Raw genomic sequence first — 57671 nt, 5'->3', positions numbered from 1 at the left:
TTTGTTTTCTTGTATACTCTGCACATCCTTCCACATTGATTCCGACAACCAATTCCGCTTCATCAAATATTTTGAAATCTTTTCCTTTTACTAAATCATTAAGCTCTACGAATTCCATTCCGAAACGAATATCCGGTTTGTCATTTCCATATTTTTGCATTGCATCGGCAAATGTCATTCTTGGGAAGGCTCCGAATTCCTGACCCGTAATATCTTTCAACAAAGTTTTAGTCATTCCTTCAAAAACATTCATCACGTCTTCCTGCTCTACGAAAGCCATTTCGCAGTCGATTTGGGTAAATTCAGGCTGTCTGTCGGCTCTTAAATCTTCATCACGGAAACATTTCACGATTTGGAAATATTTATCCATTCCACCCACCATCAACAATTGCTTGAAAGTTTGCGGAGATTGTGGCAATGCGTAAAACTGTCCCGGATTCATTCTGCTCGGAACCACAAAGTCTCTTGCTCCTTCCGGAGTAGATTTAATTAAAACCGGAGTTTCAACCTCGATAAATCCGTTATCTGAAAGGTAATTTCTTACTTTCTGCGCCATTTTATGACGGAAAATCAATTTATCTTTTACCGGATTTCTTCTGATATCTAAGTAACGGTATTTCATTCTCAATTCTTCACCACCGTCTGTTTCATCTTCAATCGTGAAAGGCGGAAGCTGAGATTCATTAAGAACCGTCAATTTTTCAACTAAAATTTCAATTTCTCCAGTTGGAATATTTGGGTTTTTGCTTACTCTTTCGATAACTTTTCCTGTCACCTGAATTACAAATTCACGTCCCAGTTTTTTTGCATTTTCCATCAGTTCCGCTGTAGAACGATCCTGGTCGAAAACCAACTGAGTAATTCCGTAACGATCTCGAAGATCTATCCAAATCATAAATCCTTTATCACGAATGGTTTGTACCCATCCTGAAAGTGTAACTTCTTCATTAAGATTTTTCAGAGATAATTCTCCGTTTGTGTGCGATCGAAACATAATTATTTGTTTAAAGTTCAATGTTTAAGCCTCAATATTCTGAGTCTTTAATTTTCGTTTGCAAAGATAAGATTTTTGAAGGTTTTAAAAACAAAAAAACTCCCCGAAGGAAGTTTTTAAATATTTATTTATAAAAGTTTTTATAAAATCATTGCGACAGTAGACTGTTTGTTTTCCGTAGCATAGTTTTTTGCAGTTTTGCCTTTACTGTCTTTCGTGTCTTTTTTGGCTCCGAATTTTATCAACATTTTTGCTGCGTCCATGTTTCCTGTTGAAGCAGCATACATCAATGGGGTAACGCCGTTACATGCTTGGTTTACATCTGCTTTTTTTACCAAATCATTAAAAATATTTTTCTTATCATTCTTTATGCTTAACGAAAGAAGATTGTAAGATTTTCCTTTTACCTGAAAACATTTTGCAAAATCTGTTTCATTAAAAGTTTTTTGAAAGTTTTCCAGATTATCGGATTGAAAGGTATTCAACTGTTCAGCAGATAATTCCTGAGCAAATAATCCATTAGCAAAAATAGAAAACAAAAATAGCAAAGTACTTGTAATTATTTTTTTCATAAATCTTAGTTTAATTTAAAGAATATACAAAGCTAAATAATTTTTTTTGATAGATGTTGCTAATTTTTTATCCAATTCACTGCTTTTTCCAAAACTTCATCTTTATTACTTTTAATTCCGTCTATGGTCGGTTTTACTTCCACGTCTGGAACGATTCCTATTCTTTGGGTTTCTTTTCCGTCGGGATAATAAACTCCGATTCCGCTAATCATGGTTGAAATATTTCCGGGAAGCATGATTTTAGAAACGTTTCCATCCGCTCCGGCCGTTGTGGAACCAAAAACTTTTGCGTTTGGTGCAGTTCTGAAAGCCATTGTGTGATATTCCGCGCTGCTTTGAGTCGTTTCATTTACTAAAATCGCAATTTTTCCCTGATAAGCATTTTTTCCTTCTCCTGGAACTTTCAGACTTTGTGTAAAAGTGAAAAGTCCCGGCTGGTTGCTATTTGTCATTGTAAATTTTACAAATTCCGTTATGTTTGGCTTTAATAATTTTCCCATTTTAAAAGCTACAAAATCCGATGGGTAACTTCTGAAATCGATAACCAATCCTTTTGTGTTTTTAATTTTGCTAAAAACATCATCCAATTTTTTCGAGTCTACACTTCCCATATAAACGTAGGCAACGTCGTTGTCATGCATTTTGAAGAATTCTTTTTCCTCCTTTTTAAAACCAAGTTCAGAGATTGAATATGTTTTTAAGGTTTTGTCCTCAATTTTTCCGCTTCTTGAAATTTTAATATTAATGGTTTCGGAATTACTTCTCAATAATTTTCTTGAAATATCTCTCAATTGAGTCGGGTAATTCGATGCAGGTAAGTACCTTAGAGAATTTTTAACAAGATTATCCACAGTCTCACCATTGATTTCTGTAATGACATCTCCCTTTTGAAGTCCGGTTTCTGAGCCTAATTTTTCATTACTAAAACCCTCAACAACAGCTTTATTTTCCGCAAAAGTTAATTTTACAGGTGTTCGTTTTTCTCCAAAATATTTTTCAAGAGATTTGTTACTGCTCCAAATATTGGCGTGAGTATCGTGAATTCTACCGATAACTTCCAACGAAGCTAATGCATATTCCGTTTCATCTTTGGCATTAATAAATTTTGGAATGAATTCTGCCAAAACTTCTTTCCAATCTTCATCGATGAGGTTTTTGTAAGGGAAATAATACTGAATGATATTCCAATATCTGTACAACGAAAGTAACCTGAAGCCTTCATCCGGATACGTCATTTTCTCGTACGGATTTTCATTTTTAAAATCAGGATTTCCAACTTTATCAAAAAAATCAACATAATAATTTACCTTAGGTCTTTTCGCATTTTTCAATTGTAAAAGCTGATCTGTAAGCTCTTTTGAGAAACCTGAATTGGTAATCCAGTCAAGATCCGGTTTAATTTTTACATTTTTTGGTTCTTCATTTTTTGTGATTTGATACGTTCCTAAACCTGTAATCCATTCAGATAAAATTTTATCTCTTTGTTGGGCAGAAACTCCTGCAATTTTTGGATAAATTCTGAATAATTCATAATCCCAATTGAAGTTTCCTTCTGCAATTTTCGGATGATAATATTTTAAGTAACCCCAAATTAAACCGAGGTTTTTAAGATTCTCCAAATTGTTTTTATCCAAAGAGATATTGCTAATTTTCGAACCATTATCAAATTCTTTGTCCAATTCTACTTTGGTTAATTTTTTTTCGAAAATCTTAGCATTTTCGATGTCTTTTCCATCAATAGAAACTTTTAGATTATCCACCCACATTTTACCTTTTCCGGTAAGAAGTGCTCCAATCACGATTTTTTGAGTGCTTTCCGGAGCCATATCTAAAGTAATTTCGTATTTTTTCCACGGCGTTGTTCCGACTAATGCTGTTTTATTCATATTGTCGAAGGCAACTTCAGGATCGATTCTCATCCAGAGTCCGGCAAATCCATCTGAAACATTTTCTGTTTTAATGTAACCGGAAAGTGTAATTTTTTTACCAGCATAATTTTCAGGAAGAATGTACATCAAAGCTTTAAAGCCTGATTTATCGGCATCAATTAAGATCGAATTCTGTCCTTCTTGTTTTTCTTTAGTATCTGCAAATACTGTTGCAGAGCCATCTCCTACAATTTTCCAGATTTTCGGAAGATTGTTTTCTACGCTTTCAAAATTTAGATTTTCGATTTTATTTTGAGCAAAAGAAGTCATGCCCAAAACGAGTAATGGGATCGTTGTGAAAAGTTTTTTCATGATTAAATTAAATTTTTTCCAAATCTAAAAAGTTAGATCGGTCGGGTTTGTAATGTGAAATAGGTTTTATAAAATTTTATAAAGTAAATTGTGATTTTAACAGATTATTTTAAATTAAATTCTTAATGAATCTTAATCTTTTACGTACTCAAGGATGTCTCCTGGTTGACATTCCAGTGCTTTGCAGATCGCTTCCAGTGTGGAAATTTTCAATGCTTTTGCTTTTCCTGTTTTCAGAATAGAAAGGTTGGCTTGGGTAATGCCTATTTTTTCTGCCAATTCCTGAGATTGCATTTTGCGTTTAGCAAGCATTACGTCTACGTTGATGATGATTGGCATATAATTAAATTGTTAGGTCAGCTTGATCCTGAAGTTCCAGTCCTTTTTTGAAAAATTCGACAACAAATAATATCAAACCTCCAAAAAATAAGAATACTACAACAGAATATGTTGCTGCAAATATACTCTTTGTTGCAAAAGGAATCGTAGCCAATGTTATTGCTGTATAAATAATATTCAGCCAACCGAATCTTTTTAACCAGAGTAAGGCTTTAGCATTAAAAACATTATCTCTGCTGATTTCTCTTAAAAATTTATAACTGATATAAAAAAACAATGTTATGAAAATAGATCCGAAAATGTGATTGAGAACACTTCCCAAATTAAACATTCCTGTAAGGAGATTCTGCTCTGTGAAAGGAACAAAAAATTTGAATTTCATCATATTATCGAACGGCATTGTCCATTCATTTTTGCTCCATCCAACATCTGTTCCGATGATAAAAAAATCTTCAAGGATATTACTTCCTGTTTTAAGATTATAAAGAGAAATAGCAAAACCTATCAAGATATAAACAAGCTGAATGGCAAAAAGAATTGCCAATAAAATAAGCAGATAACTTGCGTATTGTGAAAGAGAATTTTTTCCAATAATTTTCATGATGTTATTTTATTTATTGCAAATGTATAAATAATTATTGTTTCACGATAAATTTTTGTTGAATTTTTATTTCGAATTTTAATTGAATCTTTTTTCATAAAACTTTTCATATGCCAAGTCGTAATCATTTTCGAATCTATATTTTTGTTGAAAACTTAAAAATGAGAGAATCATGAGGAAGTATTTTGCCTTTATCAAAAAAGCATTGAGTGGTGAAGAAGTAGATTTTACAAAAGCAAGCATCAGAAGTGCAGTGCTTCTTTTGGCGATTCCCATGATGCTGGAAATGGCGATGGAATCTGTATTCGCCCTGGTCGATTTATATTTTGTCGGTCATTTGAAGGAAAGCGGATTTGCCATTCAAACCGTTGGTTTAACGGAATCTGTACTTTCTGTAATGTATTCTATCGCGATCGGAATGAGTATGGCTGCAACAGCAATGGTTGCCAGAAGAATTGGTGAAAAAAATCCCGAACAGGCTTCCAGAAGTGCAGCTCAGGTTTTATTGGTTTCTTTTATTGTGACTTTTATTTTAAGTTTATTCGGAGTGATTTATGCTGAAGAAATTTTAATTCTGATGGGTTCAAAACCAGAAGCTGCGACTTATGGAAAAGAATTTACAAGAATTATGATGGGAAGCAGCGTGATTATTATGCTTTTATTCCTAATTAACGGGATTTTTCGAGGAGCAGGAAACGCTGCCATTGCGATGAAATCTCTTTGGATTGCCAATATTGCCAATATTATTTTGTGTCCGGTTTTAATTAAAGGTTTTGGACCGATTCCAGCAATGGGATTAACAGGAGCAGCTTTGGCAACAACAATCGGAAGAAGTATTGGCGTCATTTATCAACTGTATCATTTATTGATTGCAGATACTCAAATTAGAATTCAATTGAATTATTTTAAACCAGATTTTAGCTTAATAAAATCCGTAGTAAAAATCGCAACACCCGGAATATTTCAGTTTGTGATTGCTTCGTGCAGTTGGATTTTTCTGGCACAATTGGTCGCAACAACAGGTCATGAAGATGCATCTGCAGGATATCAAACCGCTTTGCGATTGATGATGTTCTTTATGCTTCCGGCTTGGGGATTGAGTAATGCAGCATCAACATTGGTCGGACAAAACATGGGAGCCAACGAAATGTTAAGAGCCGAAGAATCCGTTATGAAAACCGTAAAGTATAATGTTATTTTTATGGTAACGGTCAGCCTAATATTTTTCTTCTTAGGTGACTTTTTGGTAGGATTTTTTACACAGGAAACCGAAATTAAAAATATTGCTAAAAATGCACTTCACATCATGAGTGTCGGATTTATTTTCTACGGAATCGGAATGGTAATGATTAATGCCTTCAACGGAGCCGGAGATACGTGGACACCGACTTGGGTGAATGTTTTTGGGTTTTGGCTTTTCCAGATTCCTTTGGCATATATTCTTTCAAAGCATTTTGAAATGGGCCCGAAAGGTGTTTTTATTTCAATTCCTGTCACAGAAACGTTGATAACGATTGTCGCTTTTATTTTATTTAAAAAAGGGAAGTGGAAGACCGTGAAAGTGTAAAGCCTGGAAGTTTGAAGATGGATGCTGGAAGTTTTTAAACCTAAGAAAATTTGCGGTGTAATGATAAAGCTTAAGCCTTTATCTTCAAACTTTCAGCCATTTTTTATAATTATTTTAACAACTAAATTACCTTAATTTCAGACAGGATTTTCTAAATTCGTAATATATCAACTAAAATTTATTACTATGGGAAAAGGAGACAAAAAATCCAGAAGAGGTAAAATCAACAATGGAAGCTACGGAAAAAGAAGACCGAAAAAAGCGTCTAAATCTTTAGCAACCGCCGAAAAATCGAGTAAATAACAATAAAAAAAGACCGGAGAAATAAATCTTCGGTCTTTTTCATTATTACAAATTAAATTATTTTATTTTCCAAAAATACCTCCTAAAAGATCTCCTAATCCGCCTCCGCCTTGTTGCTTCTGCTGATTGCCACCTCCAAGAACACTTCCCAGAATATCATTCAAAGGATTTCCTGAAGATTGGGATTGCCTACCACCCAAGACACTTCCTAAAATGTCGTTCAATGGACTTGATTGTTGTGCCTGAGCCTGGTTTGATGCATTTCCAAGAATTCCTCCCAAAAGATCTCCTAAACCTCCTGCTCCAACATTATTTTGTTGTTTTTCTTTACCAATATATCCCATAATTACCGGTGCCAACATCGATAAAATCGGACCGATTTTGTCAATTGAAATTCCTGATGTTAATGACAATTGGTTTTCTACATTCTGCTTATCTGAACCGAAAATATGGCTTAAAATAGATCCTCCTTCAGCCTGTCTTGCGTCTGCCTGAGAAACATCATCCAAAATACTTCCGTCGTGGTCTTTATCCAAAGCGTTGTTTAGCTTTTCAGCTTCGTTGGCGTCCTGAGATTTGTTTCTAAGGTAAGAAATAATCAATGGGGCTGCAACTGCCAGTAAAGCAATAACTTGGTTTCTGTTGATTCCAAATTTGCTTTCTGCCTGATCTGCAACCTGATTCCCTGTGTTTCCTGTAAGTAGGTCGATTAAACTCATAGTTTGTGTTTGTTTAATTGTTAAGTTTACCAAAGTTATCAAAAAATATTCCGTGGTACTTTATTTTAATTAAAAAACACTGTTAAAGTTTATGAATTTCGTTAAGGTGTTGATTTTTAAATATTAATTTTTCAAAATCGGAACCATTGAACATGCTTCGCCAAACATTAAAGACTTTACGATTGGCTGTAATTTCTCTACTAATTCGATGTAAGCATTTTCTGGAATTTCTTTATCTGAACAGCCTTTTACTAAAACTCTTTTTCCAATCATTTCATCAAAATCATAAGTTTGCATAGCGTTGTGCATTAAAATAACTTCAAGGTCTTCACGATTTCCAAAAACGATTTTTTTAGTAACGCCTGTCAATTTTGCAGTGATTAAAAAATAAGACCAAAGCGGAACGATCGCGTCCGCAGAATTGTATATGTAAACGTAAGCATCGCGGTATTTTTCAACGTTGATGGCAGCTACTTTTTCACGAAAATCTTTCTCTTTCAAAATCATTTCCATGAAAAGAAAATCTTTAAGATCAATCCCTTTTCTTGCACCTTTAGGAACAAGATCTGTAAGATCAAAATTGATTAAACCGCTTTCTGCAACTTTATTTCGGATTTCAAATTCTTCTGACATTTTTATCATTATCTTTGAACAAATTTACAAATTAAGATCTTATAACGTCTTATTTGTTCTCTATTCTAATTATAGAAATGAAGTATTACATTATTGCTGGAGAGGCTTCCGGAGATTTGCATGGAAGTAATTTGATGAAAGCTTTAAAACAAAAAGATCCTAACTCAGAATTTCGATTTTGGGGTGGAGATCTGATGGCTGCACAAGGCGGAACTTTGGTGAAGCATTACAAAGATTTGGCTTTCATGGGATTTTTGGAAGTCGCAAAAAATCTTCGCACGATTCTGAATAATATTAAGTATTGCAAACAGGATATAAAAAATCATAAACCTGATGTTTTAATTTTGGTTGATTATCCGGGATTCAATTTAAGAATTGCAAAGTTTGCCAAGGAACTCGGAATAAAAGTCGTTTACTATATTTCTCCACAACTTTGGGCCTGGAAAGAAGGTAGAGTAGAGATCATCAAAAAATATGTAGATGAAATGATGGTAATTCTTCCTTTCGAAGAAGATTTTTACAAAAAACATGGAGTTCATTCACATTTTGTGGGACATCCTTTATTGGATGCGATTTCAGATTTAAAAGAAATTAATGCTGAAAATTTTAAAGCAGAACATGGTTTAAACGGAAAAGAAATCATCGCACTTTTGCCAGGTTCCAGAAAGCAGGAAGTAGAAAAAATGCTGGAAATGATGCTTTCGGTAAGACCTTACTTTAAAGAATATCAATTTGTAATTGCAGGTGCGCCAAGTCTTCCGAAAGATTTTTATGAAACGTATGTGGATGATAATGTGCATTTTGTTTCAAATAAAACGTACGATTTGTTGAGATGTTCGAAAGCCGCGTTGGTTACATCAGGAACAGCAACTTTAGAAACCGCTTTATTGAATATTCCGGAAGTTGTTTGCTATCGTGGAAGTAAAGTTTCTTATGCCATTGCCAAAAGATTGGTTAAAAATATCAAGTATATTTCTTTGGTGAATTTAATCATGGATAGAGAGGTTGTGAAAGAATTAATTCAAAATGATTTAAATACTAATAATTTAGTTGAAGAATTAAAAAAGATTCTGGAAGGCGAAAAAAGAACTCAGGTTTTGAATGATTATGACCTTCTGAGAAAAAAATTAGGCGGAAGCGGAGCAAGTGATCATGCAGCTGATGTGATTTTAAAAATTTAAAATATTTTAATTAACAATATGAATCGTAGGAATTTATCCTGCGATTTTTTATTTCTGTATGTAATTTTTTATTAAATTTAGTCATGCGTAATTCTTGTCGGATTTAATGTTTTTGGGCGCATTTTTTTTAAACTAATAACCTGAAACATATTATGACAACAAGAAGATCCTTTATAAAGCAAGGATTATTGGCTGCCGGAGGTCTTATGATTCCGAGCTCATCTTTTGCCAATATTCTTATTTCCGGTAAAAAAGATGTGATTATTATCGGTGCCGGTTTTTCCGGACTGGCTGCTGCAAATAAATTAGATCCTAAAAAATTTAACGTAACAGTTTTAGAAAGCAAAAATTCTGTCGGTGGAAGAGTTTTTTCCCATGAAATGAAAAATGGATTGATCATCGAACTGGGTGCAGAATGGGTGGGAAATTCGCATGAAAGGCTTTTGCAACTCTGTGATGATTTTAAATTGAAGTTGGACGACAACCAAATGAGCACCCATCTTTTGTACAAAAATGTTTATAGTCCTGCAAAAACATGGGATTTTAGTGAAAGTTGGAGTAAGAAATATAAAAGTTTGCTTGAAAACTATAGTCATCTTAAAGAAAAAGATAAAACGATTCTGGATCAAATGGATTGGTGGCGATATCTTGTCAATAATGGCTGCAAAGATCGCGATCTAGACCTTCATGAATTGCTGGATAGTACCGACTTTGGCGAAAGCATACGACAGGTTTCCGCAAATTCAGCACTTGGAGAATATGCAGAAAATATTACTCCCGAAAGCATAAAAAATGGAACTCAAAATCAAATGGATCAGAAAATTATCGGTGGAAATAGAAGTCTGGCGAAAAAAATTGAGGAAAAACTCAAAGGAAAAGTTTTCTTAAATCATACCGTAACAAGAATCGAACAAGGAAAGAAAGTAAAAGTATTTTGTGCCAATGGAAAGGTTTTTGAAGCCGATAAAATAATTTGTACGCTACCAACTTTTGCTTTAAAAAATATAGATTGGAAGCCTGGTTTGCCACAAAAGAAGATTGATGCCATCAATGCGCTTCAATACGCTAGAATCAACAAACATGCGATGCTTTTTGACAAGCGTTTCTGGAAATCTGAAGATTTCGATATGATTACCGACCAACTGCCACATTATTTTTATCATGCAACTCAAAAGCAAGGTGGAACAGCCGGAGTTTTGATCTCTTATAGTATCGGTGATAAAGCTGCTGTAATTGCCAATCAAAATAATGAAACCAATTTCAAAAGTGTACAGGAGACTTTGCGTCCGATTTTTGGTGATGTAAGTTCCAATCTGCTTCAACAGGAAAATTATTATTGGGGAAATGATGACCGTTCGAAAGGGGCATATGCGCTTTATGGACCTGGACAAGCCGATCTTATGGGAATTCTGCAAGAGCCTTTTGATAATATTCACTTTGCGGGAGAACATCTTTCAGAGAATTGGCAAGGCTTCATGGAAGGTGCAATTGAATCTGGAGAATTGGTGGCAGAGGAAATTAAATGAGTTTAAAATATTTTAAATGAAAATAGAAATCGTAGAATTTTTTTCTGAAATTTTTCTTGTATAACACAAATTTGAGGTTGTTTTAAAAATTTTAAAATATTGATTTGTTGTTTTTTACTCGAATAAATATTTTTGAACAACACAAATTTTGAATTGAATAAACAGCCTTTTCTCATTCTCGTTACTTGTTTCATCCTTGGAATTATTTTTCAGGATAAATTTTCTTTAAGTGAAAATTTCATTTACTCAATTGCTGGTCTTTGCTTGGTTGTTTTACTTTCAACAATTTTCAAATCCTTTATCTTAAGGCAATTCAAAGCGTATTTACTGGGATTAATGTTTTTTGGAATTGGGATTATTCTGCATTTTTTTAATTCTTTTGAAAGTAAAGAATTAAAATTTTCTTCCAAAGAAACAGTCGTTTTTAAAGTTTCTAAAAAATTAAATTCGAATGAAAAAAATCGTAAATATGAAGCTGTAGCACAAATTGGGAAAGAAATTTTCAATGCTGTTTTGTACATTCCGAAAGATCAGAAAGAATTGGATTTTAATCATTATTATAAAGCTAAAGCATACATTTCCAGGTCAAAACCTCCTCAATACGATTTTCAGTTCGATTATTCTAAATATTTAAAAAGGAAGAATATTGAAATTCAATGTTTTATTAATGATGAGATTTCTTTTGCAACAAGAAATGATTTGAGTTTAAGTGAAAAATTTTCACAACAAAGATTGGAAGTTCTTCAAATGATCGATAAAACTACGATGTTTTCAAAGTCTAAAGAGTTTTTAAAAGGAATTATTCTTGCCGATAGAACGGAAATTGATTCAAATACTGTACAAGATTTCAACAGATCTGGATTGGTGCATTTTTTGGCAATTTCAGGAACGCATATTGTTGTGATTTTCGGATTACTCTACTTTTTGTTGACTAAATTTTCTTCTTTGAAATTTAGAAAATACAGTATTATTTTAAGCTTAATCTGTATTTGGCTTTTTGCTTTTTTCATCGGACTTGGAAGTTCAGTTGTTCGCTCTTGCATCATGTTGACGATTTATTTTATCTACGTTTTGCTACAAAGGAAGCCAGATTTACTGCATTCATTGGCTTTGTCGGCCTTTGCTATTTTAATTTTTGATACGCAACAGATTTTTGATGTCGGTTTTCAATTGAGTTTTATGGCTGTTTTGGGAATTTTCTGGCTCAATCAGCCGATTTTAAAATATTTACCAAGGCAGAATAATTGGCTAAAAAAAATAATTTACAATACGATCTCAATTTCTATCTCGGCGCAGTTGGCAACATTACCTTTAGTTCTGTATTATTTTCATCAATTTTCTTTTATTTCAATTGTAGCGAATTTTTTCATTGTTCCATTTTCGGAAGTGATTATTGTATTTTCATTTTTAATGACAGCTTTAATTGCTTTTAGAATTGATTTTGGTTTAATAAATGCTGTTTATGATTTTATTATTCAGTTTTTATTGAAAGTTATTCATTGGTTTGCAGATTTCGATTTATTATTTTTTGAAAATATTCCGATGAATTTGATTGAAGTTTTTTCGTTGTTTTGGATAGTTTATTGGATGAGGTTCACAATATTAAAATCAAACTTTAAAAATTCTGCGAGATTGATAATGGCGATTTTTACTTTTCTGATAATCAGACTTTGTTTCAATTCTTATGGTAACCAAGAGACAGAAGTTTTGGTTCATGATTTTTCTAAAAATAAAGTTTTGTCGATAAAGAAAGGGCGTGAAGTTTGTTTTTGGTTTAAAGAAAATTCAGATAAAGAGAAAATTACTCAGTTTATTATTAATCCATACTGTTCATCGAGGAGAATAAGCAAATTCAGAATCAAAACTCTTCCGGATGCTGTACAAAAAGTAGTTTGCGACGGTAAAATTTATGAGATAAAATAATTGTTAAGTTTTTTGTCTTTTTCCTTTATTTATAAGATTTTAAACCTTATTTAGAAACATTACAAACTGGCTTTTTCTGAGATTTCTCACTTTTCAATTCTGTTAACATTTCTTAATTTTGTGGAAAATCAAATTTAAACTTATATGGCAGGTTTAACGAGTTCTACGATAGGTAGAAAATATGCTATGGCATTATCAGCTCTATTTTTGCTGATCTTTCTTATACTGCATTTGACGACCAATTTGTTATCAGTTCTGAATCGTGATGCGTTCAATACAGCATCAGATTTCATGGGCTATAATCCTTTTGTGCAGTTCTTAATGCAGCCTATTCTTGGTTTTGCAGTGCTTTTCCATTTCATTATGGGATTTGTGCTTGAGATTAAGAATAACAAGGCGCGTCCTGTAAAGTACGCTTCAAACAATCCTTCTGTGAACTCTTCATGGATGTCCAGAAATATGATTATTTCCGGGGCTGTTGTTTTGGCTTTCCTTGCTTTACACTTTTATGATTTCTGGTTCCATGAAATGGATTATAAGTACATTCAGAGAATTGCTCCTGATGCTGAGCGTTTCTGGCCGGAACTTCATGAGAAGTTTGCAGATATCTGGAGAGTGGCGATTTATGTAATTTCTTTTATTTTGTTGGGATTGCACTTAGCGCACGGTTTCCAGTCTTCTTTCCAGTCAATCGGGGCTAGACACCCAAAATATACTCCGGTAATCAAAGCTTTCGGGAAATGGTATTCTATCCTTATTCCTGCAGGGTTTATTTTTATCGCAATCTTTCACTTTGTAACTCAATAATATCGATATACTAATATGAGTAAATTAGATTCTAAAATTCCAGCGGGTCCTTTAAAGGATAAATGGAAAAATCATAAAGACCATATGAACCTTGTTGCACCAAACAACAGAGATAAGATTGATATTATTGTTGTTGGTACAGGTTTAGCAGGTGGTTCTGCTGCTGCAACTTTGGCAGAGCAGGGATATAATGTAAAAGCATTTTGCTATCAGGATTCTCCAAGAAGAGCGCACTCTATTGCGGCTCAAGGGGGAATCAACGCAGCTAAAAATTATCAGGGAGACGGTGACTCTACTTATAGATTGTTCTACGATACCATTAAGGGTGGTGACTATAGAGCGAGAGAGGCAAACGTTTACAGATTAGCTGAAGTTTCTGCAAATATTATCGACCAATGTGTTGCTCAAGGTGTTCCTTTCGGACGTGAGTACGGAGGTCAGTTAGATAACCGTTCATTTGGTGGGGTTCAGGTAAAAAGAACTTTCTATGCAAAAGGGCAAACAGGTCAACAGTTATTACTAGGTGCATATTCTGCAATGAGCCGTCAAATCGGTAAGGGGAGAATTAAAATGTACAACCGTCACGAAATGATGGAGTTGGTAATTGTAGACGGAAAAGCAAGAGGGATTATCGCAAGAAACTTAGTGACAGGTGAAATCGAAAGACATTCTGCTCACGCGGTTGTGATTGCTTCTGGAGGTTACGGAAACGTATATTTCCTTTCTACGAACGCAATGGGATCGAATGTTTCTGCGGCTTGGAAAATCCACAAAAAAGGAGCGTATTTCGCAAATCCTTGCTACGTACAGATTCATCCGACTTGTATTCCGGTTCACGGAACGCAACAGTCTAAACTGACTTTGATGTCTGAATCATTAAGAAATTCAGGAAGAATCTGGGTTCCTAAGAAAATTGAAGATTCGGTAGCGATCAGAGAAGGTAAATTGAGACCTGAAAATATTAAAGAAGAAGATAGAGATTATTATTTAGAGAGAAGATATCCTGCATTCGGAAACCTAGTACCTAGAGACGTTGCGTCTAGAGCTGGTAAAGAAAGATGTGATGCTGGTTACGGAATCGAAAATAATGATACTAAAGAAGGTGTTTACTTGGATTTCTCAACAGAGATCATGAAAAAAGGTAAAGAAGCCGCTATCGAAAAACATATTCACAATCCTACAGAACAGCAGATTTATGATTTAGGAAAAGCATGGGTTGAGGAGAAATACGGTAACTTATTCGTAATGTACGAAAAGATTACGGCTGATGATCCTTACAAAACTCCAATGAAGATTTATCCTGCGGTTCACTACACAATGGGTGGTGTTTGGGTTGATTATAACTTACAATCTACAATCCCTGGATGTTTCGTAATCGGTGAAGCTAACTTCTCAGATCACGGAGCCAACAGGTTGGGAGCTTCTGCGTTGATGCAAGGTTTAGCGGACGGATATTTCGTACTTCCTTATACGATCGCAGATTACCTTTCTGCAGACATTAGAACAGGCGCGATTCCTACAAATTCTGCGGATTTTGACAAAGCTGAAAAAGAAATTAAAGACAAAGTACAATTCTTCTTAAATAATAAAGGAACTCATTCCGTTGATTATTTCCACAAAAAATTGGGACACATTATGTGGAATAAAGTGGGTATGGGAAGAACTCCTGAAGGCTTGAAAGAAGCTATTGCTGAAATTGCTCAAGTGAAAAAAGACTTCTGGGCAGATGTAAAAGTTCCTGGTGATGCAGATGGAATGAACACTGAGCTTGAAAAAGCGTTCAGAGTTGCAGATTTCATCGAGCTTGGACAATTAATGGCTATCGATGCTTTACATAGAAACGAATCTTGTGGAGGACACTTCAGAGAAGATCATGCTACTCCGGAAGGGGAAGCTGAAAGAGATGATGTTAACTTTAAATATGTTGCGGCTTGGGAATATCAGACAGATGATATCACAACCGAAGTTCTGCATAAAGAAGAGTTGATCTACGAAAACATTGAAGTTAAAGCAAGAAGTTACAAATAATCTCCAACCTATAAATAAATAATTATGAGTGCAAAAAAAAGCCTTCATCTTACACTGAAAATTTGGAGACAAAAAAATAGCAAAACAAAAGGTCAGTTTGAGACCTACAAAATATCGGATGTTTCTACAGATTCTTCATTCTTAGAAATGTTGGATATTTTGAACGAAAATCTTATCAACGAGGGAAAAGAACCAATCGCTTTCGACCACGACTGTCGTGAAGGAATCTGCGGTATGTGTTCTCTTTACATCAACGGTAGAGCGCACGGTCCAGATACGGGAATTACAACGTGTCAGCTCCACATGAGAATGTTCAAAGATGGTGAAACGATTGTTATTGAACCTTGGAGAAGTGCTGCTTTCCCTGTTATTAAAGACTTAATGGTAGACAGAAGCGCATTCGACAGAGTAATGGCCGCAGGTGGTTTCATTTCGGTGAACACTTCAGGAAATACTTTGGATGCTAATGCAATTCCGGTTCCTAAAGAAGATGCAGACAAAGCGATGGATGCGGCGGCTTGTATCGGATGTGGAGCTTGTGTAGCTACATGTAAAAACGGTTCTGCAATGTTATTTGTTGGAGCTAAAGTTTCTCAGTATGCTCTTTTACCTCAAGGTAGAGTAGAAGCGAAGAGAAGAGTTCTGAATATGGTGAAAGCTATGGACGAAGAAGGATTTGGAAACTGTTCAAACACGGGCGCTTGTGAAGTGGAATGTCCGAAAGGAATTTCTCTTGAAAACATCGCTAGAATGAACAGAGAATACATGGCTGCTCTAGCTGACAGAGGATAATTTAATTTATATACCACAAAAAAATCGTCTCCTCAATGGATGACGATTTTTTTTAGTTAAATCTTTCTTAAAAGTGGCATTTAATTGCTTTTAGTTTATTGAAAAACTTATTTTTGCGTAATTATAAAATTCAAAATGAAAAAATATCTTTTATTGTTTATCATCGCGGTTTTTGCGATGTCTTGCTCTAAAAAAGTAGAAGTAAAAGGAAAAATCACTGGCGGTTCTCCATTAGAGAGAATCGAATTTATTGAAGCTTCGGGAGTTGCTACATTACCATTAATTAATATCGGGGTGAAAAACGACGGAACTTTCTCCGGAAGTTTCGATGCTCCTAAAACAGGAATGTACGTGATTTCTTACGGTGGAAAACAAAACTTAATTTATTTAAAAGGAGGTCAGAAACTTGAAATTTCTGGTAACGGAATGACTTTCCCTTCTGAATACGTCATCACTGGAGATGCTAAAAAGAACAACGATTTCTTTACTGCAACTCAAAAATATCTTTCAACGTATGCTCAGACTGTCAACATGAATGAGCTGATCATGAAGGATGAAAAAACTTTTTTAAAAGGAATTGAAAAAGTTCAGGCAGATATCAACAAAAATATCGAAGAGAACGTAAAAAAAATCAGTCCGGATAACGAAATCGTAACTTGGAAGAAAAACGATCTTGCAAGTACGTTGCTTACGATCATGAATCAGTATGACATTAGCCATAAGCAAATGGGAAACCCATCTTTCAAAGTGACTAAAGCATTCACAGATTTTGAGAACAAGCTACAGGAAAACAAAGATGTAATGGTGAAAGAAAACCCTTACTACAGACAATTCCTTTTGGGTAAAATGAGTCCGGACTTCCAAAAGTATGCGGAAGCAAACAGCAAAGGAAAAACTGATGTTACAACTTCTGAATTATTTTCAGAATATTTAAAGAAAAATCAAAAAGATCTTTCACAAACTGCTAAAGATTATTTATTGGCGTTTGTAATGGCTCAGTCAGATATTCATCCGGGAACTCCTGAGAAAACTGTTGAGAAAATCAAGAAGATTATTGATACTGATATTAAAGATGCTACCATTAAAGAAGATCTTAAGAAAATTCAGTTTGCAATCAACGGTTTCAAAGTTGGTGAGCAGGCTCCTGAAGGATCATTAGTAAAAGCAGACGGAAAAGCGTACAAACTTTCCGAAAACAAAGGAAAACCTTATTTGCTTACTTTCTACGCTTCTTGGAATCCTTACATCGGAGAATCTGTAACTCCTGTTTTGAAAGAAGTTGTGAATTTCTACAAATCTAAAATGAACTTCGTTTTTGTAAATGTTGATGATACTAAAGATCAATTTGTAAAAACAAGCAACTCTTTATTAAAAGGAATTACAGGAACAAATGTTTATGCTGATGGAGGATTAAATTCTGATATGGCTAAAAAATACGGTGTTTACGGATTCAAATTGCCTTGTTTCATCATCGTTGATAAAGACGGTAAAATTGCAAGCAAGCCATTCTTCAACTTAGGAGATCCGGAATTGGTAACTGTTTTAGACAAACAAACAGGTCTTTCTGCTCCAAAAGTGAATCCTAATGTGCAATTACAGCAAGGTAACGGAATGGATCCTGCAGTAGTAGCAGCTCAACAACAAGCGGCTGCTGCAGCGGCTCAGCAACAGGCAAAACCTCAACCTGCTCCAACGAAATAATTTAAAATAATTATAGATAGAAACCTTATCTTCGGATAAGGTTTTTTTTATTGTATTTTTGCAAACTGAAACTTAAGGTTTCTGGGAAAATAGAAAATTTTAGAATGAGTAGAAAGAATAAGAAAAATTTAGTTCTTGAAAATATAAAGCTCTTAAATGCAGGAGCAAAAGGTGTTGCAATCGGTAGAACCGAGGAAGGTAAAACGGTATTGGTTTCGGGTGCAATTCCGGGAGATGTTGTGAATGTAAAAGTAAAGAAAGCGAAGTCTAAATATTACGAAGGAGAAGCTGCTGAAATAATCGAGAAATCGCCTTTCAGAGTGGATGCAAAATGTGTTCATTTCGGCGTTTGTGGTGGTTGTAAGTGGCAGAATATGAGCTATGAAAAACAATTGGATTTCAAACAGGAAGAGGTTTACAATAACATTAAAAGAATTGGTGGAATCGAGAATTTTGAAACAATGCCGATTTTAGGTTCAGAAGAACAGTATTTCTACAGAAATAAAATGGAATTTTCTTTCTCAAACGCTCGTTGGTTAACTCAATATGAAATTAGCTCTGAGGAGAATTTCGGAAACAAAGATGCTTTAGGATTCCATATTCCTGGAATGTGGAGCAAAATTTTAGATCTTAAAGAATGTTTTCTTCAGGAAGAGCCTTCAAACTCAATCAGATTGGCGGTTAAGAAATATGCTGTTGAAAATGGTTTAGACTTTTTTGATGTTAAAAATCATGATGGTTTTTTAAGAACTTTAATGATGAGACAAAACTCAAAAGGCGAATGGATGGTTCTTTTCCAGCTTTACAGAGAAGAAAAGGAAAACAGAGAGAAATTATTTGAATTTTTATTGGAGAAGTTTCCGCAGATTAAAACATTAGTTTACGCAATTAATCCAAAGCCTAATGATTCTATTTACGACTTGGATGTGAATACTTATTTCGGAGAAGGTTACTTAATGGAAGAAATGGACGGATTGAAGTTTAAAATAGGTCCAAAATCCTTCTTTCAGACAAATTATAAGCAAGCGCTCGAATTATACAGAAAAACGCTTGAATTCGCCGATTTAAAGGGTGATGAAGTGGTTTACGATTTATACACAGGAACAGGAACGATTGCTCAGTACGTTGCAAGGAATGCAAAACAGGTGATCGGTATCGAATCGGTTCAGGAAGCTATCGATGCAGCCATAGAACATGCAGAGTTGAACGGATTGACAAATACAACATTCTACTGTGGTGATATGAAGAACGTTTTTAATGATGAATTCATGGAAAATCACCCAAAAGCTGATGTTTTAATTACCGATCCGCCAAGAGACGGCATGCACCAGAAAGTTGTTGAACAGATATTGAAATTAGCTCCTGAAAAAGTGGTGTATGTAAGCTGTAATTCTGCAACTCAGGCCAGAGATTTAGCCTTAATGAAAGACGATTACACTGTTGTAAAAATCTTACCTGTGGATATGTTCCCGCAAACGCACCACGTAGAAAACATCGCCTTGTTGATTAAGAAATAATTTTAATTAAATTTGAATTTCAAATCTAAATATTAATGAAGTACTTTAAATTCCTGATAACCATCTGTTTTATGGGCTTGTTGGTTTCCTGTGGCGGAGACGATGATATTTGCGAAAGCGGAGAAGGAACTCCAAGAATGAAGGTGTCTTTTCTTACAGAGGAAAGTGGCAAAGAGAGGACTTTGGATTCTCTTTACGTTGCTGTAGATTATGGCTCAGGAAAGGTACAGCTAGGAGCTCAGACGAAAATTACATCGCGGGTAATTCCTTTGAGGGTGGATACTTCGCCTTATACAGATATTTATTTTAGAACTACAAAATATGGGGAAGAATCTAAAGTGAGAGTAAATTATACTACAAAATCGTCTTATGTTTCGCCGGGATGTGGGATAAAACTCAATTATGAAAACCTTACTTCACAATTAGATCCACCTACAACAAATTCACCGGTGAAAAGCATTCAAGCCGGACAAAATTTTATAGAGAATGAAGAAAAGACTAATCTATACCTTCTTTTTTAGCATCATAAGCCTTTTGAGTTTTGCTCAGGAGAAAAAGGCGGAAAAGAAAGAAAAATGGAAATACGAACCCAATTTTATGGTTGGTTTTGATGTTCTCAACACGGGAGTTTCGTTTTTTTCGGACAGACAATTGTTTCAGGGTTTCATTTCCTCAAAAGTGAAAGATAATATGCATGCCGTGATAGAAGCAGGTTTTGAATCGAATGTTTATCAGAAAAACAGCTACGATGCAAAAGCAAACGGACCTTTTCTGAAATTAGGAGGATTCTATATGCTGGCAAAAGATCCCGAGAATGAATTCAACGGATTTTATGCAGGAGCCAAAGTTGCAGGATCATTCTACAAACAGGAGTATATGGCTGTTCCTGTTCGTGGTTATGGAGGGAGCAGTTCATCTATTGCGTTTCCATCATCTTCACAATCAACATTTTGGCTGGAAGGAACTTTAGGCGGAAGAGTAGAGTTGTTTGATTCTAATTTCTTTATTGATGTAAATCTTCAGCCAAGATATTTGGTATACACATCTAAGCAGGACGATATTCAGCCCATGATTGTACCTGGATTTGGAAGAAGTTCTTCAAAATTTAATATGGGTTTTGCATGGAATTTAGCGTATAAATTTTAAAACATTATATCTCAGGTAATTGAGATCTTAAAAAAGGCTTGAGAATTTTCTTAAGTCTTTTTTTGTTTATTTGTTAAATATTTTAATTAAAATAAGAATTTTTTGTAGCATTTAATGGTTTAGTTTAAATTAAATCGTTTTTTTTAGCTTTTTATTTTTCATGTAAATATTTTTGAAACAAAATACCTTATATGAATTGTAAAACTATACTTAAATTATTTCGTTTGTTGTCTGTTTTGTTATTTTCAATAACTTTTGCACAGAAACATAATACTCAAGACAAAATCATTTTTGGCAAAACGTATACATTAGAAGAACTGAAAAAAACTTATGGAGTTATTAGATGCGCATCTAGTGAATATGAAGCGATGTTGCAAAAAAAGAACCCGAGAAGAATGACGAATGAGCAATTTGAAGCATGGATTGCCCCTCTTATTGCAAACGCGAAAACTAATAAATCTCAAAATGGAGGAATTATTACAATTCCTGTTGTTGTACATGTTATCCATAGCGGGCAGGCATTAGGAACAGCTCCAAACATTACAGACAATCAGGTGAAATCACAAATTACTGTAATGAATAATGATTACAGAAAAATGGCAGGAACACCTGGATACAATACAAATCCGGTAGGAGCAGATATAATGATTCAGTTTGCTCTGGCTAAAGTTGATCCTAAAGGAAATCCTACCAATGGAATTGATCGTGTAAACTTATGCAAATCTTCATGGCCGGAAAGCGAAATTGATGGTTATGTGAAGCCGGTAACAATTTGGGATCCTACGAAATATATGAATATGTGGAGTTTAAAATTTTCTGATACCACTTTGTTGGGATATGCACAGTTTCCTGATTCTAACCTTCCTGGTTTAGATCCTATTGGAGGTTATGCAGATACAGACGGCGTAGTTGCAAATTATAAGACTTTTGGAAGCAGCGATTATAATGATGGGACTTTCCTTTTATCAGCACCTTATGATAAGGGAAGAACGATGACACATGAAGTAGGCCATTTCTTAGGTTTAAGACATATTTGGGGTGATGCAAGTTGTGGAGACGATTATTGCGCAGATACACCTACGGCTCATACTGCAAATTATAATTGTAATCCTACAATTGCAAGCTGCGATAATCCTTCTGTTTACGAAATGGTTCAGGATTATATGGACTATACTCCCGATACCTGTATGAATATCTTTACGACGAATCAAAAAGATAGAATTACAGCAGTAATGAACAACTCTCCAAGAAGAATGGAGTTGAAAACATCTACAACAGATCAGCCAATTGCATTATTTACAAATGATGCAGAATTAAAGGCAGAAAGAAACTGTAGCCAAACTGCTTGTAGTTCCGGATCTCCTGTTACAGTACAATTTTCTCTATATAACAGAGGAACTTCGCCACTGACTTCGGCAGTGATTTCTTATTCTGTGAATGGAGGAAGTGTACAAACGACAAATTGGTCTGGAAATCTTGCTCAAGATGCATATGCTATAATAAATGTTTCTACTGGTGCTACTTCTGGAGATGTGAATGCGAAAATTGTTTCAGTAAATGGTACATCAGATCAAAGAGCTAGTAATAATTCCTCTTCGTTGGCTATAGGAAATTCTGTTCCTGTTTCCAATACTAATTTTACATTTGAATTACAACTGGATCCATTTGGGTCAGAAGTTTCTTGGAATTTGAAAAATAGTGTTGGTTCTACTCTATATAGTGGAAGCGGATATCCTGATGCTACAACAGCTTTGCCAGCTTTGATTACTCAGAACTGGACTCTTCCAGTAAATGATTGTTATACTTTTACTATTAATGATACATATGGTGATGGGATTTATGATGAAGGTGGTTTCTATAGGATTAAAAACTCTTCAGGTGCAATTGTAGTAACTGGAGAAGCATATACTTATTCTCAACAAAAATCTTTTAAAGTAGTCAATGCAAATGTATTAGCCACAAATGAAGTGAAAAAAGAGACATTTGGCATTTATCCAAATCCAGCTAATGATGTTTTAAATATTACTAATGTTTCAAACAGTGCTAAATTTGAAATTCATAATGCAGTAGGACAACTTGTAAAAGGTGGTGCTATTGGGAACAATCAGGTAAGAGTCGCTGATTTGGTAAAAGGAACTTATGTTATTACAATTACAGATAATAATAAAACAGAAAATATTAAATTTATCAAGAAATAAAATTACTATTTTCCCATAATTATAAAAAAGCTCTGAGATTTTTCTCAGAGTTTTTTTTGAAATAAATTTCCAGTATAAATTTGCTTTTTACTTATAAAATATAAATAAATATTCATTTGGATTTAAAAATTTGATGGATTTTTTGATTTTTAAATAGGTGTTTTAATAGATAAATTATATATTTGTGAAAACATTAAAATCTATTTTCATGCGAAAATCTACTCCTTCCAAAACTTTATTGTTGTTACCTCTATTATGTGCAGGACTTTTTAATGCACAAGTTTATAGTGGTAAAAAAGCTGTAGCAGAAAAAACGCTGCAAGAATTATCTCAATCTAACGGATTCGAGAGATGTGGGACTACTGAATATGAAGAGTTCCTAAGAAAGGCATTTCCTGGCAGAATGTCTGTCGAGCAATTTGAAGCTTGGATAAAACCTTTAATTGAAAAAGCAAAAACAGAGAAGTCACAGAACGGAAACATTGTAACAATTCCGGTGGTTGTACACGTTATTCATGGAGGACAAGCATATGGTTCGGCTCCAAATATTGTTGATGAGCAGGTGATATCTCAGATTACAGTAATGAATCAGGATTTCCGTAGATTGGTAGGAACTCCGGGGTTTAATTCGAATGTTGTAGGAGCTGATACTCAAATTCAATTTGCACTGGCAAAGGTTGATCCTAATGGAAATCCTACAAATGGTATTGATCGTGTTAAAATGTGTCAGTCTACTTTCAAAAGAGATGCTATTGAAGCTTTTGTAAAACCTGAAACAATTTGGGATCCTACTCAATATATGAATATGTGGAGTGTTGCTTTTGCTGCACCAAATACAAATCTTTTAGGATATGCTCAATTTCCTGACGGCTCTGGTTTAGCAGGTCTAAACCCAATAGGAGGTGATTCTTTTACTGATGGTGTTGTTGCTAATTACGCGACTTTTGGAAGTAGCGATTTTAACGTAAATAATACATTTATTCTTTCTGCTCCTTATGATAAAGGAAGAACGATGACGCATGAAGTTGGGCACTTTTTAGGATTAAGACATATTTGGGGGGATTCTGCTTGTGGAACAGATTATTGTGCAGATACACCAACGGCTCATACTTCAAATTATACTTGTAATCCTACGATTGCAAGCTGTGATAATCCTTCTGTTTACGAAATGGTTCAGAATTATATGGACTATACAAATGATACTTGTATGAATGTTTTTACTGTTGATCAAAAAGCTAGACTTACAGCAGTGATGAATAATTCTCCTAGAAGAGCTTCATTAAAAACGTCCACAAAAGATATTGCTATTCCGTTATTTGCGAATGATGCCGAGATAAAATTAGAAAGAGCTTGTGGAACACCGGTTTGTGGAACGGCATCAGCTTTACAGGTAACTATTTTTAATAGAGGAACAAGTGCATTAACATCCGCTACAATTAATTATACAATAAACGGAAATACTCAGTCATTCAACTGGACGGGAAATTTAGCCCAGGATAAATCTCAACTTATAAATCTTCCTGTAGCGGCCAATGCTGCTTCAGGACCTGTAACAGTTGCTATTGCTTCTGCAAACGGGGGAACAGATCAAAGAGGAGCTAATAATACAGCTACAGGAACTTATGTAGGAGGAACTACAAGCGTGGGAACAAATGTTGTTTTCAATCTTCAGTTAGACTATTATGGTTCTGAAATAACATGGACTTTAAAAAATAGTGCAGGTACAACAGTTTACAGTAGTCCGGCAGGAGGTTACCCAGATGCAGCTCCAAATATGCCGGCTTTAATTACTCAAAACTGGACTTTGAATCCTAATGAATGTTATACATTTACCATAAACGATTCTTATGGTGATGGTTTCTATTTCTATGGAGGATCTTACAGTATCAAATCAACTTCAGGAGCAACATTAGTTTCAGGTTCTAATTTCCCAACTACTCAAAGCAGACTTATAAAAGCTGAGCTTTTAGCAACAACTGAAGTGAAAAAAGAAACATTTGGTATTTATCCAAATCCTGCTTCTGATATTATCAATATTACTAAAGTTTCAAACAGTGCTAAATACGAGATTCATAACGCAGTAGGACAACTTGTAAAAGGTGGTGCTATTGAAAACAATCAGGTAAGAGTAGCTGATTTGGTAAAAGGAACATATATTATTACTATTAATGATAAAAATGTTTCTGAAAATATTAAATTCATAAAAAAATAAGAAATATTTTTTCTGATTTTTAAAGAAATAATGAAAAGTCTTGAGTTTGCTCAAGGCTTTTTTTTGGGAATTTTTGCAATTTTTTCAATTCTATTTCCTTTTTTTTGTGTTTGCTAAATGAAATAAACTTTAATTTGTCTTGTTTATCAAGGAATCATTGATTATTTTTGGAATATTAAAATAAATCCTTATATGAAAAAACTCATTACTACTTTTTTATGTAGTTTAATTGGGGGAACTGCACTTGCGCAGTGGACTCCGACTACATTTGAGGGGGGATCACAGAAATCTTCTAACGTGAGAAGTTACTATAAGCTGGATCTGAACAAAATTAGAACTCAGCTTAGAGATGCACAGGAGACAGGAAAAAATGCAAAATCTGTTGAAATCTCTTTACCAACGCTAGATGGTAAGATTGAAAAATTTGCGATCTACAGCTTTCCGGTTGTAGTGAAAGAATTGGCCGATCAATATCAACTAGGATCTTATGTGGGAGTTGGTATTGATGATCCTACTAAATATGTAAGATTCTCAGTTGCTCCAAACGATTTCCAATCGATGATTATCCAAGCTGGGGTGTATCAGTTTATTGAACCTCAAAATGCTGATAAAACAATCTATGGAGTACATTCTAAAACTAATAAAACTGCAGGAGGTTTTCTTTGCAGCATGAACGAAAGTACTTTATCCAAAAAGCAAATAGATGCTTTGTACTCTAAAGGAAAAACTTTTACCAATCAATCTACAAACTTTGCCAAATCTTCTGATAAGAAATATCGAACAATGAGATTGGCAATGTCTGTAACAGGAGAATACACGCAGTTCTTTGGTGGTACGGTTGCAGGAGCTCTTACAGCGATCAATGCGACAATGACCAGAGTAAATGGTGTTTTCGAAAAAGATTTTGCTTTGCACTTAAATGTACAGAACTTCCCTGGTGTAATTTATACAAATCCTGCCACAGACCCTTATTCAAATGCAAATACAGGTGCAGGAGGAGCTTGGAATCTTGAACTTCAAAATACTTTAACTGCAAACGTAGGAAATGCAAATTACGATATCGGTCACTTATTCGGAGCTTCCGGAGGTGGTGGTAACGCAGGTTGTATTGGTTGTGTTTGTACAGATCCGACAACTGCTGAACCGGAAGGTAAAGGTTCTGGGTTTACTTCTCCCGCAGATGCGATTCCGCAAGGTGATAATTTCGATATCGACTATGTAGCTCACGAAATGGGTCACCAATTAGGAGCAAACCATACATTCTCTATGAACTTAGAGGGAACAGGTGTAAATATGGAGCCAGGTTCCGGATCTACAATTATGGGATATGCAGGTATTACAGGAGCAACTGATGTTCAGGCGCACTCTGATGCTTATTTCCATGTTGCAAGTATTTTACAGGTTGAAGATAATTTATCGACTACAACTTGTGATGTTGAGACTAATATTACAAACAATCCTCCTGTAATTGGAGCTCTTTCAGATTATACCATTCCAAAAGGAACTGCATTTGTTCTTACGGGAACTGCGACTGATGCTGAGAATGATCCGATGACTTATACTTGGGAGCAATTTGACAGTGCAAGTACTCCGGTAACAGGTGTTACAGGAAATAATACAACTGGAGCTTTGTTCAGATCATTAACTCCAACAGCTACAGGTAATACAAGATACTTCCCTAAATTATCTTCAGTATTAGCTGGAAACCTTACAGTTCCTGCAGATTGGGAAACTGTATCTAATGTTGCAAGAGCTACAAATTTTGTGTTAACAGTAAGAGATAACAACCCTGTTTCTACTTCTCAGCAAACACAAAGTGATATTCTAACTGTAACTGTAAGCAACGATGGACCATTTAAAATTAATACTACTCAGGTTTATCATAATGCTCCGTCAAATGTAACATGGGATGTAGCAAATACAACAGCTGCTCAATATAATACACCAAATGTAAAAGTTGATTATACAACAAACAATGGTACAACTTGGACAGTACTTTCTGCTTCTACGCCAAACGATGGAACGGAATCATTTACTTTCCCTGCTGCATTGAACGGACAAAATATTAAACTAAGAATTTCGTCTATAGGAAATATTTTCTATGCTGTAAAGCAAATCTTAGTAACAGCAGCTTCTGCTTGTGATGGAACAGCACCTACAGGAATTACAGTTACAAATATTACAGCAGCTTCGGCAACCGTAAATTGGAACACTGTTATTGGAGCTACTTACCAGATCAGATATAAAAAATCTACAGAAACTGTTTGGCAGCAAACAACTTCTACTACAAATTCAGTTACTTTGAATAGTTTAGAAGAAGGAGTGAAATATGATGTTCAGGTAGCTGCAGTTTGTTCTGGAACTCCGGGAGCTTATTCTACAAACAGCCAGTTCATCACATTGTCTTCTGTTACATATTGTGCATTAACATCTGCTGATGCTTCTGAAGAATACATTTCTAATGTAACTTTAGCAAATGTAAACAACACGTCTGGAGCTAATACATATACAGATTATGGAACGGATCCTACAAAATTGATAAATCTTGTAGCTGGATCTACTACTAATACTGTTTCTGTAACTAAAGCTTGGCCAGCGGATATTTATCCTGAAGGTGTAAGAGTTTGGATCGATTTCAACAGAGATGGTACATTTGCAGATTCTGAATTAGTATTGACTTCGCCAGCAAGTACAGTAGCTACCGTAAATTCTACATTTACAGTTCCTGCAACGGCGGTTCTTAATAAAGCTCTTAAAATGAGAGTTGCGATGAGATATAATACGGTTGCTGCAGCTTGTACATCTTATACTTATGGTGAAGTTGAAGATTACAACGTAATGATTTCATCTACTGTTTTGGCGACAAATGACGTGAATGCTGCTAATGATGACATCCAATTATATCCAAACCCGGCTTCAGATGTTTTAAATATTACTAAAGTATCAGATAAAGCTGCTTATAAAATCTACAGCGCTGCTGGTCAGTTAGTAGATAGAGGAACTATTAATTCAGGAAAAATTAATGTTTCAGGATTAATAAAAGGTGGATATGTAATTACAATAGAAGATAAAGGAAAAGATTTATTTAAATCTAAGTTTATCAAAAAATAATTAATATTTTAAATACTAGCAAATCCTCAGGTTTACCTGAGGATTTTTTATTTTTAAGGGGAGTAGTATGAAAAATATACCTTTTTTAATTAAATTAAATGAAAAAATGACATTGAATAGCTGAAAATGTCTATATTTGGCGCGTAAATTTAATTTGAAAAGCTATGAAGAAAATTTTTACTTCTTTCTTCTCTCTTTTGGTATTGGGTACGGTTGCCGTAAATGCGCAATGGTCTCCAACATCTTTTAAAGGGGAGAAAGTAAGAAAAGAAACTAATGACAGAGCCTATTATTCTTTGGATATTGCAGCATTGAGATCTCAGCTGGCAAATGCAAAAGAAACAGGTAAAGGAGCTAAAGCAGTTGAAATTTCACTACCAACAATAGATGGTAAAGTTGAAAGATTTGCTGTATACAGTTTTCCTGTGGTTGTAAAAGAGCTTGCAGACCAGTATCAATTGGGCTCTTATGTAGGTGTGGGAATCGATGATCCTTCAAAATACTTAAGATTCTCAGTTGCCCCAAACGATTTTCAGTCAATGATTATCAAAGGTGGAGAATATGAATTCATTGAGCCTGCTAATTCTGATAAGACTGTTTATGGGATTCACCCAAAATCAGGAAAAGACGGAAAAGGATTTTTATGTTCTACAGACGAAAGCCCAGCTGCTGTAAAACAGATTGATCAATTATTAAAAAAAGGACACTCTATCTCGAATCAGCCGACAAACTTTGCTAAGAGTACAGACCAAAAGTACAGAACAATGAGATTGGCAATGTCTGTAACTGGTGAGTACACTCAGTTTCACGGTGGAACAGTAGCGGGAGCTTTAGCAGCTATTAATGCAACCATGACAAGAGTAAACGGTGTTTTCGAAAAAGATTTTGCTTTACATTTATTTGTACAAAATTATCCGGGTATCATCTATACCAATGCAGCAACAGATCCTTACTCAAATGCTAACGCAGGTGTAGCAGGAGCTTGGAATCTTGAGCTTCAAAATACTTTAACAACAAACGTAGGAAATGCAAACTATGATATCGGTCACTTATTCGGAGCTTCCGGAGGTGGTGGTAACGCAGGTTGTATTGGTTGTGTATGTACAGATCCTACAACTGCAGAACCAGAAGGTAAAGGTTCTGGATTTACTTCTCCGGCAAACGCCATTCCGCAAGGAGATTCTTTTGATATTGATTATGTAGCTCACGAAATGGGTCACCAATTAGGAGCAAACCACACATTCTCTATGAACGTAGAAGGAACTGGTGTAAATATGGAGCCAGGTTCCGGATCTACAATTATGGGATATGCTGGTATCACTGGAGCGACTGATGTTCAGGCTCACTCTGATGCTTATTTCCATGTTGCAAGTATTTTACAGGTTGAAGATAATTTATCGACTACAACTTGTGATGTTGAAACTTCTGTTACTAATCATCCTCCTACAATTAATGCCCTTACAGACTATACAATTCCAAAAGGAACTGCATTTGTTCTTACGGGAACTGCGACTGATCTTGAGAATGATCCAATGACTTATACTTGGGAACAATTTGACAGTACAAATACTCCGGTAACTGCTGTTACAGGAAATAACACCACTGGAGCTTTGTTCAGATCATGGACTCCAACAGCTACAGGTAATACAAGATATTTCCCTAAATTATCTTCAGTATTAGCTGGAAATCTTACAGTTCCTGCAGATTGGGAAACTGTATCTAATGTTGCAAGAACTACAAACTTTGTTTTAACAGTAAGAGATAACAACCCTGTTTCTACTTCTCAGCAAACACAAAGTGATATTTTAACGATCACTGTTGGTAACAACGGACCATTCAAAGTTACAACTCAGTATGCAAACATCAGTACACCAACTCCTATTAACTGGGATGTTGCGGGGACAACTGCTGCACCTTATAATGTAGCTAACGTTAAAATTGATTATACAACTGATAACGGAACAACATGGACTGTGTTAGCAGCTAATACTCCAAATGATGGTGTGGAAAATGTTACACTTCCTGCATCTTTGAATGGACAAAATATTAAATTAAGAATATCTGCTCTTCAGAATGTATTCTATGCAGTTGGCTCAATTAATGTAGCGGCTTTTGCTCCATGTGACGGATCTGCTGTAACAGGTGTTACTACAAGTGGTGTTACATTTAGCGGTGTTACTGTTAACTGGTCTCCGGTTTCAAATGCTACTTACATTATTCGTTATAGAAAAGTAGGAGATACAACTTGGCAACAAACGACTTCTACTTCACCTACAGTAACATTGTCAGGCTTAACAGATGCTACAAACTATGAAGTACAAGTTGCTGCTGTTTGTTCAGGAACTCCTGGAGCTTATTCTACATCTGCTACATTTACAACTTCTGCTGTTACATATTGTACTGCAGGAAGTACTAGCGGACAGTTTAATTATATTTCTAATTTAACATTAGGTACAGTAAATAATACTACTGCTGGAACAACGTATTCAAACTTTACTACAAATCCTTCTTTACAGGCTACCTTATTGCCAAATAGTACAAACAACACAATCAGTGTTTCAATTACTACTACTGTTTCTGGTGCTTCAGTAAATGGTATGGCTGTATGGATTGACTTCAACAAGAACGGTACTTTTGATGCTAATGAAAGAGTACTTAATATGCCGGTAACTGCTCTGCCTATTGGAGCAACTCCTAAAACTGGAACATTTGCAGTTCCTGCGACAGCTGTAACAGGTACTCCACTAAGAATGAGAGTTGTTACAGTTCTTATTAATCCAAACAGTGTAGGTGCTACTATTCCAGATTCATTTGCTTGTGGATCTTTCCCGAACGGAGAAGTAGAAGATTACAACGTTATCGTATCTGCTCCATTAGCAACAAGCGATGTGGCTGGTCCTAAAAACGATATCCAGATTTATCCAAACCCAGTATCAGATATTTTAAATATTACTAAAGTTTCTGATAAAGCTGCTTACAAAATCTACAGCGCTGCTGGACAGTTGGTAAAACAAGGAAACATCAATAACGGACAAATTAACGTTACTGAATTAATTAAAGGTGCTTATGTAATTACAATTGAAGATAAAGGAAAAGAATCATTCTCTTCTAAGTTCATCAAAAAATAATTAAATACACTTCAAATATTATAATCCCCGGGTTTTACTCGGGGATTTTTTGTTTTTATCTTTTTTAAATTTAATTTAATTTTTTAAAAGTGATTTTTTAAAATTGCTACTCTTTACCATATGTAAATAAAATATTTATTTTAATTCAAATTGAAAGAAAATATATCCAAAAATATCATGGATACTATTTAATATTAACTCCTTTTTTTGTGATTTTTTAATTTTAAACAGTTGTTTTAATTTTTTGAGGAATTTGTATAAAAAAAATGAATATATTTTTAAATTAATAACAAAAAATAATTAGATTTGTATAATTAATATAATATATTGAGAAAGTTATGAAGAAAAAATTTACTTCTTTCTTTTTCCTTTTATTGTTTGCGATCACCAGTGCACAATGGAGTTCCACAACATTTAAAGGAGGAGGTATTCGAGGAAGTTCTGAGATCAAGAACTATTACTCGCTAGACATTTCTCTACTAAAGTCACAATTGGCAAATGCACAAGAGACCGGTAAAAATGCAAAGCCTGTCACGATTTCTTTGCCTACTTTAGAAGGGAAAATCGAAAAGTTTGCAGTGTATAGCTTCCCTGTGGTAGTGAAAGCATTGGCAGATCAATATGAATTAGGATCTTATGTAGGAGTCGGGATCGATGATCCGGGCAAATATCTAAGATTTAGCTTGGCGCCTGATGATTTTCAGTCGATGATTATCAAAAATGGTATTTACGAATTTATAGAGCCAGTTGGTCAAAGCAAAACAGTTTACGGTGTGCACGCAAAAACTGATAAAAGCAACGGTGGCTTCTTATGTTCGATGAACGAAAATCAGTTATCTAAACAAGAGATAGCTAAACTTTACGATCAAGGTAAATCTTTTGCAAACCAGACAACAAATTTTGCTAAAAACTCTGACAAAAAGTACAGAACAATGAGACTAGCAATGTCTGTTACGGGAGAGTATACCCAATACTTTGGAGGAACAGTGGCAGGAGCTCTTACAGCTATTAACGCTACTCTTACAAGAGTAAACGGTGTTTTCGAAAAAGATTTTGCATTACATTTAAATTTACAAAACTATCCCAACATCATTTACACAAATGCTGCTACAGATCCTTACTCGAATGCTGCAGCAGGAGTTGGTGGTGCATGGAATGGCGAATTGCAGCAAACGCTTACGGCAAACGTAGGTAATGCTAATTATGATATAGGTCACTTATTCGGAGCTACCGGTGGCGGTGGAAACGCAGGTTGTATCGGTTGTGTTTGTGTCGATCCTACATCCGGAGTACCCAATGGTAAAGGTTCCGGATTTACTTCTCCTGCAGATGGTATTCCGCAAGGAGATAATTTTGATATAGATTATGTAGCCCACGAAATAGGTCACCAATTAGGAGGTAATCACACATTTGCTCATGCTCTTGAGGGCTCGGGAATGAACGTGGAACCGGGTTCCGGATCTACAATTATGGGATATGCAGGGATTACAGGGGCAAATACAGATGTTCAACCACACTCTGATCCTTATTTCCATGCAGTGACGATTACTCAGGTTCAGAATAATCTTACAAGTAAGACTTGTGATGTTGAAACAACAATCACAAATAATCCGCCGGTAATCACTGCGATGTCGGCTTATAATATTCCTAAAGGAACGGCTTTCGTTTTAACGGCTTCTGCCACAGATCCTGAAAATGATCCTTTAACATATTGCTGGGAAGAAGTAGATAATGCGAATGTTACCATTAATAAAAATAATTTAGGAACAACGGCTTCTGGAGCTACGTTTAGATCATTTAACCCAACAACAAGCCCTACAAGATATTTTCCTAAGTTATCTTCTGTATTAGCTGGAGTTTTAAATAATTCAAACAATGGGTGGGAATCTGTTTCTACTGTTGCAAGAAATACAAACTTCAGAGTAACGGTAAGAGATAACAGCCCACAAGCAAATCAGCAACAGACACAATTTGCAAATCAGCAGATTATTGTAGGTAATGATGGTCCTTTTAAAGTAAATACTACTACTGTTTATAATAATGGTCCAACGACTGTTGCTTGGGATGTGGTAAATACTGCCGCTGCACCTTATAACTCACCAAACGTAAAGATTGATTATACTCTTGATAATGGTGTAACCTGGACTGTACTTGCTGCTTCAACGGCTAATGACGGAAATGAATCTTTAACATTCCCGACTACTTTGACTGTTGGTGCTACGGTAAAAATCAGAATCAGTTCAATCGGAAATGTATTCTATGCCATTAGTAGCGCTACTGTTGCGAGCTTAGCTGCTTGTACTGGTGCGGCGCCAACTGGTATTGTTGTTTCGGGTATTACTCAAACTCAAGCTACTGTTACTTGGACAGCTCTTGCTGGTGCGACTTACGTTATCAGATATCGTCCGGTAGGAAGTACAACTTGGGTTCAGGTGACTTCTACAACAAATACAATAAACCTTACTCCATTAACTGATGGAACTCAGTATGAGGTACAGGTTGCTGCTGTATGTTCTGGAACTCAGGGTACATTCTCTGCGTCTACGAACTTTACAACTCCGGGACTTAACTACTGTACAATGACATCAAGTAACTTCAACGATGAATATATTTCAAACGTAACAGTTACTCCGAATGGTGCTGCAGTAATGAGTAATAACTCCGGAGGATCTACTTATACAGATTATACAACAACGCCAAGTGCATTGGTAAATCTTGTTATTGGTTCTGCTAACAACTCAATTTCTGTAACTAAATTCTGGACAGGAAGCACATTCAGTGAGGCTGTAGGGGTTTGGATTGATTTCAACAGAAATGGTGTTTTCGAATCTTCTGAACAAGTAATGAACTCACCTGCAAACACGACAACTCCGGTTTCAGCTACGTTCTCTGTTCCTGCAACAGCTTACAACGGTCCTTCTACGACAAGAATGAGAGTTGTAATGTCTTATAATTCTTCTGCTACAATGTGTACAAGTTTCACATTTGGTGAGGTAGAGGATTATGCAGTTAAATTAATCCAGCCAATTCCTTGTACAAGTAATGCTCCGCTGAACCTTTCGGTTTCCAATATTTTAGCAACTTCTGCATATGTTATGTGGGATCCTGCTGCAGGAGCTACTTATATTTTACAGTGGAGACAGGTTGGTAGTACAACTTGGAATACAGTACCTTTAACTTCGAATGCTTATAACCTTACAGGTTTAACAGAGCAGACTCAATATGAAGTTCAGGTAGCTTATGTTTGTGGTGGAGTTACAGGTACATTTACAAACCCACTGCAGTTTACAACTCCGGCGGTTACGTATTGTAATATTACTTCAACTACGAATACAAATGGTTACATTTCTAATGTGACAATGACTCCTACGAACTCTTATGTAATGAGTAACTCAACAGGTGCAAATGGTTATACAAACTATTCTGCGGATGCTTCTAAACTAATTACATTAGTTCGTAACTCTACAAACAATACACTTTCTGTTTCTAAATCATGGTTAACAACTACTGTTTCTTCAATGGCAGTTGGAGCTTGGATTGATTTTAATAGAAATGGTATTTTTGAAACAGGGGAAAGAGTAATCAATACTACTGCTAGTACAACAACCCCAATCTCTGCAACATTTACTGTTCCGGGAACTTCTTATAACGGACCGCTTACACTTAGAATGAGAGTTATTTTCTCTACAACTACAGTAAGTGATCCTTGTGCTACGGTTGCCAATGGAGAGATAGAAGATTATGCTGTTAAAATTGTTGATATATCACCATGTACAACAGCTCCTCCAACTCCAATTGTTGTTTCAAATATTACAGCTTCTACGGCTTTAATTTCTTGGATCAACTCTACAGGTGCGACTTATACACTAAGATACAGAACAGGTACTGGAGCTTGGACAACGATTCCTTTAGCAACAAACCCTTATCAGATTATTAATTTAAATGCTTCTACAACATATGAAGTACAGGTAGCTACAATTTGTGGTGGTACTACGGGAGCTTGGTCTCCTTCTGTAAACTTCACAACACCTGCACTTACTTATTGTAATTCGGGTACAGCTGCTGTTACAGATGCATATATTAATAATGTAACAGTATCTGGTGCAAATACACCAACAATGTCTAATAATTCAGCATCAAGTATGTATACAGATTATTCTACAGATGCTACTAAGATTATTTCATTGGCTCGTGGTTCTACTAATAATACGTTATCTGTAGGTAGAACTTTCACAGGAACTGCTACTTATACTACTTACGCTTGGATCGATTTCAACGGTGATGGATTATTTAATAATAACCCAACAACTGTTGCTGGTGGTGAGAGAGTAATGGCATTAACGTTCTCTACAACTACACCTGTAACGGCTACATTCCCTGTTCCTGCAAATGCTTACTCAGGAACGAATAAGCCGAAAATGCGTGTAATGACTTATAACGCAACTCCTACTGATCCATGTGCTACGCTTACAGGTAATGGTGAGGTTGAAGATTATCAGGTTAAATTTGTAGATGTTCCGGCTTGTACAACAGCTGCACCTACAGGTATTTCGGTAACGGCTATTACAGCAGTTAGTGCTAACGTTTCATGGACATTTGCTACAGGTGCTACTTATTTAGTAAGATGGAGAACAACCAGTCCTGTTGGAACTTGGAATACATCTACGGTTGTAACTACTAATAACTATACAATTACAGGACTTACTGAGCAAACAGCTTATGAAGTACAGGTAGCTACAATTTGTGGAGGTACACAAGGGCCTTGGTCTACTTCTACAACATTTACAACTACTCCTATTACCTATTGTCCAATGATTGGAACAGGAACTAATGATTTCATTTCGAATGTTACTCTTACTCCTGTTAACCCAGGTCTTCCGGTTGTAAATAATACATCGGTTCAGACAAACTATATTTTATACAATACTCCGGCGACACTTGTTAATTTAGAAATTGGTTCTACAGGTAACAAAATTTCCGTAGCGAAAGGATGGGCTACAGGTACACAAAGTGACGCAGTTTCTGCATGGATCGATTTCAACAGAAACGGAACGTTTGAAACTACAGAGCAGATCCTTGCTTCTGCAGCGAGTACAACAACTCCTGTTACAGCATTGTTCAACGTACCGGCAACAGCATATAACGGACCTTTGACGACTACAATGAGAGTTGTACTAAGACGTACAAGTGCTCCTGTTTTATGTTCGAACCCTGCAAACGGAGAAGTTGAAGATTATACAGTAAGATTGAGACCTTGTAATACTACAATGCCTACAAACTTAACTATTAATACAATTACTCATATCTCTGCAAATGTAAACTGGACTTCACCAGCAGGTACGCTTACTTATGTGATCAGATATAGAGTAGCAGGTACAAGTACTTGGACGGAAGTAATAGCTTCTTCACTTTCTGGAAACCCTCCATATACTTTGACTGGTCTTACTCCAGCTACAACATATGAGGTTCAGATTGCGTCAAGCTGTGGAACTGCACCAGGAACATTTACTGCAACTCAGACATTCACTACGAGATGTGATCCTACACCTCCGAATGTTACAATTGGTACTATAACTACAAACAGTGCAGTTATCTCATGGGCTCCAGTAGTACCAAGTGCAACTTACGTAGTAAGATACAGAGTTGTTGGAACTACACTTTGGACTCAGGTGAATGTTACAGCTGCTCCATTAAATACAACTACACTTACAGGTCTAAGCCCTTATACAACTTACGAAGTACAAGTAGCGAATATCTGTAATGGTGAGACTGCAACTAACCCTTGGTCTAACCCTAAAGTATTTACAACTCTAAGAACTTGTGAATTGCCACCTCCGGGACTTACAATTACCAATCTTACTCCTACAACAGCAGTAGTGGTTTGGGATCCTTTCCCAGGTGCGACTTATATCTTGAGATATAGAAAAGTAGGTATTCCGAGCTGGACATCAGTTACAGTTTCTAACAATACTTATACATTAACAGGATTAACAGAATTGACTCAGTACGAAATGCAAGTGGCAAATATTTGTAACGGTAATCCGGCAAACTATACACCACCATATTTCTTCACTACACCTACTGTAGTATACTGTCAAATGGCTTCAACAACAGCATCAACAGTATATGTTTCAAAGGTAACAGTTGAGCCAAATGGTAAACCTAAGATGGAAAATGTATCAGCGGCTTCTATGTATTCAGATTATACAGGTGTTCCTGCGAAGTTTATCGAATTGGTACAAGGTTCTTCAAATAATAAAATTACTATCGAGAAAAAACCAAGTGGAAGCATTAAAGCTGGAATCGCAGTTTGGATCGACTTCAACAGAAACGGATATTTCGATATTAATGAAAGAATCATGGCTGCTTCGCCTAGTACAGACGAAAATGTAAGCACAACATTCTCTGTTCCTGCAGATGCATTCATCAGCTTAACAGACTATAAATATGTAGTGATGAGAGTGGCGATGGCTAAAGATGCGATCCCTGTAAACTGTACAAACTTCCCTGATGGAGAAGTTGAGGATTACACCGTGAGAATTTCTAAGGCACCGGTTCCTAATGCAATCAACCAGACGGATATCGTGATTTATCCTAACCCTGTAAGTACCGTATTGTACGTGAAGAACATTAGCAAAAAAGCTAATTACAAGATCTACAATGCAGCAGGACAATTGGTAGCTGGTGGAATTATTTTGAACAATATGATTAATGTTCATGCTCTAATCAACGGAGTTTATGTAATAGACATCCAGGATGGAGAAACAACTGTTCAAAAGAAATTTATCAAAGAATAGAACACACTTAATATTAATCTAATTATGGGCTCTCAGTAATGGGAGCCTATTTTTTTTGATTAAAAAAACTTTATACAAATTCAAAGCATCAAGGTTTCAAAAACCTTGATGCTTTATAAGAAATTAAATAAAAAAACTCGCTAGAAAAATATCTAACGAGTTTTTATTTATTCGATATCGAAGATTATTCTTTCGGTTTGATCCTTTAAATCCTCTAAATTGGTATTGTTATAGATAATGCAGTCCGCCAGTTTTATCTTATCTTTTTCTGGCATTTGCTTCTCCATGACAGCCTCTACTTCACGGTAGGTTTTGCCGTCTCTATCCATCACCCTCTTTGCTCTGATATTATCTTCGGCTGTAACTAAAACAGATTTATAACATTGTTTATTTAATTTCAATTCAAACAACAAAGCGGTTTCTTTAAAAACTAAATATTTGGTTTGTTTTTTCACCCAATCTTCAAAATCAATTCGAACGGCGGGATGAATAATTTCGTTTAAATTGTGCAATAAATCTTTATTATTAAAAACTTGATCAGCTACAAATTTTCGGTTATAATGCCCATTCTCATCATAAGCTTCGTTACCTAAAAGTTCTTTGATTTTTGCTTTTAAATCATCGTTTTCATTCACAATATCTTTTGCCCTGTCATCCGAATAATAGACCGGAAATCCGAACTCTTCAATGAATTTCGCAACAGTTGTTTTTCCTGAACCGATTCCGCCTGTCAAACCAATGATTTTAGATTCCACTTTGGCATTAACGTTTAAAAACTGTTCTGCGGTAAATGTATTTCCTGACGATATATCAGAAGGATATTCGGCATGAACGGCAAAATTAGGTTCCTTATAAGTATGACTTACATGGTCATTTGAACCACTGTCATGATTTGTATGATCCATTGAATCATGACCAAAGTCGTTGGTGTCACTCATAATTTAATATCCAAAAACATCATTAAAAGTAAACGTCTCATCCAATCTCACGCCTTTTTCAGTCATTTTAAGACTAGCCAGCTCGTGGTGAGCATCGTGTTCGAAGAACAATAAATATTCGTTATCCACACATTGTTTCAGGAATTTTCCTTTTTCTTCTAATGTTAAAAGTGGACGAGTATCGTAACCCATCACATAAACATGAGGAATATGTCCAGCTGTAGGAATCAAATCCGCAGCAAAAACAATCGTTTTATCCTGATATTGAAGTACGGGAAGCATCTGTTTTTCCGTATGACCGTCAACGAAAATAACGTCCATTTTCAAGTCTGGAGCAAAACCATAATTTCCCGTTGTAGGAAGTGGTAAAAAGTTCAGTTGTCCACTTTCCTGGATGGGCATAATATTTTCCTTCAGGAAGCTCGCTTTTTCTCTTGCATTCGGTTCTGTTGCCCATTGCCAATGGTTTTCATTCGTCCAGAACTGTGCATTTTTGAAAGCCGGTCTATAACCTGTTTTGTCATCATTCCATTCGATCGCTCCACCGCAGTGGTCGAAATGAAGGTGAGTGAGGAAAATATCGGTAATGTCTTCTCTTACAAAACCATATTTTTTTAAGTTTTTGTCTAAATTATCGTCTCCCCAAAGAGAATAATGACCAAAAAATTTATCATCCTGTTTGTTTCCAAGACCGCAATCAATTAAGATTAATTTTTTTCCGTCTTCCACCAAAAGAGAACGCGTTCCAAGTTCGATTAGGTTTCTTTCGTCTGCAGGGTTTGTTTTCTCCCACAGACTCTTTGGGACGACTCCGAACATGGCACCGCCATCCAGTTTAAATTTTCCACATTGTATTGGATATAATTTCATATAATATTAAGTTTTTTATAATGTATTTATAATTATGATTTTTACTGCAAAATATATTTTAATCAAATAAAAGTCTGCTTTTATACTCTTTTAAAAGCTAATTTTTCAAAACTAACATCTTTTGTATCTTTTGTGGTAAAAACAATTTTTTTTTTCAATAGTTTCATTTTTTCAGCAATTCGTTTTCCGTTTTCATCACCATTTTCAAGATTTGAAATAATGTTTTGGAAATCGTTTTCCTTTCTGTTTTGAGATAGTTTTTGCTTAATAAAAATTTCAGTCGAAATGATTTTTAAACCAAAAGCACCTTTCATTTCCTTTTCTACAAATTCCTTTCCCATATCTTTCACCATCATCGGACATTGCTGAAAATTTTCGTATTTCGAAGTTAATTTATCTAAATGATTGTACAATTCATCATCATTCATCAACTCAACTTTTCCATGAATCTGTACCGCTTCATAATTCCAAGTTGATACATTGATATGATCGTACCAACTGCTCGAAATATACGTATGCGCTCCTAAAAAATCACAAAGAACATCATCTCCATTTTTCAGGGTTTTTGCTTGCGGATTGGCTCTTGAGATATGAGTTTCTATATAAATATTTTCTTTATCATCATCATTCAACATCATCATAGAATGTGTCGCACGAATCTTATCCACAGAAGAAATTAATAGCGCAAAAGAATTCTCTCGGATGATTTCTTTCATCAGATTGTAATCTTCGCTTTTATATAATTTAGGAATAAACATTTTAATTATTAATTAGAATAGTTCTCCCGGATTTTTAGGTATCGCAATATTCAAATGTTTATATGCCTTTTCCGTCACTTCACGACCTCTCGGTGTTCTGATGATAAATCCTTCTTGAATCAAAAAAGGCTCGTAAACCTCCTCCAATGTTTCAGGGTTTTCTGCAATCGATGTTGCTAACGCCGAAATGCCTACAGGTTTTCCTTTAAAGTTTTCAATCATGACACGCATGATTTTGTTATCCATTTCATCCAAACCAAATTCATCTACATTTAATGAATTTAAAGCATATTTTGTAATCTCAATTTCAATTTCACCATTTCCTTTAATTTCGGCAAAATCACGAACTCTTCTTAAAAGAGCATTCGCAATTCTCGGGGTTCCTCTGCTTCTTCTGGCGATTTCAATCGCAGCATCCTCATAAATCTTCACACCCAAAACTCTTGCACTTCGGATGATGATCATTGATAAAAGCTCGATCGTATAATATTCCAATCTGCTTTGAATTCCAAATCTTGCCAACATCGGTTTTGTCAACATTCCGCTTCTCGTTGTCGCTCCAACCAATGTAAATGGATTCAAACCAATCTGAACGCTTCTCGCATTTGGACCCGTTTCGAGCATAATATCGATTTTATAATCTTCCATCGCAGAATATAGATACTCTTCCACGACAGGCGAAAGTCGGTGAATTTCATCAATGAAAAGGACATCATTTTCCTCTAGATTGGTCAATAAACCGGCTAAACTTCCCGGTTTATCCAAAACAGGACCCGAAGTAATTTTACAGTTTACCCCAAGTTCATTCGCAATAATATTGGCTAAAGTTGTTTTTCCCAAACCTGGTGGACCATGTAGCAGAACATGGTCTAATGCACCACCACGTTTTTTGGCAGCCGTTACGAAAACCTCAAGATTTTCTAACGTTTTCCTTTGTCCCGCAAAATCTTTAAAACTCTGCGGACGAATCTGTTCTTCCTGTTGAAGTTCTTCGCGGGAATAATTGTCTTTGTCTGGATGTAAAAAATCAGGCATTAATTCAATTTCATTTACCGTAAAGATAGGAAATTTAGGTTAAGACAAAGACTGAGATTTCGGAAAAATTAAGATTTGAGCAGAAGAGATATTTTAAGTATTTTTGAGAGAGAAAATTTTAAAGATACAAATTGCTATGCTTCTAACGATGCTGAGATTCTTACGTAATAACAAAAAGAACGCATAGTTTGTCATTCCGTAGGAATCTAGGCGAAGTATTTTAATCTAAATTTTAGCTTTAAATTAAATAAATGAAATTAATTGGACCTTTCAAGCAAGTTGTGACACTTGCGAACTTACCTTTAAGAGGAAAACTTTCTGACGAACAACTGGAAATCATTATAGATGGTGGAGTTTTAATTAATGAAAATAAAATCCAGCAAGTCGGAAATTTCGAAACATTAAAATCTGAAAATCAAAATATAGAAATTGAAACAATCGAAGGCGAACAAATCGTTCTTCCGGCTTTCGTAGATTCACACACGCATATTTGCTTTGGAGGAAATCGCGCAAATGATTTTGCCATGCGAAATGCCGGGAAAACTTATCTTGAAATCGCTGAAAGTGGAGGAGGAATCTGGAGTTCTGTTCAGCATACAAGAAACGCTTCAGAAGAAGAATTATTAAAAACTTTATTAGAAAGAATCGATTTTTTAATTTCCCTCGGAATTACAACCATTGAAGTGAAAAGCGGCTACGGTTTAGATGTTGAAAATGAACTGAAAATGCTTAGGATCATTAAAAAAGCTCAGGATCAGACAAAGGCAACTTTGGTTCCGACATGTCTTTCTGCGCATTTGAAGCCTAGAGATTTTGATGGAAGCAACGAAGAATATTTACAATATATTTTAAAGGAAATTTTACCGAAAGTAAAAGAAGAAAATTTGGCGAAGCGTGTTGATATTTTCATTGAAAAGTCAGCATTTCAGCCGGAAGAAAGTAAAGAATTCTTACTTAAAACTAAAGATTTAGGTTTTGAAATCACAGTACATGCAGATCAATTCACACCGGGAAGTTCAAGGATTGCAGTTGAGGTTGGCGCGCAATCTGCGGATCACCTTGAAGCGACGATTGATGAGGATATTGAGTTTTTAGCAAAATCAGATACAGTGGCAACAGCTTTACCGGGTGCAAGTTTGGGGTTGGGAGAAAAATTTACTCCGGCAAGAAAATTATTAGATGCGGGAGCCATCGTAGCCATCGCGAGCGACTGGAATCCGGGTTCGGCACCAATGGGAAATCTGATTACTCAGGCTTCAATTCTGGCAACTTTTGAAAAATTAACAACGGCAGAAGTTTTAGCAGGAATGACTTTCCGTTCTGCTTTGGCGCTTGGTTTGGAAGATAGAGGAAGATTAGCGGAAGGTTTGAAAGCAGATTTTGTGACTTTTAAAACGAATAATTTCCAGAATGTACTTTATAATCAGGGAAGTTTGAAGGCAGAGAGTGTTTATATTGATGGAGTTAGGATTTAAAATAATTTATGGTGACTTCGAGGACCTCAGTCACCAGTCATATAATTGATAAATGTCCACCTTGGTGGCTGAGGTTCTCGAAGTCACACAACACACAAATTAAAATTATTAATGATGAACAATATTTGGCAAGGAAGATTAGACGGTGAAGAACTTCTTTACCACAGAATATTTCAGAGAGTAAAAGAAGAAAATAACTACGATGCAATTTCAACTAATGATTTCGTTTTGCACGGATTTGCTGTAGATGAGGGAGTTAAAAGGAATAAAGGTCGGCAGGGCGCTAAAGATGCTCCTGATATGATCCGAAAAAATATGGCTAATTTCCCGGTGATTGTTCCTGATTTTTCGCTTTTGGATTTCGGAAATATAACCTGCGACGATGGAAATCTTGAAAACACTCAGAATGATCTTGCCAAAAGGGTTTCAAAAGTTTTATTAAAAGGCGGAAAATCGCTGGTTTTAAGTGGAGGTCATGAAGTTACCTATGCTCATTATTTAGGGGTAAAAACAGCTTTTCCTGAACAAAAAATAGGAATCATTAATATCGATGCTCACTTCGACAACAGACAACCTGAACAAGAAGTAGGAGCAAGTTCAGGAACCGGTTTTTGGCAAATAGCTCAGGAAGGTGAAATTCATTCATTACATATTGGAATTCAGAGAAATTCAAACACGTTGAAATTATTTGATACAGCCCATCAATATGGAATGAAATATATTTTGGCTGATGAACTTTTCTTTGAAAATCTTCCGTCAATTTATGAACGAATTGATGAATTATTAAATAATGTAGATTACGTTTATTTGACGATCTGTATGGATGTTTTTAATGCATCAATCGCTCCGGGGGTTTCTGCTGCGGCATATAACGGAATTTTTGCAGATGCGACATTCATGCATTTTTACAGACATATTTTAAAAAACGAAAAACTACTCGCATTAGATGTGGCGGAAGTAAATCCCTTATTTGATGTTCAGGACAGAACAGCGAGATTAGCTGCATGTCTTATGAATGAATGGTTTATGGTTTAAGAAAGAAAGCCGTAACTTTGCGATAGAGAAAATCATTATTTTATTTCATTTAAAGAAACTAATTTTGTAGCTCTCAAGATGCTTTTGGATAAAAGGCATTAATAAATTCAATCTTTTTTGAATTTAAAACAGAAATTACATTATGGAACAATCAATTGAAAATAAACTTATCAAAGGGGATAAGACATTTTCAGAATGGAGAAAAGTACCATTCGAAGACAGGCAAAAACTCATTGCAAAGGCAGCTGAAATTTTAAAAAACAATTCTGAAAAGTTTGGTACGATCATTACTAAAGAGATGAACAAGCCGATTTCAGAATCGATTGCTGAGGTGGAAAAATGTGCATTGATGATGAATTATTATGCGGATGCAGAAAATATTTTAAAACCTGAAAAAGTTGAATCTGAATTTTCTTATTCTGAAGTTCATTATGTTCCAAAAGGCGTAATTTTAGGAGTAATGCCGTGGAATTTCCCTTTTTGGCAAGTACTGAGATTTGCCGTTCCTGCTATTTTAGCTGGAAATACAGTGGTTTTGAAACACGCTTCAATCTGTTTCGGAAGTGGAAATGCCATCGAAGATGTTCTTTTGGAAGCTGGTTTTCCGGAAGGTGTTTTCCAGAATCTTGAGGTAGGTCACAAGGTTGTAAAAGAAATTCTTGAACATGATGCTGTAAAAGGAGTAAGTCTTACCGGAAGCGGAACAGCCGGGGGAGAAGTAGCTTCTATTGCTGGTTTAAATATCAAAAAATCTTTATTGGAATTAGGCGGAAGCGATGCTTTCATTATTTTCGATGATGCTGATTTGGATGAAGCAGCAAAAGCCGGAGCGAAATCCAGACTCCAAAATTGTGGGCAAACGTGCACTGCAGCGAAAAGATTTATCATCGATGAAAAAATTGAAGATGAATTTTTACCGAAATTCATTGAAGAATATAAAACGTATGAAGTTGGTGATCCTTTAAATAAGGAAACCAAATTAGCTGGAATGGCAAGACCGGATCTGGCGGATGAATTAGAAGCTCAATTTAACAGAGCGCTGGAAAATGGTGCGGAAATTATTATTCCATTAGAAAGAATTTCTGAAAATGAGTTTAAACCAGGTTTAATTCGCGTTCAGGAAGGTAATCCCATTTTAAAAGAAGAGCTTTTTGGCCCTCTTGGAATGGTGATGATTGCTAAAAGCGACGAGGAAGCTTTACAAATGGCAAACGATATTCCTTTCGGACTTTCAAATTCTGTTTGGACGAAGAAAGCAGACCGTCAATTATTCTTTATCGAAAACCTTGAATCCGGAACGGTAAATATTAACAGAATGACAAGTTCTGATCCTCGTTTTCCATTCGGCGGTAGTAAGGCTTCAGGATACGGAACCGAGCTGTCTTTATTGGCTTTAAAAGAGTTTGTGACGGCAAGAACTATTGTAGGAAATTATTAATAAAGAAAAGAAGCTTGAATAGGAAGGATGAACGTTTATAAAAGTACTGCTTAATAACTTCCTGTTTCATTCTTCCAGCCCATAAAATAAAAAACTCACGAATAATTTTCGTGAGTTTTTGTTTTATAAAGAAAGCAATTTCGCTTTTTCTTAAAATTAAACCGTAGTCAATCTCAATGTATTTGTTTTTCCACCTTCATAAGACGGAGTCGCGTTGATGTTGATTACAAAGTCTCCAGACTCAATGTAGCCGTAGTTGTGCGTCAACATATTAACCTGAATAATCGTTTCATCAGTAGATTTCTTCATATCGTAATGATATGCGTGAACTCCCCAAAGTAGATTTAACATTGTGATTACTCTCTTGTTTCCGCTGTAAACAATGATGTGAGAATTCGGTCTGTGTGCAGAAAGTTGGAATGCCGTATAACCAGAACTCGTTAAAGTAACGATTGCAGAAACATTCGTAGTTTTTGCGATTCTTACCGCAGCAAGGCATACTCTGTTTGTGATGAATCTCTCATCGATGCAGTTGTAATCTTTCTCGATGGGTTCGTTTTTGTGTTGGTAAAAATGTGTCATCTCGATGTTTTTCACAATTTTAGCCATGTTTTCCACAACCTGAACAGGATATCTACCCACAGAAGTTTCTCCTGAAAGCATTACCGCATCAGCACCATCCAATACAGAGTTGGCAACGTCATTTACTTCCGCTCTCGTTGGCGTTAAGCTGTTGATCATCGTTTCCATCATCTGAGTTGCAATGATAACAGGCTTAGAATAGAATCTTGCTTTTTCAACCAAGTTTTTTTGAATTGCCGGAACTTCTTCCATCGGAACTTCAACACCTAAATCTCCACGAGCAACCATTAATCCGTCGCATTCTAGTAAGATTTCGTCGATATTTTTTACACCTTCAGGCTTTTCAATCTTCGCTATAATCGGAGTTTTGAATTTACCATTTGGATGTTTTGCAATTAATTCTTTTAAATCAATAATATCCTGAGCGTGACGCACGAAAGAAAGAGCGATCCAATCAACCTCCTGATCTAGCATGAAGTTAGCATCTTGAATATCTTTTTCCGTTAAAGCAGGAAGAGAAACATTCGTATTCGGAAGATTTACCCCTTTTTTAGAGCTTAAAGGTCCCCCTTGAATTGTTTTTGCTTTTACAGTGTCGATTTCGTTAGTTTCAATAACTTCCAACATTAGTTTTCCGTCATCAATTAATATTTTTTCACCAACTTTTACATCTTGAGGAAATTGTTGGTAAGTCATGTACACCTTTGTAGAATCTCCTTCCATCTTTTCGTTGGTGAAAGTAAGTATATCTCCAGGATTTAGATAAGATCCTTCTTTTACAACACCTACTCTTAGCTTTGGACCTTGTAAATCTCCCAAAATACCAACAGAGTACCCATATTCCTTATTAAGTTCTCTAATGATGTTGATATTTGATTTTACTAGATCGTAGTCTGCGTGCGAAAAATTTATTCTAAAAATGTCAACACCTGCTTTCATTAATCCTAACATCACTTCTTTCGACGATGACGCCGGCCCAAGTGTCGCGATAATTTTTGTCTTCTTTAAATACTTATTCATAATACTGGATAATTTGATAAAGTTCTTCATCAGAACTCAAAGTGTAATCTTGAATTGGAAAGACAAGATTTTCAGGGAGCAAAATTACGGAAAAATCATGAAACTGTTCCGAACTGTGCAAAATATATTGCACATCTACCTGATTATTTAATAAAAATTTAATGTTTTCTTCTTCTGAGAAGAGTTCAGTCTGTAATTTTTTTTGTTTACTTTCAGAAGATTTGTTGGCAATGAAAGTAAAACAGGTCTTTGTAAACTTGTGGTAGGCCTCGAATCTTGGAAAAAAATAATCATAATAATCCCCATGAAGAATGATATCCTTCTTGCGGGAAAAGCTGAGATCGTTTTTTTGATTTACTTTAAAGAAAAATTCATGATCGGGTATATTTTTTGCTAATCTTACCAAGCCTATGGCAATATCTTCAAATTCTATATCGTCAAGATCATAAAGTTTTTGGATTTCCAAGTATATTTTCTTTTTTATTTAAAATATAAAATGCTCGTTGTGCTGCCTTTTCTTCAGCCTTTTTCTTGGAAGTTTCTGTGGCGTTGGCAATTTTTTCATCAGAAAGCCAAACATGACATCTGAATATAATTGCTTTGTTCACCTGAATTTCTTCGCAAGTTTCGTACTTTATATTTACTTTTTTCTTCTGGCTCCATTCCAGCAGAAGACCTTTATAGCTTACAATTTTATTCTCTAATTTATTAATTTCTGACGGCGTAAGCAACCTTTCCAAAATAATTCTTTTGCAAGTATCATATTGGAAGTCCAAATAAACAGCACCAATTAATGCCTCAAATAAATTTCCGGAGATATTTTCTCCCAAAGCTACAGATGTCGATTTTTGCAAAAGATCTGTAAGTTTTAGGTCTTCTCCTAATTTATTAAGGTTTTTCCTATTAACAATCTTAGATTTCATCTGTGTCAGATATCCTTCGTTTGCCTGAGGATAGGTCTGAAACAAATGACAAGAAATAACTGTACCCAAAACAGAATCTCCCAAAAATTCAAGCCTTTCGTAGTTACTATTCTCTTGATTTTTAGAAGAACTTTTAAGAGAAAAAGCTTCGCGGTATAGAGCAACATTTTGTATCTCAGTACCAAGCATCTTGCTGAGATTGGTGCTGAGAAAGTAATCTCTCTCCGTTAATTTTCTTTTTCTGTTTTTGAGAAGGAATTTAGAAAAGTATTTCTGTAACTCCATTCATTGAATTTAGATTTTCGTAAATAGAACGCAAGCATTATGCCCACCAAACCCAAAAGTATTGCTCATGGCTACTTTTACATCTTTCTTCACAGCATCGTTGAACGTAAAGTTCAGTCTGCTGTCGATATTTTCATCATCAGTAAAATGGTTGATGGTAGGAGGAACAATACCATGAATAATAGTTCCCAACGCAGCAATAGCTTCAATCACTCCGGCTGCACCCAAAAGGTGACCCGTCATAGATTTTGTAGAATTAATCTGAATGTCGTAAGCGTGCTCTCCTAATAATCTCGAAATCGCGTTAGATTCTGCAATGTCTCCTAATGGAGTAGACGTACCATGCATGTTGATGTGATCTACTTCATTAGCAGTTAATCCTGCGTCTTCCAGACAATTTTTCATTACCAGATAAGCTCCTAAACCTTCAGGATGAGGTGCTGTCATGTGATGTGCATCTGCACTCATACCTCCCCCTTTTAATTCTGCGTAGATTGTAGCACCACGTTTTACTGCGTGCTCATATTCTTCAAGAATAATACATCCTGCTCCTTCACCCAATACAAATCCATCTCTGTCTTTGTCGAAAGGTCTTGAAGCCGTTTTCGGATCATCATTTCTTGTAGAAAGTGCCATCATTGCATTGAATCCACCGACACCACTTGCTGTAACGGCTGCTTCAGAGCCCCCGCACACAATCACGTCTGCTTTTCCTAGTTGGATAAGCATTTTGGAATCAATTATAGCATTTGCTGAAGATGCACATGCAGAAACAGTTGTATAATTCGGACCGTGGAATCCATATTCAATAGAAATATGTCCAGGTGTAATGTCCGCAATCATTTTCGGAATAAAGAAAGGATTAAATCTAGGAATGTCCGTATTTGCCCATCCTAAAACCTCAGTTTCGAAAGTCTCTAAACCTCCGATTCCTGATCCCCAGATTACTCCGACTCTGTTTTTATCTACATTGTCTTCGATAATTCTTGAATGAGAAACCGCTTCTTTAGCAGCAACTAATCCAAGTTGGGTATTTCTATCCATTTTTTTAGCTTCTTTCTTATCGAAATGGTCTAATGGATTGAAACCTTTCACTTCGCAAGCGAACTTTGTCTTGAAGTTTGTGGCATCAAAAAGAGTAATCGGAGCGGCACCGCTCTCACCTTTTAGAAGATTTTCCCAGTATTCTTTTGCATTATTTCCAATCGGTGTTATTGCTCCAAAACCGGTTACAACTACTCTTTTTAATTCCATAAACTTTGTTTAATTTCTTTTTTGTTGAAGAATATTATTTATTTACTACTTCTTCGATATAAGCGATAGCGTGTCCTACAGTAGTAATTTTTTCAGCTTGGTCATCAGGGATTTGAATGTTGAATTCTTTTTCAAATTCCATGATTAGTTCAACTGTATCCAATGAATCAGCTCCTAAATCGTTAGTGAAGCTAGCTTCAGGAGTTACTTCTGTTTCTTCAACGTCAAGCTTATCAGCGATGATAGCTTTTACTCTTGATGCAATGTCTGACATAGTAAATTATTTTTTTTAATTGTTAGATGGTGCAAATATATAAAATTCTTTACGATAAAACATTTTTTTGGTCTTTTTTGTGGTTTGATGGTACGTATTTTATTGCACAGGTATTTAGTATTTTAATTTTCAGGGATTTATAATTTATATCTAAAATTGCCTTCTTGATTGATTTTAATAATAATTACAAAGGAATATTTTGTCGATCATTCTTTATAGTCTGAATTTTAATAATTTAAATTTAACGGAAGAAAGAAAAATGAAATTTTAAAATTTACTACACTTAAAGGTAACAATGATTTCTATCAGTCGCTTTATTTTTGTAAAAATCACAATCGATATGGAAGAGCGCTATACGAGAAACAGATTATATATTACAGAAGATGAGCAGAAGCATATCAAAGATTTTCCCATATTACTGGGAGGAGCGGGGATTGGAAGCATTATCGCGGAATGTCTGTTGAGATTCGGGTTCGAAAATATTACAATTATTGATGGTGATGTAGTAGAATTATCCAATCTAAATCGGCAAAACTATACAGAAAAAGATATTTCTTTGCCTAAAGTAGAGGCTTTAAAGGAAAGATTGTTATCCATAAATGAAAAAGCAAACATCAAAATTCACAATTGTTTTCTGAGTCCTGAAAATGTGAAGGATTTTATACAGGGACATAGAATTGCCATTAATGCATTGGATTTTACTTCGGATGTGCCCTTGGTTTTCGATCAGGTTTGTCAGGAAAATAATATTCCGGTTTTACATCCGTATAATTTAGGTTGGGGAGCCTTGGTTTTTGTGATAGATACGGAAGGTTTGGGATTAAGTTATTTGTCGAAAAAAGGGGAGAAGTTCAACGAGCTGAATGTTGTAGAATATGCGACAAGCTATATGACTTTCTGGGGAAACCGCCAAAAATGGATCGACGATATTATCCAGAAATATAAAGATGAGAATGAAGGATTACCGCCACCTCAACTTTCGGTTGCTTCTTGGTTGGTAGGAGCAATTAGTACTCATATCGCTTTTGAAATTGCGACCCAGAAAAAAGTGAAAACTTTTCCTGAATTTTATCTTACCACCATAAAATATTAATATCAAAGATTTTAAAAATTTTACTAAATCCTTTTCATATATAAACTAATCGGCGCACTGATCTCAGTGCGCCGATTTTTCACCATATTTTTCAAGTAACAAATGCGTTCCGGTACTTGATGAGATTTGAAGAAGATCTGTTTCGCAGAGTACTTCAATTCTCAGTTTTTTATCACGTTCAGAACGTAAAATTCCTACTTGAGCATCAAATTCAGCAATATTTTCAATCGCATTTTTGATGATTTCTGTTAGCCTTATGAATTCGTTTTCAGAGAGATTCATCCCACTTAGGTAATTTTCCAGTCTTGCTCCTTTTCTGTATTCCGGAAAATTTTCCAGTCCCATAAAAGTGAGCATCCATTTTTTCTGATAATTTCCTGCAGAAGTTATGATTCCTATATAGTCAGCAACCAATTCGTCGTGAAGATTATTCGTTGCAGAGCCATATTTTTTTAAGGTGTAGAGATGAACGCATTCGTGTTCAAGGCGAATGTTTAATGAAATTTTTTGCCATTCATCATTATTTAAGTTTAATTTTTCCGCATCTACATTGCTGTAAGGTTTTGTGCTAAGAAGAATTATTTTGTCTTTATATAAATATGTATTGGGTAAAATGTTGTTCGAAAATTCTTCATTCCAAGATGCTGATGAATTTTTTTCTGTCCATTTTTGTTTTAAATCATTTAATTTTTTCCAGTTGTTGATTCCGCTGATGAGTGTTGCGCCCATCGATTTCGGAATATTCACAGGGTTGTTTTTATAAATTAAAGATTGAATTAAAGTTTCAAAATCACTTCCATCAGGAACTGTAATAACAGGAATATCATAAGCGATATTTTTAAATATTTTTACATTTATTTCAGATTCATTATTCAGTTTTAAAGCAAAATCTGACTGAATGAACATTCCTTTTAAGGTTGCATCCCGATATGACGGATTTTTTTCTATATCTTCTTCAATCGGAAAATTGAGTTGCGGATAACATTCACGAAGTTTTTTAAAGGGAATATTATTCGTTGAATTATCGTTTTCAATATATTTTCTCCAGAATTCTGTATCAGGATAAGGGTCGAATTTATTTTTATTAATCATGAATTTATTAGAAAAATAATCTTTCAATTGGCTTGATAAAACCTCTTCCGGAAAATCAATATTCGTTTCCATGGTTATGCTATTTGGCGTTTTGCAAGTTCGGCGAACAGTCCGTTTTTCTCCATCAATTCATCATAATTTCCGGATTCTACAATCGTTCCTTTGTCTAAAACAAAAATTCTATCTGCATTTTTTATCGTACTCAATCTGTGAGCGATCACGATTCGGGTTGCCTGTAATTTATCCAAACTTTCAGACACGATATTCTGAGTTCTGTTATCCAGTGCGCTTGTTGCTTCATCCATGAAAAGTAGGCGAGGTTTATGTACAATCGCTCTTGCGATCATCAATCTTTGTCTTTGTCCGCCAGAGAAAGTTCCAGCGCCTTCACTTACCATCGTGTGCATTTCCATTGGCATATGTTTGATGTCTTCTTCCATTCCTGCCATACGAGCTGCTTCCCAAGCGTCTTCCAGCGTCAACTCAGAGTTTCCGATGATGTTTTGGAAAATACTTCCCGACATTAAAGCTCCGTTTTGCAGAACGACACCGATTTGTCTTCTTACCAGTTCTTTATTCATCGATTCAAAGCCTTCTCCGTCGTAGTAAATTGATCCCGCTTCCGGATGTTCAAAACCTAGTAGAAGTCTCATGATGGTTGATTTTCCTGATCCCGATGAGCCCACAAAAGCCACCATTTCTCCCGGTTTTATTTTAAAAGAAATATTATTTAAAACCAAAGGCTGATCTTCATGATATCTAAACGAAACAGAATTCAGTTCAATTTCCCCACTCAATTCTCCGGGATCTGTGCTGTGTTCTGCAGATTCCGGTTCGGTTTCTAAGATCGGTTTTACCCTTTCATACAAAGGAATTACGTTTAATGAAGTAATAAAAGCCATGCTGATTCTCAAGCTATCATTCAAAAATTTATTGAATGCCGTAATGAAGGCCATGAAAGCACCAACCGTCAACATACTTGTCTGTGCATCGGAATTTAAAACCGTATAATAAATGAATGAGAAAAAGAAAATACTTGTAAAAAGTGGGTAAGAAGCGTTGAAAGTTTCCACGAAATTCTGGTAACTTCCCGAACTGAAGCCTAATTTTTTCAGTTTTGAAAATTTTTCTGCCCATAAAGTGAAGATTCTTTTTTCACCACCTGTCATTCTGATTTTCGTGATTCCTGATAAAAATTCGAATAAAAAACCTTGAATTTGTCCTTGCTGCTCAGAAATTTGTCTGTCGTGCTTTAGTTTTAATAATCCCATTCCGACTGTGAACAAAGCTGCGATTAATCCCAATGCAACACCTATCCACGCTAGTTTTGAATCGTAATAGAACAATAAAATTAAATTCACAAAAGAAAAAGCTCCACTTAAGGCTGCTGTCATTAAAGTATTTGAAACGATCTGTCGGATTGAATTGATGCTTAAAACTCTGTTTGTAAGATCTCCTGCCGTATAATTTTTATAAAAAGTAACGGGAAGCCTCAAAATATAATCCATCACACCAACTTGTAAATTGATGCTTGATTTTGATTCTAATCTTAATTGTAAAACGCCCTGCACGAGCTGTAAACCTGCTGTTACAAAGCCAATTATTAATAAGATGCTGAAAATTTCGAAGTGTAAGGATCGGTCTGCGGTCGGGATCACATCATCGAACATGACTCCTGATAAAATGGGAATTAGCAGACCAATTAAACTTCCTGCCAATGCAGCTATAATTAAGAATTTTGCATCTGTTTTTGCACCTTGCATGGCAAATCCCAACACTCTTTTCATTGAGGTCATTTTTACATCAAACCCTGAAAAGAACATGTAGGAAATGGGTTCTAAAGTCTCTGCAACATCATTATTAACTACCGTTTCTGTGTTGGTTTGCAGATTTTTCAGAATATATTGAGAAGAATTTTTCTGTATCAAAGCCACAGGAATGTTTCCTTCTTTTGTAAAGGCCAACAGATTTCCATTTTCCTGTTTCCACCAAACACCTCTTAAAATAACTTTTCTTACCCTGATCTTTGAGCTTTTTGCAATTGCAATTAATTGATTGGTGACGCTATTTTGATATGTTTCAATGTGTTTTGGTTCTTCTAAATTGAATCCATTGTGTTCACCAATCAGTTTACAAGTCAAAAAAAGGGTGTTTTTTGATTTTATCTGATGAACCGTTTCTTCTTTTACTGCAGATTTACTCGCACCCGTAACAATTGATTTAATCCTTTCCAGTGTGTGCGTAAGATCGTTGTTTTCGTTTTCAACTTTATTTTTAAAATATTCCTGCTCTTCAACTTGCTGATCGTGAATAATATTAATCAGTTTATTGAAAAAATATTTTTGAAGCTGATCGATTGAAATTAAAAAATTAATGTCATTTTCTAACACTTCACGAGTGCTCAAAACTCTAACTATAGTTTTAGTTGATAATGATTTAATCCAGAGTTTGCTGCTTACAGGAACGGGAAAATTTTCTTCTTCACTAGTTTCTAATGAAACGTTACCTGAAAATATATCTAGTTTACCTTCTGATAATTCGATCCAGTTTAAGCCGGATGAAGGATAAGCTACAATGTTTTTCGTTAAATTAATAACATCAAAATGATCTAAAGAAGTATAAACTCTCGGGCTGTTGGAAGAATCCAAAGCAGAAGAAGTTTTTAAAATCCATGTATCAATCATTTTTTTCAGGAAGAAATGATCGATTTCCAACAGATTGCTTTTATTTATTGAGACTAAATTTGCATCATTTGAAAAGACAATTAATCTTGTGTTTTCTGAGCAATTTTTAGTGATTAAGCTAAATAATAATTCGCCTTTTTTTGCGGTGTACAAAAATTTTAGGGCAGATAAATATTTTCCGTCTTCTCCGATTTCGGTATAAAAAACATTTACCTCGCCCGACAAAATCATCCAGAATTTTTCTGAACTGTCCAAAGAAAAAGGAGTTTCAACGCCGATGTGTATTTTTTCGTTTGTCGTCATTTTTCTGAATTTATTTTGTTTCAATTAATTGTGAGTACACGCCGTTCATATTCATCAATTCCTGATGGGTTCCGCGTTCTACGATTTTTCCGAATTCCATGACGATAATCTCGTCGCAATCCATAATGGTGCTTAGTCTGTGAGCCACAATCAAACAGGTACAGCCTCTTTTTTTGATATTGTCCATCACCTGTTTTTCAGTTGCAGGATCTAGTGCGCTGGTTGCTTCATCCATCACCAAAATGGAAGGATTGCTTACCAATGCTCTTGCAATCTCCAGACGTTGACGTTGTCCCCCACTGAAATTCGCTCCGCCTTCCATCACCTTGCTATCGTAAGCATCTGTTCTTGCTGCGATAACATCGTGAATTGCCGCGTCTCTTGCAGACTGAACGATGTTTTTTTCGGAAATTAAAGTATCCCAAAAGGCAATATTTTCATTAATGGTTCCATTGAAAACCAAAACATCCTGATCGATAACAGATAAAGATTCTGTGATGACATTTCTCGGAATTTCTTTTCTGGATCTTCCGTCGAATAAAATTTCTCCGTCCCATGGATCGTAAAGTCCGGATGCGATTTTGGCAACAGTAGATTTCCCGCTTCCTGATCCGCCGACTAATGCGACTCTGCTTCCCGGTTTTAATTTTAAGCTAAATTTTTCAATCAATGGTGGAATGGTTGGATTGTAACCAAAAGTCACATTATCCATTTCAAAATATCCTACCAGTTTATTTTGCTGTGTTGAATCTGTCTTTACTAAATTTTCTTCTCTGAATTGGTTGTCGATTTCATAATTCATTACATCATCGATTCTGCTCATATCACTTTCTGTTTCGTGGAGCATTGCGCCTACAGAAACCAATTGATTCACGGGAGAAATAAAATTATTCATCAAATAAGTGAAGGCAACCAAAGCTCCCAAAGTCATTTCTCCGTCCATAATTCTTAATGCTCCGATTCCTAAAATGGCACTCGTTGTTAAAGAAGTTAAAAGCGGAGGTATAGTATTTAATCTTGTTGAAAGCCATCCTAATTCCTGTTGAGCATTGGTTACTTTGGCTAAATAACCGATCCAGTTGGTAAAGAAATCATTTTCGCGGCCAGAAGCTTTTAATGTCTCAATCATGCTGATTCCTGAAGTGGTGGTTCCTAATAATTTTCCTGTTTCATTGGTCAATTGGCGGTTTCCGTCTTTTCTCGCTCTTGAAACATATTGTAGAATAACAATGTTGATAACTGCCATCACGATTCCGACAAGGGTAAGAATGACATCGTAGGAAAACATTAATAAAGCATAAAAAATGACAACAATTACATTCAAGGCTGCATTGGCAAGATCACCGCTGAGAAGTTTGGCAACTTTGTCATTCAATGAAACTCTGTTTCCGATTTCGCCACTGTATCTTTGCGTGAAAAATGCGATGGGTAAATGGAAAACATGCCATAGAAATTTACTGGATGTGGCCAACGCCAGTTTGGTTTCGAGCTTTAATAAGTAATATTGCTGAATGTAGACCAAAAGGGAATTTATAATTAAAATTCCGGCCATGATTAAAAGCAGAGGCATTACAAATCCTGAAAAATTATTTACCAAGTATTTATCAATAAAAACCTTTAAGAATGATGGAATCACCAATCCCGGAATCACCAGAAATAAACTGGCAATAATAATAAAAATGATGCTTTGCTTTGAATATGAAATTCTTGAAGCAAGAGAAGCCATTAAACCCCTTTTTTCATTTCCTTTCTCGAATTTATCCGTGGTTTCGAAAGTTAAAACAACTCCGGTGTAGCAATCATCAAATTCCTGATGAGTTACGGTGTATCTTCCCTGAGCAGGATCGCTTAAGTACACTTTATTTTTAGTAAAACCTTCTAAAACCAAAAAGTGATTGAAATTCCAGAAAATAATTGCAGGAGTTTTTATCTGCATCAGTTTTTCGATGGATTTTGCGTAGCCTTTGGCTTCCAGTCCATATTCTTTTGCCGCTTTTATTATGTTGGTCGCTTTCAGTCCGTCTCTGGAAACACCGCAAGCAATTCTTAGCTTTTCAAGAGGTACGAATTTTCCGAAATGCCCCAAAATAATACTTAAAGCTGCTGCACCGCATTCCACGCTTTCCATCTGCAGGACTGTGGGAACTTTGGTAGGACGAGCCTGCTTCTCAATATTTAATGTTGTATTATTTTTCATGGATGTTTTTAGTTTTAATAAAGATCAAAGAACTTTTTGAATGCCGGAACTACGATTGCTGCAGGTGGTTCTTCCAAAATAGTAACTTTTCCCATGCATGAAGTTCCTTCCTTGATAGTTAAATCCGGACCTTTTGCCGATGTCCATCTGAATCCGCTGTATGATGAAGGATCTTTTTCGAATTCTACATGAACTTCAAATAATGGTCCTGAAGCTAAAAGCCCTTTTGCTAACTGATCGTTTTTTACGGACGTCAACATTCCTTTTTCTGTAATTGGGAAATCTGAAACGTAAGTAACTTTAGATTTAATAAAACCATACTCCTGCGGTTGAACAGTGGATGGAGCAACAAGCGCTTCCATTCCTTTTTTAATTTTTTT

41 protein-coding genes (2 of these 41 running past the window's edge) are annotated in these 57671 nt (G+C 35.5%); 21 read left to right on the top strand and 20 right to left on the bottom strand.

What is annotated here, in order from left to right; all coding sequences use genetic code 11:
* The 5 genes from aspS to ACKX2A_RS09105 form a co-directional block, all read right to left on the bottom strand.
* Positions 1–994 carry the 5' portion of an aspartate--tRNA ligase gene (gene aspS / locus ACKX2A_RS09125; protein WP_415329045.1) on the bottom strand. It extends 761 nt beyond the left edge of the window, so the window shows 994 of its 1755 coding nt (coding positions 1–994); it begins with the start codon at positions 992–994; the stop codon falls past the left edge of the window.
* 140 nt (positions 995–1134) lie between these two features.
* Positions 1135–1566: an ankyrin repeat domain-containing protein gene (locus ACKX2A_RS09120; RefSeq protein WP_415329044.1), complete on the bottom strand. Its 432-nt coding sequence runs from the start codon at positions 1564–1566 to the stop codon at positions 1135–1137.
* Positions 1567–1625: 59 nt separating this feature from the next.
* Complete coding sequence (locus tag ACKX2A_RS09115) at positions 1626–3806, bottom strand: S41 family peptidase (protein ID WP_415329043.1); 2181 nt, start codon at positions 3804–3806, stop codon at positions 1626–1628.
* Positions 3807–3938: 132 nt separating this feature from the next.
* Positions 3939–4145, bottom strand: coding sequence for a helix-turn-helix domain-containing protein (locus ACKX2A_RS09110; RefSeq protein ID WP_415329042.1), 207 nt, complete (start codon positions 4143–4145; stop codon positions 3939–3941).
* A gap of 4 nt (positions 4146–4149) precedes the next feature.
* On the bottom strand, positions 4150–4746 hold the full coding sequence (locus tag ACKX2A_RS09105; protein ID WP_415329041.1) for a DUF2975 domain-containing protein: 597 nt from the start codon (positions 4744–4746) through the stop codon (positions 4150–4152).
* Positions 4747–4918: 172 nt separating this feature from the next.
* On the opposite strand from ACKX2A_RS09105, the gene ACKX2A_RS09100 reads away from it, so the two are divergent.
* Both ACKX2A_RS09100 and ACKX2A_RS09095 read left to right on the top strand, forming a co-directional pair.
* Positions 4919–6313 (top strand): MATE family efflux transporter, encoded by a 1395-nt coding sequence (locus ACKX2A_RS09100; RefSeq protein ID WP_415329040.1) that lies wholly within the window; start codon positions 4919–4921, stop codon positions 6311–6313.
* Between the two features lie 186 nt (positions 6314–6499).
* The gene (locus ACKX2A_RS09095; protein ID WP_415329039.1) at positions 6500–6616 is read left to right on the top strand and encodes a 30S ribosomal protein THX; all 117 of its coding nucleotides are present in this window, start codon (positions 6500–6502) and stop codon (positions 6614–6616) included.
* Between the two features lie 62 nt (positions 6617–6678).
* Here the strand turns inward: ACKX2A_RS09095 and ACKX2A_RS09090 are convergent, their stop codons facing one another.
* Together ACKX2A_RS09090 and ACKX2A_RS09085 are read right to left on the bottom strand one after the other, a co-directional pair.
* Positions 6679–7335 (bottom strand): DUF937 domain-containing protein, encoded by a 657-nt coding sequence (locus tag ACKX2A_RS09090; RefSeq protein WP_415329038.1) that lies wholly within the window; start codon positions 7333–7335, stop codon positions 6679–6681.
* Between the two features lie 123 nt (positions 7336–7458).
* The gene (locus tag ACKX2A_RS09085; protein WP_415329037.1) at positions 7459–7968 is read right to left on the bottom strand and encodes a DUF2480 family protein; all 510 of its coding nucleotides are present in this window, start codon (positions 7966–7968) and stop codon (positions 7459–7461) included.
* 77 nt (positions 7969–8045) lie between these two features.
* Here ACKX2A_RS09085 and lpxB point away from each other — a divergent pair, with 77 nt between their 5' ends.
* The 15 genes from lpxB (at position 8046) to ACKX2A_RS09010 (ending at position 38035) form a co-directional block, all read left to right on the top strand.
* Complete coding sequence (gene lpxB, locus ACKX2A_RS09080) at positions 8046–9149, top strand: lipid-A-disaccharide synthase (RefSeq protein WP_415329036.1); 1104 nt, start codon at positions 8046–8048, stop codon at positions 9147–9149.
* A gap of 152 nt (positions 9150–9301) precedes the next feature.
* Complete coding sequence (locus ACKX2A_RS09075) at positions 9302–10675, top strand: flavin monoamine oxidase family protein (protein WP_415329035.1); 1374 nt, start codon at positions 9302–9304, stop codon at positions 10673–10675.
* A 132-nt stretch (positions 10676–10807) separates the two neighbouring features.
* Positions 10808–12598 carry a ComEC/Rec2 family competence protein gene (locus ACKX2A_RS09070; RefSeq protein ID WP_415329034.1) on the top strand — a complete coding sequence of 597 codons (1791 nt, stop codon included), beginning with the start codon at positions 10808–10810 and terminating at the stop codon, positions 12596–12598.
* A gap of 144 nt (positions 12599–12742) precedes the next feature.
* Positions 12743–13405: a succinate dehydrogenase cytochrome b subunit gene (locus ACKX2A_RS09065; RefSeq protein ID WP_415329033.1), complete on the top strand. Its 663-nt coding sequence runs from the start codon at positions 12743–12745 to the stop codon at positions 13403–13405.
* A gap of 15 nt (positions 13406–13420) precedes the next feature.
* Positions 13421–15433 (top strand): fumarate reductase/succinate dehydrogenase flavoprotein subunit, encoded by a 2013-nt coding sequence (locus ACKX2A_RS09060; protein WP_415329032.1) that lies wholly within the window; start codon positions 13421–13423, stop codon positions 15431–15433.
* Between the two features lie 24 nt (positions 15434–15457).
* Positions 15458–16225, top strand: a complete 768-nt coding sequence (locus tag ACKX2A_RS09055) for a succinate dehydrogenase/fumarate reductase iron-sulfur subunit (protein ID WP_415329031.1) — start codon at positions 15458–15460, stop codon at positions 16223–16225.
* Between the two features lie 135 nt (positions 16226–16360).
* Positions 16361–17926 (top strand): TlpA family protein disulfide reductase, encoded by a 1566-nt coding sequence (locus tag ACKX2A_RS09050; protein ID WP_415329030.1) that lies wholly within the window; start codon positions 16361–16363, stop codon positions 17924–17926.
* Between the two features lie 104 nt (positions 17927–18030).
* Positions 18031–19443 (top strand): 23S rRNA (uracil(1939)-C(5))-methyltransferase RlmD, encoded by a 1413-nt coding sequence (rlmD, locus tag ACKX2A_RS09045; RefSeq protein WP_415329029.1) that lies wholly within the window; start codon positions 18031–18033, stop codon positions 19441–19443.
* Between the two features lie 35 nt (positions 19444–19478).
* Positions 19479–19964, top strand: coding sequence for a DUF6452 family protein (locus ACKX2A_RS09040; RefSeq protein WP_415329028.1), 486 nt, complete (start codon positions 19479–19481; stop codon positions 19962–19964).
* Positions 19930–20589, top strand: a complete 660-nt coding sequence (locus ACKX2A_RS09035; protein WP_415329027.1) for a DUF6048 family protein — start codon at positions 19930–19932, stop codon at positions 20587–20589. The genes ACKX2A_RS09040 and ACKX2A_RS09035 overlap by 35 nt, the downstream gene beginning before the upstream one ends.
* A gap of 191 nt (positions 20590–20780) precedes the next feature.
* Positions 20781–22787, top strand: a complete 2007-nt coding sequence (locus ACKX2A_RS09030; protein ID WP_415329026.1) for a M43 family zinc metalloprotease — start codon at positions 20781–20783, stop codon at positions 22785–22787.
* A 184-nt stretch (positions 22788–22971) separates the two neighbouring features.
* A complete protein-coding gene (locus tag ACKX2A_RS09025; protein ID WP_415329025.1) occupies positions 22972–24999 on the top strand; it encodes a M43 family zinc metalloprotease in 2028 nt (675 codons plus the stop codon).
* Positions 25000–25191: 192 nt separating this feature from the next.
* Positions 25192–28110 (top strand): reprolysin-like metallopeptidase, encoded by a 2919-nt coding sequence (locus ACKX2A_RS09020; RefSeq protein WP_415329024.1) that lies wholly within the window; start codon positions 25192–25194, stop codon positions 28108–28110.
* A 164-nt stretch (positions 28111–28274) separates the two neighbouring features.
* Positions 28275–31238: a reprolysin-like metallopeptidase gene (locus tag ACKX2A_RS09015; RefSeq protein WP_415329023.1), complete on the top strand. Its 2964-nt coding sequence runs from the start codon at positions 28275–28277 to the stop codon at positions 31236–31238.
* 338 nt (positions 31239–31576) lie between these two features.
* Positions 31577–38035, top strand: coding sequence for a GEVED domain-containing protein (locus ACKX2A_RS09010; protein WP_415329022.1), 6459 nt, complete (start codon positions 31577–31579; stop codon positions 38033–38035).
* A gap of 167 nt (positions 38036–38202) precedes the next feature.
* On the opposite strand, the gene coaE is transcribed toward ACKX2A_RS09010, so the two are convergent.
* The 4 genes from coaE to ruvB form a co-directional block, all read right to left on the bottom strand.
* Positions 38203–38790 carry a dephospho-CoA kinase gene (coaE, locus tag ACKX2A_RS09005; protein ID WP_415329442.1) on the bottom strand — a complete coding sequence of 196 codons (588 nt, stop codon included), beginning with the start codon at positions 38788–38790 and terminating at the stop codon, positions 38203–38205.
* Positions 38791–38976: 186 nt separating this feature from the next.
* A complete protein-coding gene (locus tag ACKX2A_RS09000) occupies positions 38977–39843 on the bottom strand; it encodes an MBL fold metallo-hydrolase (RefSeq protein ID WP_415329021.1) in 867 nt (288 codons plus the stop codon).
* Positions 39844–39923: 80 nt separating this feature from the next.
* Complete coding sequence (locus tag ACKX2A_RS08995; protein WP_415329020.1) at positions 39924–40601, bottom strand: FMN-binding negative transcriptional regulator; 678 nt, start codon at positions 40599–40601, stop codon at positions 39924–39926.
* Positions 40602–40613: 12 nt separating this feature from the next.
* A complete protein-coding gene (ruvB, locus tag ACKX2A_RS08990; protein WP_415329019.1) occupies positions 40614–41636 on the bottom strand; it encodes a Holliday junction branch migration DNA helicase RuvB in 1023 nt (340 codons plus the stop codon).
* A gap of 251 nt (positions 41637–41887) precedes the next feature.
* Between ruvB and hutI the strand changes: the two genes are divergently transcribed.
* The 3 genes from hutI (at position 41888) to ACKX2A_RS08975 (ending at position 45584) form a co-directional block, all read left to right on the top strand.
* Entirely contained in the window at positions 41888–43111 is a 1224-nt protein-coding gene (gene hutI, locus ACKX2A_RS08985) for an imidazolonepropionase (RefSeq protein ID WP_415329018.1), read from the top strand.
* Positions 43112–43225: 114 nt separating this feature from the next.
* A complete protein-coding gene (hutG, locus tag ACKX2A_RS08980) occupies positions 43226–44146 on the top strand; it encodes a formimidoylglutamase (protein ID WP_415329441.1) in 921 nt (306 codons plus the stop codon).
* Positions 44147–44288: 142 nt separating this feature from the next.
* Positions 44289–45584, top strand: coding sequence for an aldehyde dehydrogenase family protein (locus ACKX2A_RS08975; RefSeq protein ID WP_415329017.1), 1296 nt, complete (start codon positions 44289–44291; stop codon positions 45582–45584).
* A gap of 156 nt (positions 45585–45740) precedes the next feature.
* On the opposite strand, the gene pyk is transcribed toward ACKX2A_RS08975, so the two are convergent.
* Genes pyk through ACKX2A_RS08950 form a run of 5 tightly spaced genes read right to left on the bottom strand, consistent with a single transcriptional unit; the run spans position 45741 to position 49922 of the window.
* The gene (gene pyk / locus ACKX2A_RS08970; protein WP_415329016.1) at positions 45741–47186 is read right to left on the bottom strand and encodes a pyruvate kinase; all 1446 of its coding nucleotides are present in this window, start codon (positions 47184–47186) and stop codon (positions 45741–45743) included.
* Positions 47179–47652: an IPExxxVDY family protein gene (locus ACKX2A_RS08965; RefSeq protein ID WP_415329015.1), complete on the bottom strand. Its 474-nt coding sequence runs from the start codon at positions 47650–47652 to the stop codon at positions 47179–47181. The genes pyk and ACKX2A_RS08965 overlap by 8 nt, the downstream gene beginning before the upstream one ends.
* The gene (gene rnc, locus ACKX2A_RS08960) at positions 47630–48394 is read right to left on the bottom strand and encodes a ribonuclease III (protein WP_415329014.1); all 765 of its coding nucleotides are present in this window, start codon (positions 48392–48394) and stop codon (positions 47630–47632) included. The genes ACKX2A_RS08965 and rnc overlap by 23 nt, the downstream gene beginning before the upstream one ends.
* Positions 48395–48403: 9 nt before the next feature.
* Positions 48404–49648, bottom strand: a complete 1245-nt coding sequence (fabF, locus tag ACKX2A_RS08955) for a beta-ketoacyl-ACP synthase II (protein ID WP_415329013.1) — start codon at positions 49646–49648, stop codon at positions 48404–48406.
* Positions 49649–49682: 34 nt separating this feature from the next.
* A complete protein-coding gene (locus ACKX2A_RS08950; protein ID WP_002976354.1) occupies positions 49683–49922 on the bottom strand; it encodes an acyl carrier protein in 240 nt (79 codons plus the stop codon).
* A 295-nt stretch (positions 49923–50217) separates the two neighbouring features.
* On the opposite strand from ACKX2A_RS08950, the gene ACKX2A_RS08945 reads away from it, so the two are divergent.
* Positions 50218–51015: a ThiF family adenylyltransferase gene (locus ACKX2A_RS08945; RefSeq protein WP_415329012.1), complete on the top strand. Its 798-nt coding sequence runs from the start codon at positions 50218–50220 to the stop codon at positions 51013–51015.
* Between the two features lie 63 nt (positions 51016–51078).
* On the opposite strand, the gene ACKX2A_RS08940 is transcribed toward ACKX2A_RS08945, so the two are convergent.
* The 4 genes in view from ACKX2A_RS08940 to ACKX2A_RS08925 are tightly spaced (at most 14 nt apart) and all read right to left on the bottom strand, a layout consistent with a single transcriptional unit that may run on beyond the window.
* A complete protein-coding gene (locus ACKX2A_RS08940; RefSeq protein WP_415329011.1) occupies positions 51079–52179 on the bottom strand; it encodes a DUF7005 family protein in 1101 nt (366 codons plus the stop codon).
* 2 nt (positions 52180–52181) lie between these two features.
* Positions 52182–55094 (bottom strand): NHLP bacteriocin export ABC transporter permease/ATPase subunit, encoded by a 2913-nt coding sequence (locus ACKX2A_RS08935; RefSeq protein WP_415329010.1) that lies wholly within the window; start codon positions 55092–55094, stop codon positions 52182–52184.
* Positions 55095–55104: 10 nt separating this feature from the next.
* Positions 55105–57291, bottom strand: coding sequence for an NHLP family bacteriocin export ABC transporter peptidase/permease/ATPase subunit (locus ACKX2A_RS08930; RefSeq protein WP_415329009.1), 2187 nt, complete (start codon positions 57289–57291; stop codon positions 55105–55107).
* A 14-nt stretch (positions 57292–57305) separates the two neighbouring features.
* A protein-coding gene (locus tag ACKX2A_RS08925) for an NHLP bacteriocin system secretion protein (protein ID WP_415329008.1) crosses the window boundary here: on the bottom strand, positions 57306–57671 show its final stretch. The gene runs 903 nt beyond the window's last position; only the last 366 of its 1269 coding nucleotides appear in the window; its start codon lies off the right edge, out of view; its stop codon occupies positions 57306–57308.

The organism is Chryseobacterium sp. MMS23-Vi53 (assembly GCF_047651245.1).
Classification (GTDB): Bacteria; Bacteroidota; Bacteroidia; order Flavobacteriales; family Weeksellaceae; genus Chryseobacterium.
The sequence above is the reverse complement of the archived record's forward strand: the minus strand, read 5'-3'. Positions and strand labels throughout refer to the sequence as shown.

Coding starts and splice junctions, on each gene's coding strand:
- ACKX2A_RS09090 (WP_415329038.1), bottom strand. CDS start 7,335: ATGAGTTTAATCGACCTACTTACAGGAAACACAGGGAATCAGGTTGCA.
- ACKX2A_RS09020 (WP_415329024.1), top strand. CDS start 25,192: ATGAAAAAACTCATTACTACTTTTTTATGTAGTTTAATTGGGGGAACT.
- ACKX2A_RS09105 (WP_415329041.1), bottom strand. CDS start 4,746: ATGAAAATTATTGGAAAAAATTCTCTTTCACAATACGCAAGTTATCTG.
- ACKX2A_RS09110 (WP_415329042.1), bottom strand. CDS start 4,145: ATGCCAATCATCATCAACGTAGACGTAATGCTTGCTAAACGCAAAATG.
- hutG (WP_415329441.1), top strand. CDS start 43,226: ATGAACAATATTTGGCAAGGAAGATTAGACGGTGAAGAACTTCTTTAC.
- fabF (WP_415329013.1), bottom strand. CDS start 49,648: ATGGAATTAAAAAGAGTAGTTGTAACCGGTTTTGGAGCAATAACACCG.
- ACKX2A_RS08950 (WP_002976354.1), bottom strand. CDS start 49,922: ATGTCAGACATTGCATCAAGAGTAAAAGCTATCATCGCTGATAAGCTT.
- ACKX2A_RS09055 (WP_415329031.1), top strand. CDS start 15,458: ATGAGTGCAAAAAAAAGCCTTCATCTTACACTGAAAATTTGGAGACAA.
- ACKX2A_RS09065 (WP_415329033.1), top strand. CDS start 12,743: ATGGCAGGTTTAACGAGTTCTACGATAGGTAGAAAATATGCTATGGCA.
- ACKX2A_RS09035 (WP_415329027.1), top strand. CDS start 19,930: ATGAAGAAAAGACTAATCTATACCTTCTTTTTTAGCATCATAAGCCTT.
- pyk (WP_415329016.1), bottom strand. CDS start 47,186: ATGAATAAGTATTTAAAGAAGACAAAAATTATCGCGACACTTGGGCCG.
- ACKX2A_RS09000 (WP_415329021.1), bottom strand. CDS start 39,843: ATGAAATTATATCCAATACAATGTGGAAAATTTAAACTGGATGGCGGT.
- ACKX2A_RS09085 (WP_415329037.1), bottom strand. CDS start 7,968: ATGTCAGAAGAATTTGAAATCCGAAATAAAGTTGCAGAAAGCGGTTTA.
- ACKX2A_RS09095 (WP_415329039.1), top strand. CDS start 6,500: ATGGGAAAAGGAGACAAAAAATCCAGAAGAGGTAAAATCAACAATGGA.
- hutI (WP_415329018.1), top strand. CDS start 41,888: ATGAAATTAATTGGACCTTTCAAGCAAGTTGTGACACTTGCGAACTTA.
- ACKX2A_RS08995 (WP_415329020.1), bottom strand. CDS start 40,601: ATGTTTATTCCTAAATTATATAAAAGCGAAGATTACAATCTGATGAAA.
- ACKX2A_RS09040 (WP_415329028.1), top strand. CDS start 19,479: ATGAAGTACTTTAAATTCCTGATAACCATCTGTTTTATGGGCTTGTTG.
- ACKX2A_RS09100 (WP_415329040.1), top strand. CDS start 4,919: ATGAGGAAGTATTTTGCCTTTATCAAAAAAGCATTGAGTGGTGAAGAA.
- ACKX2A_RS08945 (WP_415329012.1), top strand. CDS start 50,218: ATGATTTCTATCAGTCGCTTTATTTTTGTAAAAATCACAATCGATATG.
- ACKX2A_RS09060 (WP_415329032.1), top strand. CDS start 13,421: ATGAGTAAATTAGATTCTAAAATTCCAGCGGGTCCTTTAAAGGATAAA.
- ACKX2A_RS09010 (WP_415329022.1), top strand. CDS start 31,577: ATGAAGAAAAAATTTACTTCTTTCTTTTTCCTTTTATTGTTTGCGATC.
- rnc (WP_415329014.1), bottom strand. CDS start 48,394: ATGGAGTTACAGAAATACTTTTCTAAATTCCTTCTCAAAAACAGAAAA.
- ACKX2A_RS09115 (WP_415329043.1), bottom strand. CDS start 3,806: ATGAAAAAACTTTTCACAACGATCCCATTACTCGTTTTGGGCATGACT.
- ACKX2A_RS09075 (WP_415329035.1), top strand. CDS start 9,302: ATGACAACAAGAAGATCCTTTATAAAGCAAGGATTATTGGCTGCCGGA.
- ruvB (WP_415329019.1), bottom strand. CDS start 41,636: ATGCCTGATTTTTTACATCCAGACAAAGACAATTATTCCCGCGAAGAA.
- ACKX2A_RS08940 (WP_415329011.1), bottom strand. CDS start 52,179: ATGGAAACGAATATTGATTTTCCGGAAGAGGTTTTATCAAGCCAATTG.
- ACKX2A_RS09030 (WP_415329026.1), top strand. CDS start 20,781: ATGAATTGTAAAACTATACTTAAATTATTTCGTTTGTTGTCTGTTTTG.
- ACKX2A_RS09120 (WP_415329044.1), bottom strand. CDS start 1,566: ATGAAAAAAATAATTACAAGTACTTTGCTATTTTTGTTTTCTATTTTT.
- ACKX2A_RS09050 (WP_415329030.1), top strand. CDS start 16,361: ATGAAAAAATATCTTTTATTGTTTATCATCGCGGTTTTTGCGATGTCT.
- ACKX2A_RS08935 (WP_415329010.1), bottom strand. CDS start 55,094: ATGACGACAAACGAAAAAATACACATCGGCGTTGAAACTCCTTTTTCT.
- ACKX2A_RS08975 (WP_415329017.1), top strand. CDS start 44,289: ATGGAACAATCAATTGAAAATAAACTTATCAAAGGGGATAAGACATTT.
- ACKX2A_RS09015 (WP_415329023.1), top strand. CDS start 28,275: ATGAAGAAAATTTTTACTTCTTTCTTCTCTCTTTTGGTATTGGGTACG.
- lpxB (WP_415329036.1), top strand. CDS start 8,046: ATGAAGTATTACATTATTGCTGGAGAGGCTTCCGGAGATTTGCATGGA.
- ACKX2A_RS08930 (WP_415329009.1), bottom strand. CDS start 57,291: ATGAAAAATAATACAACATTAAATATTGAGAAGCAGGCTCGTCCTACC.
- rlmD (WP_415329029.1), top strand. CDS start 18,031: ATGAGTAGAAAGAATAAGAAAAATTTAGTTCTTGAAAATATAAAGCTC.